Origin of the sequence: Gluconobacter japonicus, from assembly GCF_002723975.1 — a bacterium.
In the GTDB taxonomy this organism is placed as follows: Bacteria; Pseudomonadota; Alphaproteobacteria; order Acetobacterales; family Acetobacteraceae; genus Gluconobacter; species Gluconobacter japonicus.
Window position 1 is genome coordinate 173,015 of record NZ_BEWO01000001.1, and the last position, 55,813, is coordinate 228,827.

At 57.9% G+C, this 55,813-nt stretch carries 59 protein-coding genes (2 of these 59 cut by a window edge); 29 read left to right on the top strand and 30 right to left on the bottom strand.

What is annotated here, in order from left to right; genetic code table 11:
• The 8 genes from GJA01_RS00830 to aat all read right to left on the bottom strand — a co-directional run.
• Positions 1-61, bottom strand: the 5' end (the start) of a protein-coding gene (locus GJA01_RS00830; RefSeq protein WP_062505363.1) for an RluA family pseudouridine synthase. Its footprint begins 932 nt before the window's first position; 61 of the gene's 993 nt are visible here — the first part of the coding sequence; the start codon lies at positions 59-61; its stop codon lies off the left edge, out of view.
• Positions 58-1,470: a replication-associated recombination protein A gene (locus tag GJA01_RS00835; RefSeq protein WP_062505361.1), complete on the bottom strand. Its 1,413-nt coding sequence runs from the start codon at positions 1,468-1,470 to the stop codon at positions 58-60. Before GJA01_RS00835 ends, GJA01_RS00830 begins: the two co-directional genes overlap by 4 nt.
• Before the next feature lie 76 nt (positions 1,471-1,546).
• A complete protein-coding gene (locus GJA01_RS00840) occupies positions 1,547-4,771 on the bottom strand; it encodes an AsmA-like C-terminal region-containing protein (protein ID WP_062505359.1) in 3,225 nt (1,074 codons plus the stop codon).
• Positions 4,772-4,834: 63 nt separating this feature from the next.
• A complete protein-coding gene (gene bcp / locus GJA01_RS00845) occupies positions 4,835-5,320 on the bottom strand; it encodes a thioredoxin-dependent thiol peroxidase (RefSeq protein ID WP_062505357.1) in 486 nt (161 codons plus the stop codon).
• A 60-nt stretch (positions 5,321-5,380) separates the two neighbouring features.
• The gene (locus GJA01_RS00850) at positions 5,381-5,770 is read right to left on the bottom strand and encodes a hypothetical protein (RefSeq protein WP_034881058.1); all 390 of its coding nucleotides are present in this window, start codon (positions 5,768-5,770) and stop codon (positions 5,381-5,383) included.
• A 149-nt stretch (positions 5,771-5,919) separates the two neighbouring features.
• Positions 5,920-6,489 (bottom strand): hypothetical protein, encoded by a 570-nt coding sequence (locus GJA01_RS00855; protein WP_062505355.1) that lies wholly within the window; start codon positions 6,487-6,489, stop codon positions 5,920-5,922.
• Entirely contained in the window at positions 6,489-7,355 is an 867-nt protein-coding gene (locus GJA01_RS00860; protein WP_062505353.1) for a hypothetical protein, read from the bottom strand. The genes GJA01_RS00855 and GJA01_RS00860 overlap by 1 nt, the downstream gene beginning before the upstream one ends.
• Complete coding sequence (gene aat / locus GJA01_RS00865; protein WP_010501026.1) at positions 7,355-8,014, bottom strand: leucyl/phenylalanyl-tRNA--protein transferase; 660 nt, start codon at positions 8,012-8,014, stop codon at positions 7,355-7,357. The genes GJA01_RS00860 and aat overlap by 1 nt, the downstream gene beginning before the upstream one ends.
• Positions 8,015-8,107: 93 nt before the next feature.
• Between aat and GJA01_RS15195 the strand changes: the two genes are divergently transcribed.
• Entirely contained in the window at positions 8,108-8,275 is a 168-nt protein-coding gene (locus GJA01_RS15195; protein WP_156315464.1) for a hypothetical protein, read from the top strand.
• Positions 8,276-8,279: 4 nt separating this feature from the next.
• On the opposite strand, the gene GJA01_RS00870 is transcribed toward GJA01_RS15195, so the two are convergent.
• Both GJA01_RS00870 and GJA01_RS00875 read right to left on the bottom strand, forming a co-directional pair.
• Positions 8,280-8,669: an MAPEG family protein gene (locus tag GJA01_RS00870; RefSeq protein WP_062505351.1), complete on the bottom strand. Its 390-nt coding sequence runs from the start codon at positions 8,667-8,669 to the stop codon at positions 8,280-8,282.
• Between the two features lie 31 nt (positions 8,670-8,700).
• The gene (locus tag GJA01_RS00875) at positions 8,701-9,534 is read right to left on the bottom strand and encodes an EcsC family protein (protein WP_062024467.1); all 834 of its coding nucleotides are present in this window, start codon (positions 9,532-9,534) and stop codon (positions 8,701-8,703) included.
• Positions 9,535-9,651: 117 nt separating this feature from the next.
• Between GJA01_RS00875 and GJA01_RS00880 the strand changes: the two genes are divergently transcribed.
• Positions 9,652-10,170: a hypothetical protein gene (locus GJA01_RS00880; RefSeq protein ID WP_010501020.1), complete on the top strand. Its 519-nt coding sequence runs from the start codon at positions 9,652-9,654 to the stop codon at positions 10,168-10,170.
• Between the two features lie 2 nt (positions 10,171-10,172).
• On the opposite strand, the gene GJA01_RS00885 is transcribed toward GJA01_RS00880, so the two are convergent.
• Positions 10,173-10,592, bottom strand: a complete 420-nt coding sequence (locus tag GJA01_RS00885; RefSeq protein WP_010501018.1) for an EVE domain-containing protein — start codon at positions 10,590-10,592, stop codon at positions 10,173-10,175.
• 149 nt (positions 10,593-10,741) lie between these two features.
• Here GJA01_RS00885 and ccmC point away from each other — a divergent pair, with 149 nt between their 5' ends.
• From ccmC to GJA01_RS00940, 12 genes are all read left to right on the top strand, one after another.
• Positions 10,742-11,503, top strand: a complete 762-nt coding sequence (gene ccmC / locus GJA01_RS00890; RefSeq protein ID WP_062505349.1) for a heme ABC transporter permease CcmC — start codon at positions 10,742-10,744, stop codon at positions 11,501-11,503.
• A complete protein-coding gene (locus GJA01_RS15200; RefSeq protein WP_007282605.1) occupies positions 11,500-11,667 on the top strand; it encodes a hypothetical protein in 168 nt (55 codons plus the stop codon). Before ccmC ends, GJA01_RS15200 begins: the two co-directional genes overlap by 4 nt.
• The gene (ccmE, locus tag GJA01_RS00895; protein WP_062505346.1) at positions 11,664-12,167 is read left to right on the top strand and encodes a cytochrome c maturation protein CcmE; all 504 of its coding nucleotides are present in this window, start codon (positions 11,664-11,666) and stop codon (positions 12,165-12,167) included. The genes GJA01_RS15200 and ccmE overlap by 4 nt, the downstream gene beginning before the upstream one ends.
• Before the next feature lie 8 nt (positions 12,168-12,175).
• A complete protein-coding gene (locus GJA01_RS00900) occupies positions 12,176-14,155 on the top strand; it encodes a heme lyase CcmF/NrfE family subunit (protein WP_062505344.1) in 1,980 nt (659 codons plus the stop codon).
• Between the two features lie 12 nt (positions 14,156-14,167).
• Positions 14,168-14,722: a DsbE family thiol:disulfide interchange protein gene (locus tag GJA01_RS00905; protein ID WP_010501005.1), complete on the top strand. Its 555-nt coding sequence runs from the start codon at positions 14,168-14,170 to the stop codon at positions 14,720-14,722.
• Positions 14,722-15,180, top strand: a complete 459-nt coding sequence (locus GJA01_RS00910; protein WP_010501003.1) for a cytochrome c-type biogenesis protein — start codon at positions 14,722-14,724, stop codon at positions 15,178-15,180. Before GJA01_RS00905 ends, GJA01_RS00910 begins: the two co-directional genes overlap by 1 nt.
• Positions 15,181-15,183: 3 nt before the next feature.
• Positions 15,184-15,924: a c-type cytochrome biogenesis protein CcmI gene (ccmI, locus tag GJA01_RS00915; protein ID WP_062505342.1), complete on the top strand. Its 741-nt coding sequence runs from the start codon at positions 15,184-15,186 to the stop codon at positions 15,922-15,924.
• Positions 15,921-16,205 carry a hypothetical protein gene (locus GJA01_RS00920; protein WP_010501000.1) on the top strand — a complete coding sequence of 95 codons (285 nt, stop codon included), beginning with the start codon at positions 15,921-15,923 and terminating at the stop codon, positions 16,203-16,205. Before ccmI ends, GJA01_RS00920 begins: the two co-directional genes overlap by 4 nt.
• Before the next feature lie 160 nt (positions 16,206-16,365).
• Positions 16,366-17,769 (top strand): class II fumarate hydratase, encoded by a 1,404-nt coding sequence (locus GJA01_RS00925; protein ID WP_062505340.1) that lies wholly within the window; start codon positions 16,366-16,368, stop codon positions 17,767-17,769.
• Between the two features lie 115 nt (positions 17,770-17,884).
• Positions 17,885-19,390 (top strand): S10 family peptidase, encoded by a 1,506-nt coding sequence (locus GJA01_RS00930; protein ID WP_062505338.1) that lies wholly within the window; start codon positions 17,885-17,887, stop codon positions 19,388-19,390.
• Between the two features lie 168 nt (positions 19,391-19,558).
• Positions 19,559-21,760 (top strand): histidine kinase dimerization/phosphoacceptor domain -containing protein, encoded by a 2,202-nt coding sequence (locus GJA01_RS00935; RefSeq protein ID WP_062505336.1) that lies wholly within the window; start codon positions 19,559-19,561, stop codon positions 21,758-21,760.
• A 64-nt stretch (positions 21,761-21,824) separates the two neighbouring features.
• Positions 21,825-23,030 carry a GGDEF domain-containing protein gene (locus GJA01_RS00940; protein ID WP_062505334.1) on the top strand — a complete coding sequence of 402 codons (1,206 nt, stop codon included), beginning with the start codon at positions 21,825-21,827 and terminating at the stop codon, positions 23,028-23,030.
• 34 nt (positions 23,031-23,064) lie between these two features.
• Here the strand turns inward: GJA01_RS00940 and purF are convergent, their stop codons facing one another.
• The 5 genes from purF to GJA01_RS00965 all read right to left on the bottom strand — a co-directional run bounded on the left by purF (position 23,065) and on the right by GJA01_RS00965 (position 28,785).
• Positions 23,065-24,504 (bottom strand): amidophosphoribosyltransferase, encoded by a 1,440-nt coding sequence (gene purF / locus GJA01_RS00945; RefSeq protein WP_010500995.1) that lies wholly within the window; start codon positions 24,502-24,504, stop codon positions 23,065-23,067.
• Between the two features lie 25 nt (positions 24,505-24,529).
• Positions 24,530-25,093: a CvpA family protein gene (locus GJA01_RS00950; RefSeq protein ID WP_062505327.1), complete on the bottom strand. Its 564-nt coding sequence runs from the start codon at positions 25,091-25,093 to the stop codon at positions 24,530-24,532.
• Between the two features lie 16 nt (positions 25,094-25,109).
• Positions 25,110-25,460, bottom strand: a complete 351-nt coding sequence (locus tag GJA01_RS00955) for a hypothetical protein (protein ID WP_231875930.1) — start codon at positions 25,458-25,460, stop codon at positions 25,110-25,112.
• A gap of 18 nt (positions 25,461-25,478) precedes the next feature.
• Positions 25,479-27,332 (bottom strand): phosphomethylpyrimidine synthase ThiC, encoded by a 1,854-nt coding sequence (gene thiC / locus GJA01_RS00960; RefSeq protein WP_062505326.1) that lies wholly within the window; start codon positions 27,330-27,332, stop codon positions 25,479-25,481.
• Between the two features lie 235 nt (positions 27,333-27,567).
• Entirely contained in the window at positions 27,568-28,785 is a 1,218-nt protein-coding gene (locus GJA01_RS00965; protein ID WP_062505324.1) for a PQQ-dependent sugar dehydrogenase, read from the bottom strand.
• A gap of 60 nt (positions 28,786-28,845) precedes the next feature.
• On the opposite strand from GJA01_RS00965, the gene GJA01_RS00970 reads away from it, so the two are divergent.
• Positions 28,846-29,373, top strand: coding sequence for a DUF1543 domain-containing protein (locus GJA01_RS00970; RefSeq protein WP_082785315.1), 528 nt, complete (start codon positions 28,846-28,848; stop codon positions 29,371-29,373).
• Between the two features lie 24 nt (positions 29,374-29,397).
• Positions 29,398-29,745: a gamma-glutamylcyclotransferase family protein gene (locus tag GJA01_RS00975; RefSeq protein WP_062505462.1), complete on the top strand. Its 348-nt coding sequence runs from the start codon at positions 29,398-29,400 to the stop codon at positions 29,743-29,745.
• A 63-nt stretch (positions 29,746-29,808) separates the two neighbouring features.
• Here the strand turns inward: GJA01_RS00975 and hemA are convergent, their stop codons facing one another.
• Both hemA and GJA01_RS00985 read right to left on the bottom strand, forming a co-directional pair.
• Complete coding sequence (hemA, locus tag GJA01_RS00980; RefSeq protein WP_062505322.1) at positions 29,809-31,020, bottom strand: 5-aminolevulinate synthase; 1,212 nt, start codon at positions 31,018-31,020, stop codon at positions 29,809-29,811.
• Positions 31,017-31,970: a LysR family transcriptional regulator gene (locus GJA01_RS00985; RefSeq protein ID WP_062505320.1), complete on the bottom strand. Its 954-nt coding sequence runs from the start codon at positions 31,968-31,970 to the stop codon at positions 31,017-31,019. Before GJA01_RS00985 ends, hemA begins: the two co-directional genes overlap by 4 nt.
• A gap of 110 nt (positions 31,971-32,080) precedes the next feature.
• On the opposite strand from GJA01_RS00985, the gene GJA01_RS00990 reads away from it, so the two are divergent.
• Positions 32,081-32,785, top strand: coding sequence for a pirin family protein (locus GJA01_RS00990; protein WP_010500984.1), 705 nt, complete (start codon positions 32,081-32,083; stop codon positions 32,783-32,785).
• 132 nt (positions 32,786-32,917) lie between these two features.
• The gene (locus GJA01_RS00995) at positions 32,918-33,277 is read left to right on the top strand and encodes a YidB family protein (protein ID WP_010500982.1); all 360 of its coding nucleotides are present in this window, start codon (positions 32,918-32,920) and stop codon (positions 33,275-33,277) included.
• Positions 33,278-33,328: 51 nt separating this feature from the next.
• On the opposite strand, the gene GJA01_RS01000 is transcribed toward GJA01_RS00995, so the two are convergent.
• Positions 33,329-34,324: an EAL domain-containing protein gene (locus GJA01_RS01000; RefSeq protein WP_062505318.1), complete on the bottom strand. Its 996-nt coding sequence runs from the start codon at positions 34,322-34,324 to the stop codon at positions 33,329-33,331.
• Positions 34,325-34,553: 229 nt separating this feature from the next.
• Here GJA01_RS01000 and GJA01_RS01005 point away from each other — a divergent pair, with 229 nt between their 5' ends.
• A complete protein-coding gene (locus GJA01_RS01005) occupies positions 34,554-35,840 on the top strand; it encodes an MFS transporter (RefSeq protein WP_062505316.1) in 1,287 nt (428 codons plus the stop codon).
• On the opposite strand, the gene GJA01_RS01010 is transcribed toward GJA01_RS01005, so the two are convergent.
• The 4 genes from GJA01_RS01010 to GJA01_RS01025 form a co-directional block, all read right to left on the bottom strand.
• Positions 35,837-37,444, bottom strand: coding sequence for an NAD(P)/FAD-dependent oxidoreductase (locus GJA01_RS01010; protein ID WP_062505314.1), 1,608 nt, complete (start codon positions 37,442-37,444; stop codon positions 35,837-35,839). The two genes, GJA01_RS01005 and GJA01_RS01010, sit on opposite strands and share 4 nt — an antisense overlap.
• Entirely contained in the window at positions 37,441-38,058 is a 618-nt protein-coding gene (locus GJA01_RS01015; protein WP_062505312.1) for a TIGR00645 family protein, read from the bottom strand. Before GJA01_RS01015 ends, GJA01_RS01010 begins: the two co-directional genes overlap by 4 nt.
• A gap of 61 nt (positions 38,059-38,119) precedes the next feature.
• The gene (locus tag GJA01_RS01020; RefSeq protein ID WP_010500970.1) at positions 38,120-38,443 is read right to left on the bottom strand and encodes a ribbon-helix-helix domain-containing protein; all 324 of its coding nucleotides are present in this window, start codon (positions 38,441-38,443) and stop codon (positions 38,120-38,122) included.
• A gap of 26 nt (positions 38,444-38,469) precedes the next feature.
• On the bottom strand, positions 38,470-39,051 hold the full coding sequence (locus tag GJA01_RS01025; protein ID WP_062505311.1) for a DJ-1/PfpI family protein: 582 nt from the start codon (positions 39,049-39,051) through the stop codon (positions 38,470-38,472).
• Between the two features lie 169 nt (positions 39,052-39,220).
• On the opposite strand from GJA01_RS01025, the gene GJA01_RS01030 reads away from it, so the two are divergent.
• From GJA01_RS01030 to GJA01_RS01040, 3 genes are read left to right on the top strand one after another with little or no spacing between them, the layout of a single operon-like run.
• Positions 39,221-40,189 carry an ABC transporter ATP-binding protein gene (locus GJA01_RS01030; protein ID WP_062505309.1) on the top strand — a complete coding sequence of 323 codons (969 nt, stop codon included), beginning with the start codon at positions 39,221-39,223 and terminating at the stop codon, positions 40,187-40,189.
• Complete coding sequence (locus GJA01_RS01035) at positions 40,186-41,010, top strand: ABC transporter permease (protein ID WP_062505307.1); 825 nt, start codon at positions 40,186-40,188, stop codon at positions 41,008-41,010. The genes GJA01_RS01030 and GJA01_RS01035 overlap by 4 nt, the downstream gene beginning before the upstream one ends.
• Positions 41,007-41,807, top strand: coding sequence for an ABC transporter permease (locus GJA01_RS01040; RefSeq protein ID WP_010500963.1), 801 nt, complete (start codon positions 41,007-41,009; stop codon positions 41,805-41,807). The genes GJA01_RS01035 and GJA01_RS01040 overlap by 4 nt, the downstream gene beginning before the upstream one ends.
• A gap of 2 nt (positions 41,808-41,809) precedes the next feature.
• On the opposite strand, the gene GJA01_RS01045 is transcribed toward GJA01_RS01040, so the two are convergent.
• Entirely contained in the window at positions 41,810-42,391 is a 582-nt protein-coding gene (locus GJA01_RS01045; RefSeq protein ID WP_062505304.1) for a DUF805 domain-containing protein, read from the bottom strand.
• 221 nt (positions 42,392-42,612) lie between these two features.
• On the opposite strand from GJA01_RS01045, the gene GJA01_RS01050 reads away from it, so the two are divergent.
• The 4 genes from GJA01_RS01050 (at position 42,613) to GJA01_RS01065 (ending at position 47,553) form a co-directional block, all read left to right on the top strand.
• On the top strand, positions 42,613-43,662 hold the full coding sequence (locus tag GJA01_RS01050; RefSeq protein WP_062505302.1) for a cation diffusion facilitator family transporter: 1,050 nt from the start codon (positions 42,613-42,615) through the stop codon (positions 43,660-43,662).
• Positions 43,663-43,670: 8 nt separating this feature from the next.
• On the top strand, positions 43,671-44,564 hold the full coding sequence (locus GJA01_RS01055; protein WP_010500957.1) for a cation diffusion facilitator family transporter: 894 nt from the start codon (positions 43,671-43,673) through the stop codon (positions 44,562-44,564).
• Between the two features lie 18 nt (positions 44,565-44,582).
• A complete protein-coding gene (locus GJA01_RS01060) occupies positions 44,583-45,944 on the top strand; it encodes an L-serine ammonia-lyase (RefSeq protein ID WP_062505300.1) in 1,362 nt (453 codons plus the stop codon).
• Between the two features lie 154 nt (positions 45,945-46,098).
• Positions 46,099-47,553, top strand: a complete 1,455-nt coding sequence (locus GJA01_RS01065; RefSeq protein ID WP_062505298.1) for a chloride channel protein — start codon at positions 46,099-46,101, stop codon at positions 47,551-47,553.
• Positions 47,554-47,565: 12 nt separating this feature from the next.
• Here GJA01_RS01065 and GJA01_RS01070 read toward each other — a convergent pair whose 3' ends face one another.
• Positions 47,566-48,354 carry an acid phosphatase gene (locus GJA01_RS01070; RefSeq protein WP_062505297.1) on the bottom strand — a complete coding sequence of 263 codons (789 nt, stop codon included), beginning with the start codon at positions 48,352-48,354 and terminating at the stop codon, positions 47,566-47,568.
• A gap of 170 nt (positions 48,355-48,524) precedes the next feature.
• Between GJA01_RS01070 and GJA01_RS01075 the strand changes: the two genes are divergently transcribed.
• Positions 48,525-48,806, top strand: coding sequence for a SelT/SelW/SelH family protein (locus GJA01_RS01075; protein ID WP_023944839.1), 282 nt, complete (start codon positions 48,525-48,527; stop codon positions 48,804-48,806).
• Here the strand turns inward: GJA01_RS01075 and GJA01_RS01080 are convergent, their stop codons facing one another.
• Entirely contained in the window at positions 48,807-49,337 is a 531-nt protein-coding gene (locus tag GJA01_RS01080) for a DinB family protein (protein ID WP_062505295.1), read from the bottom strand. It lies immediately after the preceding gene.
• A gap of 209 nt (positions 49,338-49,546) precedes the next feature.
• Between GJA01_RS01080 and GJA01_RS01085 the strand changes: the two genes are divergently transcribed.
• Positions 49,547-50,602 carry an aromatic ring-hydroxylating oxygenase subunit alpha gene (locus tag GJA01_RS01085; protein WP_062505293.1) on the top strand — a complete coding sequence of 352 codons (1,056 nt, stop codon included), beginning with the start codon at positions 49,547-49,549 and terminating at the stop codon, positions 50,600-50,602.
• Between the two features lie 69 nt (positions 50,603-50,671).
• On the opposite strand, the gene GJA01_RS01090 is transcribed toward GJA01_RS01085, so the two are convergent.
• Genes GJA01_RS01090 through GJA01_RS01100 form a run of 3 tightly spaced genes read right to left on the bottom strand, consistent with a single transcriptional unit; the run spans position 50,672 to position 53,979 of the window.
• On the bottom strand, positions 50,672-51,709 hold the full coding sequence (locus tag GJA01_RS01090) for a WD40 repeat domain-containing protein (RefSeq protein ID WP_062505291.1): 1,038 nt from the start codon (positions 51,707-51,709) through the stop codon (positions 50,672-50,674).
• On the bottom strand, positions 51,706-52,692 hold the full coding sequence (locus tag GJA01_RS01095) for a CobW family GTP-binding protein (protein ID WP_062505289.1): 987 nt from the start codon (positions 52,690-52,692) through the stop codon (positions 51,706-51,708). The genes GJA01_RS01090 and GJA01_RS01095 overlap by 4 nt, the downstream gene beginning before the upstream one ends.
• 21 nt (positions 52,693-52,713) lie before the next feature.
• Complete coding sequence (locus GJA01_RS01100) at positions 52,714-53,979, bottom strand: O-antigen ligase family protein (protein WP_062505287.1); 1,266 nt, start codon at positions 53,977-53,979, stop codon at positions 52,714-52,716.
• Positions 53,980-54,071: 92 nt separating this feature from the next.
• On the opposite strand from GJA01_RS01100, the gene GJA01_RS01105 reads away from it, so the two are divergent.
• Entirely contained in the window at positions 54,072-55,070 is a 999-nt protein-coding gene (locus tag GJA01_RS01105; RefSeq protein WP_062505286.1) for an aldo/keto reductase, read from the top strand.
• Here GJA01_RS01105 and GJA01_RS01110 read toward each other — a convergent pair.
• Positions 55,045-55,813, bottom strand: partial view of a glycosyltransferase family 4 protein gene (locus tag GJA01_RS01110; RefSeq protein ID WP_253783423.1) — the 3' portion only. 308 nt of this gene lie beyond the right edge of the window; only the last 769 of its 1,077 coding nucleotides appear in the window; its start codon lies off the right edge, out of view; the stop codon is at positions 55,045-55,047. The two genes, GJA01_RS01105 and GJA01_RS01110, sit on opposite strands and share 26 nt — an antisense overlap.

A 55,813-nucleotide genomic window follows, 5' to 3' on the forward strand; every position in this document is an offset into this window, starting at 1 on the left:
ACCAGCGGTCGAGGCGCAGATCGGCTTCGTCTTCGGTAACAATACGGTTGGAAACTTTCATGGCTCGCGGGATGCCCTTTTGGCGGCCCGTATGTCCAGAAGTTTTCTGATACGGCCCTCGTAACCCCGGTCTGTCGGCTGATAGAGCGAGACCCGCTCCATGCCCTCCGGGAAATAGTTTTGACCCGAAAATGCGTCTTCAGAGTCATGATCGTATTCATAGCCCTTGCCGTACCCGATGTCTTTCATCAGGGCCGTCGGGGCGTTGAGAATATGGGACGGCGGCATCAGGCTTCCGGTTTCCCGAGCCAGCTTTCTCGCCGCCTTATAGGCCATGTAAACGGCATTGGACTTCGGTGCCGTCGCCAGATGAACGACGACCTGCGCCAGAGCCAACTCCCCTTCCGGAGAGCCAAGCCGTTCATAGGTCTGCCATGCCGCAACAGCCATTGGCAGGGCATTCGGGTCCGCCTGCCCCACATCTTCCGCCGCGAAGCGCGTCAGACGCCGGGCGATATAGCGTGGATCTTCGCCCCCTTCGAGCATACGGGCAAACCAGTACAGCCCCGCATCCGGGTCACTGCCACGCAGGGATTTATGCAGTGCGGAAATGAGATTGTAGTGCTCTTCGCGGTCCCGGTCGTACAGCACCGCCCGGCGGGACAGAAGCACTGCCAGATCCTTGGGGGTCAGTGCCCGGTTCGGGTCGAGCACGACGAGCTGTTCCACCATATTCAGAAGATAGCGCCCGTCCCCGTCCGCCATGGCTCGCAGGCTGGCACGCGCTTCACGATCCAATGGCAGGCGATGACCGACTTCTTCTTCCGCCCGGCGCAGAAGGGCCTCCAGGCTGGCGTCGTCCAAGCGGTTCAGCACCAGAACCTGACATCGGGACAGAAGAGCCGCATTCAGGGCGAAAGACGGGTTCTCCGTTGTTGCACCGACAAGCACGACCGTGCCGCGCTCGACATAGGGCAGGAAGCCATCCTGCTGAGCGCGGTTGAAACGATGGATTTCGTCTACGAACAGCAAAGTGCCGCGACCCGTTGCTTCCTGCCTTTTATCCGCCTCATCAAAGGCCTTTCGCAGTTCTGCCACGCCAGAGAAGACAGCAGAAATCTGGGAATAGAAAAGATTGGCTTTCCCGGCCAGCAGACGCGCAATCGTCGTCTTGCCGCATCCCGGCCCTCCCCAGAGGATCAGGCTAGAGAGCGTCCCTCGCGCCAGCATCCGCGTCAGGGTGCCTTCAGGGCCAAGAAGATGATCCTGCCCCCGCACTTCTTCGAGTGTTTTTGGACGCAGACGGTCCGCCAGAGGCTGTGTCCGCGATGGCGCGCGGGTTGGCATTCTGGGAGCCTCAATCGGACGGGACGGCTGGACAGGGCGCGAGGGCTGCGCCTCACGTCGTGGGGGCGTTTCCCTGCCGCTGGGGCCGGGCGTCGTCCCGAACAGATCCGTCATGTCCGTCATGGCTGCCTCCTGATACGGGAACGATCATAGAACTCCCGTCCCTATTTCGGAACCACCGCGCCACGAAGGAAGAGGCTTATTCCATAATCTTCCGCAGAACGCCCGGAAGCAGCATGGACAGCGGATTGACCGTCATCTGAGGCTGGCCAACGGTCCCCTTGACGTCAAAGGTCGCCGCAAGCAGGCCGCCACCTTTCTCAGGCGCCAGAATATGCCCGACCCCCGGCAACTTGCCCGGAAGCGCATTCAGGCCGAACAGCGGCACAATAGTGCCGTGCAGATCCACAACAGACGTATCGAGATCAACCGGCCCTTCGACCGTTGCGCCAAGAGCCTGATTGCCGATTATCCCGTCATGCAGGGTCAGTTTCCGCCCTTCAAGACTGAGTTTCGTTGAGACACGCTTCACCTGGAACCGATCCATATGGCTCTGACTCCAGTGAAGCGGGGACAGATCCGAAATAGCCGTCAGTGTGAACGGGGGCTGGAGGAACTCGAAGGGACCAATATCCAGATGCCCGCGGAATGGCGGAAGGCCGAGACCAAGCCCCGATGAGCCAGCTTTGCCGCGCAGGAAATTTCCATCCAGATGCGCGACGCCGCCACCGATCCGGTCATACAGACCCAGTTCTTTCAGCAGAATACCAAGATTGTCCACATCCAGCACGAATGGCTGCTGCTGCCCGGTATCCGCCAGCACAGCCCGCACACGAGAAGGCGCATCAAGAGCAAACCGGCCTGAAACAAGCGCGCCGTGACGGAGCTCCAGATGGGACACAACACCGCCGACCATGCCTTTGGGCCCGAAATAGACACGAGGCGCCCGAACATCGATAGACCAGCCCTGATCCACATTGTCAGGCGTGCTGGGGCTTCCGGCTTCCCGTGTTGCGGCTTCTCTTGCGTCGTGCACGGCCTTGCGGGTTGCAGGGTCAAACAAGGGTGCCAGATCCAGCGGGTCTGCATCCAGAGCAATATGCACCGGGTCAGACGGCTGGTCTGGCAGCATGATCCGGGCACTTCCGGAGCTCCGTCCCAGCCGGAAGCCTTCAATGACAATACCGCTCAGCTTGCCGTTCTGCGTCACGCCCCGACCGGCAATGGCCAGCGTTTTGCCATGGGCCTGCAAACCGTCCAGGGCCACCATATCGTGGCCCTGCAACGCAATATGCCCTGTTGCAACAGCCGCTTCACCTACCGGTTTGGTCCAGACCGGCACCGTAATTCCCGCCTGCTCCATATCAAGCGACAGGGCAAGGTCAGCGAGAGAGCTGGCATGTTCGATGTAATGCGCGGACAACGTGGCATGTCCGGTGAAAAGCCCTGCCGGAACCAGATGCGCTTTTACAGCAGACAGCGGATCGAGGAACGCTTTTGCCTGAATATCCTGTAAAACCCGTTCCGGAGCGCCTTTCCGGAAATTCTCATTCACAACGACATGAACGGGAATCCCCCTCAGACGCCCATCTCCAGTAAGAGCCAGTCCACTTTCGGTTGCGGAAAGCGTGCCAGACGCCTCATCAACGGCATGCCCCATCAACACGTTCCCCAGATGCACGCTGGCAAAGGAGGCCTTGGCCTGGACGTGCATGTCCTCATCCTGAACATGCGACGTCAGCGGCAACGTCAGCCGCGCAGACGCATCGACAGATCCGGAGGGGTCCGTAAATGGTAACGGGTGCTTGGACAGCAGATGCAATCTCGGGTGTGACAGGATATCTCTGAAAGCTGGCAGGGAGCCTTTCAGATGGGCTCTGATATCCCCCGTCGTCGGGCCTTTTTCGTAAAGATTTCCCAGCCGGACTTCCCCATCCGCAACCTGGATCGGCCCGCTTTCGGTCGCTTGTGTTCCATGCTGGAAACGCACAACCAGGGTATCGAATCCGTCAAATCCCAGCGTAGCGTCCAGCCCTGTCGCTGGAGCAATCGGACGGAGCCAATGAACCGTCAGATCATCGCCCAGCAGTTGCCCGTCCATGCTGGTGGGCAGGACATGCTTGAAACCGTTATTCGAATGAACATGCGTGCGAACCTGAAGATCATGCCCGCGACCATGCGTAATATTGGCGACGATCCATTTCCGGCCACCTTTAATCAGATCGGTAGGCCAGACATTTCCAAGAGTGGCAAAATCAAAACCATCCAAGGCAGCCGTAGCGTCACCATCCAGCACCTTTGGATGTTTGAGGTCATCCACCATCAGGGCCGCAGTCGCATGAAGGTGCGTCAGTGCTCCATGAGTATCGGCAAGCACCAACGTCAGGGTTGGCACGGCAAAAGAGGCGGGTCCCTTTGTCCCCGGCGATGTCATGTGAAGATTGATCTGGGCCTCACCACCACGCAGATCAATCGGCTCATCATCGCCCTGCCGGACATGCCCATTTCCAAGCATCAGGTGCAGCGCCAGACTGGATGGAAGTTCGCCCATCCCATGGGGCACCACCTGCATGTCCGCAGCAAGAGTGAGCGGAACGTTCCAGTTCGCCAGCCCCTTGCTGAAAACGCTCAATCCCTCTGGACGGAAAGCCGTGGATGTCAGGTGCCATTCGCCCATGCCGGGGGAAGTTTGGCCGCCTTTCGCCGTCAGCACCGTCTGGAACGATCCCACGCGCACGGAACTGGTCCACCAGCCGTTCCAGAGATAGTCTTTAGATAAACGGGTGACTTTCAGGCGCTGGCCGTGCGCTTCAATCGGTCCCAGCAGCAGGGACTGACCATCCGGCAAACCTAAAAGCGTTATCGATACATTCCGCAGATCAACTGCGGCCAGACGGTCCATCTGGGTCGGAACACCCCGTCCGCCATGTTTTTGAGACGGCAGATCAAGGTCAATGTCCCCATTGGCTTGTCGGCGCAGCACGAGGGAAACATCCTGAAGCCGCAGCCGACGCGGGGCAATAATACCGTGAAGCAAAGGCGCAAGCGCCAGGACGGTATCGGCTTCTCCGGCTGTTTCAGCAATCGTGCCATCCAGGCGCGTCACCGTGAGACCCCGCGCCTCCAGCATCAGCCCTGCAGAAATTCCGCCAGAACTTGGCTGCCACTGAACACGAAGTCTGGACCATGCCAGACGGCCTGCGGGATGACCGGGTTTCTTGCCTGCCACCACGGGAATTGGCTCGATCAGGCGGGAAATGGGGGTGACGTCTACGGGGCCGTGCGCCAGCTTCCACAACAGCAGGGTTCCAGCCGCTCCGGCAACTGCGACAGGAGCGGTCAGCACAAGGCAGACCCAACGTGCAACGCTCAGGTGTCGCGGAAGGCAGAACGGTCCAGGTGAATAAGGATCAGGCAGGGCCATGTCTGTATGCCGGCGGACGTCCGGCGTTCTCCCTGTCTGTGGAAAGGATGGCGGAAGGGCCGCTCAGGCCCCGCTGATCATATCCCGGAAAGCCTCAGCCACCAGTGCGGTATGATCGGCAGGTTTCACTTTGCGCCAGATATGGCGGATGACACCGTTCCCATCCACAAGAAAGGAACTGCGTTCCATCCCCATATAGGTCCGCCCGTACATGGATTTCTCAACCCATGTTCCATAAGCCTCGGCAACAGCGTGATCCTCATCGGAGGCCAGCGGAAATGTGAGAGCATATTTTTTGGCGAAACGGTCGATTTTCCCAACCGGGTCCGGGCTGACGCCAATAATCGTCAGCCCCTCGCTGTCGAAGGACGGCAGGTTTTCCTGAAGGGAACAGGCCTGCGTTGTGCAGCCGGGCGTATCGGCCTTGGGATAAAAATACAGCAGATACGGTTTGCCCTTCAGCGTTTCGCTGCTGACGGCACCGCCCCCCGAAACGGGAAGCGAAAACGCTGGAGCACGGCTACCCGGCTGAAGAGCATGATCTGTCATAGGCACCATGATTGCCTGACACCCTTCGCCCGATCAAGGCGGACGAAGGGCAATAATGCCTCAGTATTGCGGATAAACCACAACAGGCGGCGGGGGCGGAGCATAAATAACGGGCGGGGGCGGCGCATAAACGACACGCGGCGGCGGAGCATAGACAACCGGCGGCGGTGGCGGACCATAGGACTGACCAAGCATCGCCCCACCAACAGCACCGATTGCAAGGCCGCCAAGAATTCCACCAATCACGGCACCGCTGTTTCCGTGATGACCACCGTGATGCCAGCCCGGTCCAGGACCATAATAGCCACGTCCTGGGCCACCATATCCGGGACCGCCATAACCACCATGCCAATGCGCTTCAGCAGTGGGAACAACGGCATTCGGGGCAACTACTGCCGTGCCGATCAGCAGGGGTGCAGCCAGAAGAACTGCACGGGTGATGCGACGCATGGCAAATCTCCTCATTACGTCAGACGGGGCAGTCCCGAAGAATGGTTCCGCCCGTCCTGTGAGAAGAAATCTGCCATAGGAAAATGGCAGGAAAAGGCAACAATCATGGCAGATTTTTCTCAAATCATGACGGCCATGGCGGGTGTTTTTCAGTGTTTGGGATCTATCCGGTGATAGCCTTCCGGAGGATCAAACAGATCATCCGCCTGTCCCGCCCGACTGACAGACGCTGCCTGCACAACAAGCCGTCCGCCTTGGGTTGCGCCCAATAACAGACCATCCGTCGTGTAACAGAAATCCGTGGGGAGTTTGTTCGTATCAACGCTTTCCCAGATCATGCAGGCCTCGCCCGCAATTGTGGCAGGACCAACCTGTTTCCACGTTCCGGGAGCAGGCGTACCGGGAGCGGAAAACGAATCGCCGGGCGCTTCAGTCACGGTCGCACTTTTTGCGGTCGTATCCAGCACCATCAGCCGATGGGTCCGGTAATCCGTCAGCATGACCGTTGCGGCCCCCTCGGGGTCCACACGCTGGCGCCAGAGCTTTGAGCTCCAACGCATCCGTTGATGAAGATGCTGCCCGTTCGGGCCCACCATGACATAATCAATATCCGCATCATGCATTGGCGTGACGTAGGGCGCTGTATCCGCGGCATACGTCGTCTGAGCGCCAAGAAGCAGCCCTGCCACTACAGCGAGCCCCCGGAAACCGCACCGCATCAGTTCTGGCCACCATTGGATGGGCCACTCGGAGGCTGATCAGGGGTCGAGACCGTTCCATCGCCTGCCGAATCACTGGAGACGGACGGCTGACTTGCGTCTTCAGGAGACACCGGTGGAACAACGGGAGCCGACGTCTCGGCAGGTGTGCCCTGTGCGGCAATATGGCCGGGCGCCTGCACAGCCGAATCGCCTGCCGCACCACCCTCTGGAACAGGAGCAGGCGTGGGTGACGTGGACTGGCTGCCACCAGCGGAAGAGTGATGGGGGGACGTACGAGGCGTGATTTCCTGGAACCCTGCCGGTGGCTCGAATGTCGATGTCGGCAGATCTCCGTAAGCGACGTTCGTGGCCTGAATGGAGCCTTCTGCTCCATCCGCATCCACACCGTTCTCGGACAGGATCACGCCATCCTCCGTCACGCAGGCGCTGGCCTTGCCGTGGGCCGTCTGGATATCCCATCGTCCACACGGGACGCCGGCAATCGTGGCCTGACCTGCCTTGGTGTATTTCATTCCGAGATCCAGCATGAACGGATTATGCAATCCATGCTGAGGCCGGATATGGGCGTAGAGTTTCCGCTCCAGCATGACGAGCGTCACAACCTGCTTGGGGCGATCAAGAATCGTAATGCCGCGTCCATCTGCGGAATCAATTCGCAGCAGATCTCCCGAACCGGAAAAATAGACCTTCACATCTCCACCAGCCCCCTGCATCCCCGGAGCGGACAGATGATATGTGACAGTGACATCCCGCGCCGGAGACAGTCTCGGATGGTCATCGGCGTAGGCTGCTGTGCCGCTGCCTGCACAAAGAAGCAGACTTGCGAGAAAAGCAGACCGATGCCGCCGAAAGAGTGAAATCATCAGGACTCTCCTGGATGTGGGCGTAAAGACGCGATGTCATCGCGCAGGGCGTGCAGACTGAAATCGTCAGGCCAGACGGCGCGGACAGTCAAAGCCTGGTTGAGCAGAACCAGATAGTCCGCAGCAGGAATACCAATACCGCCCAATGTTGTCAGATGAGGTGTCGTGTACTGCGTATCCAGAAGGCGATAGCCTCCCTGACGCAATCCTGCAACGAGATGGACCAGCGCAATCTTGGAAACATCCCGCTGACGGGAGAACATGCTTTCCCCGAAAAATACGCCCCCCAGCGCCACACCGTACAACCCGCCGACCAGCCTCTCGCCGTCCCAGACCTCAATGGAATGAGCATGGTTTCGCTGATGCAGGACGCCATAGAGGGCGCAGATGCGAGGACTGATCCAGGTCTCTTCCCGGCCGGGCGCCGGTTCGGCACAGGCCAGCATGACGTCTCCAAAAGCCCGGTCTGCCGTGACCTGAAACTTGCCGGACCGGATGGTCCGCATCAGCTTGCGCGGCACAACCATGCCATCCAGTGGAAGAATTCCGCGTTCCTCCGGAAAGTACCAGTTCAGTTCATCACTGTCTCGGTCAGGAGCCATCGGGAAAATACCGGATGCATAGGCATCAAGCAGGCTTTCCGGTGTGACGTCAGACATGCCGTCGGTGCTCTCGATCCTGCATAAGGGAAATATTGGCCTCTCTGTCTGTCGGCATGATACACAGATCCTCGACCTTCATGGAGAGCCGCCTTGCCACTCGCCTTTGTCTACATGATCTTTCTCATACCGCTGGCGCTCCTGCGCCTGCTGCTTCCTGAAGCACATGGCCTGCTGATGGCGCTTGTCAAAATCTGCCTTGCAGGAATTGTCTTCTGGGGACTTCTGGACTTCTGGCGCCTGCGCCCCAGCAAGGGTTAGGCCTTCAAATCAGGCCCAGAAGAACCAGGAACAATCCGACCATCGATCCACCCCAGATGAGACTGCGCACTGCTCCCCAGCCAAACGCATAGGCTGGGACGTACAGCAGACGCCCGAAGAAATAGAGCCCTGCACCCCAGGCAACCAGAGCGCCATCCTTTCCGGCGACATGCGCCAGAAGAACTGCCCCAATGAAAATCGGGAGTGTTTCCTGAAGGTTGGCCTGCGCGCGGCGCATCCGAGCAGCGAGTCCGGTATAATGTGGTGTCTCACCATCCCGGTTTCCGGTGGCCCACTGAACGCCGTCCTGACGCCGACAGGCGGCCGAGGTGAGAAACAGGTGCGCAACGGCCAGAACGAGCGTCCAGCCCAGCCAGACAAGACTCATCGACATACTGTTTCTCCGGTTTCAGCCTCCTGCAAACTCAGGAGAAGGACTCAGACGTTGCTCCGGACCGCAGATCCATGGCTGCTTCATGAACGGCTCGACCATGCGTCCGTTCCAGGCGACGGATCGTAAAATGTGCCCGGGCAAGCGCACGGTAATGCGCGAGGAACGCCGAATTGAGCGACGCACCACAGAGCGCACCGGCAACCGGCACCATCTGAAGGGCAAACTTCCGCGACAGGCCAATGCCATAATGAGACGCCACTTCGGAAATCAGCATCACGACCGGGCGTCCTCGTAACAGAGCGCGGGCCGAGAAGAATCCGAGTTCGCCATCCTCGTCCTCCTGACGGGCCGGGAAGGTCTTGAGCGCAAAGACTTCCAGACAGGCCCGGCGCGTCTCTTCATCACGCAGGTCCTCGCCCTCCTCGCGGGCAATTCGGCCGATCTCACGCATGATGGTCAACGTCGTGAACCCGACATCCGGGGCCAGTCCGAACACTCCGCCAAAACCACCGACAGCGCCCGAGATGGCTACAGCCGCCTGTCCGGCATTCTCCCGCCACATATCGCGCTTGAGCGGAACGTCGTTTTTAATCCCGACGATCGCAACATTGAACGCCTGTTCAATGGCGACTTCCGCGGTCTTCTGCATTTTTTCCTGAAGACCCGGAGCAAGACCAAGTCCCTTCATCCCGAGTCGCGCAGCCTGTCCGACAGCACCACCCATCAAATCAGCCAGACGGACGAGGACGCCGCGCCCCTGCTCGACGCGTGCCAGCACGGACTGAAGCTGGGCTAGGGACTCCCCGTCCAGCGCCAGTGATGCAAATTCGCTGGTCGGAAGCTGCGAGCCATTCTCTACGGTCATGACGATCAAAACTCCTGTTCGTAAGACCCGAAACCGTTTACCCGATAGCAGGTTTCATATCGCATCACGAAAGCCCCCTGCTTGACGGGTGCCACGGCCGGGTGTGGAGAAGGACATATGATGAAAACATTTTCCCGCTGGATCCTGTCTGCCCCACTGGCGGTCAGTCTCCTCGCGACAGTCGCCACGCCGGCGCTGTCCGCTCCACATCATGCCCATCGTAGCCACAGTACGGCCGATCTGCCACAGATCCCGCCCTCGACGGCGCATCAGTTGAACAATCAGCCTGACAAGGTTCTGACGCCCGCACAGCAGGTTGCCCTGCCGGACGGCGGTGCACCGCCCCCGCCGCATGGCTACACGACAGTTGAAGACTCGGAAGAGAGACTCGCGAACTACAGCGGGGAAGTGAGAACTCATCTGCCGGTCGGGATGCCGGGCACCAATGCCGAGCAGAAAACCAACGGCGCAAACAATTTGCCGTCCCATTTCAGCATTTTCGGGATGCCGGTGAAGTTCAATGCTCCCGTTACAGCCCCTTATCATAGCGAAGACCTGCCGCTGACCTATGCCGGACATCCGTCCAACGGGCAGACGAATATTCTGGTCAACGGCGACGCCTCAGACATTCACTGAGGTCAGCGCCCTTTTACCCAGTCTCCGATTTTCGTCAGGTAGCGGAACTCCGGTTCCGTGACCGGCGCAACGGAGAGGCGGGACTGCTTCAGCAACGCCATGTTTTCCAGTTCAGGGTCAGCCTTGATCTGCGCGAGCGTAATGGGCTTTGCAAAAGCGCCATTTGCTTTCACATCCACACAGACCCAACGCGGATCCTCCGCAGTCGGGTCCGGATATGCTTCCTTCACGACGTCCACGACACCCACAATCTGCTTTTCACTCACGGAATGGTAGAAAAGCGCCAGATCACCGATCTTCATGGCGGCCAGATTATTGCGGGCCTGATAGTTGCGAACGCCTGTCCAGGGTTCCACCCCGTTGTGAACCTGTTCGCTCCACGAAAAGGCTTCGGGTTCAGATTTTATCAGCCAGTACGCCACGTCATTCTCCTGCGAAAAGTTCCCCTTTCGCGCTCATTTCCGTGAAACGTGATAACAGTCATAGGAACAATGGGACAATGCACCTCTTCCGATTGTGAGGGGTTCGGACTATTTCATGTAGAAATATTTCGCGGAGTTTGAGAGTTCCCGTGCGCCCTACGCCTAATCTGCTCCATCGTTATGCCAATCCGGGGCAGTTCCTGCGTCTGGCCCGTGCGCTTCAGCCATGGCTGTCCACCGGCGCGATCATCTTCCTGACGGTCGGGATCGTATGGGGCCTGTTCTTCGCCCCTGCGGACTGGCAACAGGGCGAGACGGTCCGGATCATGTATGTGCATGTTCCCATGGCCTGGCTAGCCTCGTCCTGTTACCTCGGCCTGGCCATCTGCGGCCTGCTGTCGCTGGTCTGGCGCCATCCGTTGGCCGATCTGGCCGCCATCGAGATTGGCCCGGTCGGAGCCTGCGCTGCTGCATTGTGTCTCATTACCGGCTCCCTTTGGGGTCAACCGATGTGGGGCACATGGTGGGTCTGGGATGCGCGCCTGACCTCCGTTCTGGTGCTGTTTTTCCTATATCTGGGCCATATCGCCCTGATTCGCGCTTTCGATGAGCCTGCCCGCGGGCAACGCGCCGCCGCCATTCTGGCTCTTGCTGGCGCGATTGACCTGCCGATCATCAAGTTCAGTGTGCAGTGGTGGAACACCCTGCATCAGCCGGACAGCATCACGCTGACAGGGGCTCCCACCATGTCCATGACGATGCTCTGGCCCCTCCTCATCACGACCATCGGCTTCACGCTTGGTGTTGCCGCAGTCATTTTCGCCCGGCTGAGTGCCGCAATCCACGAGAGCCGAACCCGTCAGCTTATAGCCCGGTCCCGGCTCAACCGTTCGGACAGGTCCGCAGCATGATGCATCTTCCCAATCACTGGCCCTATATTGCCGCCGCTTATGGTTTGACCATTGGCTGTTCGCTGGTTCTCGGCATTGGTGCGGCCCTGCGCCTGCGCCGCGCCAAAACCCGGCTGGCCGCTGTCGAAAGCCAGCTTCGCCACCGTGAAAGCTCCGCATCATGACCCGCAAGACACGCCGTCTCTGGATTGTCATCGCCTGCCTTGCCTGCATCAGTTCCGCTGCGGCTCTTACGCTACGGGCGTTCTCATCCAATATCGTGTTCTTCATGGCTCCCTCGCAGGTCAAAGCGAACCCACCATCTCCGGCCCGGACAATCCGTCTTGGCGGCATGGTGATGGCGGGCTCCCTGCATCGCATTACGGAAAATGGGGCTCCGGTGAACTCCTTTAACGTCACCGATGGCCAGGCTGCCGTGGAAGTCCATTACACGGGCATCCTCCCGGACCTGTTCCGCGAAGGTCAGAGCGTCGTTGCTCTCGGAACCGTCCAGAAAGACGGTGGCTTCACGGCCAGCGAAGTTCTCGCCAAGCATGATGAAACCTACATGCCCAAGGAAGTGGCCGACGAACTGAAACGCACGGGCAAGTGGGACCCGCGCTTCGGCAAGGCGCCTGACGCTGCCAGCTGGGACACCATGACCGCCAAGAAAGCCGGAGGCTGAACACCATAATGTTCGGACCAGAACAGGGCCATTTCGCCCTGGCCCTCGCCTGTGTTCTCGCACTCATCCAGTTTGTTGTTCCCCTCTGGGGCGCTCACAAGCGCAATGCCCGCCTCGTGGCGCTGGCTCCGTTTCTGGCGGTGTCGCAGCTTCTCGCTCTGGCGATCTCATTCTTCAGCCTGATCATGTGCGCCGTGCATGATGACTTCTCGGTTCAGAACGTCGCCGCAAACTCCGCCGCGTCCAAGCCACTGCTTTATAAAATCACGGGTGTCTGGGGAAATCATGAAGGGTCCGTTTTGCTCTGGACCCTGATCCTCGGTGTCTGCGGCGCGGCTGTCGCTGCATTCGGGCGAAATCTTCCGGATATCCTGCGTGGGCGCGTTCTTGCGGTCCTCGGGGGTGTTTCAGCCGGTTTCCAGCTTTTCTGCCTTCTGACGTCCAATCCGTTCGACCGCGTTTTTCCGGCTCCAATGGATGGTCAGGGCATGAACCCGCTGCTTCAGGACCCCGGCCTCGCATTCCATCCCCCCATTCTCTACACGGGCTATGTCGGCTTTGCCGTCCCGTTCGCGTTTGCCGTCGCCGCTCTTCTTGAAGGGCGCGTTGATGCCGCATGGGGGCGCTGGGTCCGCCCGTGGGCAGTCGCAGCCTGGTGCTTCCTGACCTGCGGTATCGCGCTGGGATCCTGGTGGTCATATTATGTGCTGGGCTGGGGCGGATACTGGTTCTGGGACCCGGTGGAAAACGCGTCTCTTATTCCATGGCTGACGGGCACCGCCCTTGTTCACTCCGCCATCGTGGTGGAGAAGCGCGAGGGTCTGAAGATCTGGACCGTTCTGCTGGCGATTGCGACGTTCTCGTTCTCGCTCTCCGGCACCTTCCTCGTCCGTTCAGGCATCCTGAACTCCGTTCATGCCTTCGCGAATGATCCGGCCCGTGGTGTGTTCATTCTCGGCCTTCTGGCGCTGGTTATCGGTGGCTCGCTCGCTCTCTTCGCCTGGCGTGCACCGTCCCTGACCTCAGGCGGCCTGTTCTCACCTGTGTCCCGCGAAGGCTCGCTGGTGCTGAACAACATTCTGCTGTGTTCCATCTGCGCCGTTGTTGTGACGGGCACGATGTACCCGCCCTTCATGCAGCTTCTGGCAGGCCGTACCATTTCTGTCGGCAAGCCGTTTTTTGACGCCGCCACCATCCCCCTGACAATCCCGCTCCTTCTGGCCATGGGCGTCGGCACGGCTCTGCCCTGGAAGCGCGCACAACTGGCGCGCACGTTCTCGCATCTATTCGTGGCGGCCATTATTGCTGCTGTCGGGCTCGTGCTGTGCTTCTGGAAATTCTCTGGTGCACTCCCGATCGCCTGTGGTGCATTGGCCATCTGGGTCATGGCCGCGTCCGTCACGGATATCCTGCGCCGCGTCGGACTAGGTCATTCCAGCATGAGCGAGATGCTCGCCCGCTCCCGGAACCTGCCGCGCTCCAGTTGGGGTGCGGCGTTGGCTCATATTGGTGCGGGCATTACCGTTCTGGGTCTGTGCGGCATGTCCGGTGCCCAGCATGCGATTGTGGAAATCCATGTTGGTGAGACGCGGAGCCTTGCGGGAGATGACTGGACTCTTCTCAACGTACACGATTATGCAGGCCCGAATTATCGCGCCATGCAGGCCGATATCGCCATCCGTCACAACGGCAGACTGATTACGACGCTGCATCCGGAAAAGCGCGATTTCACCACGCAGAACCAGACCACAACGGAAGTCGCCATTCATACGAACTTCATTACGGACCTCTATGGTGTGGTGGGCGATCGACACGGAACGGGCGCGGATGCGACCTATGTGCTACGTCTGCACCGTAACCCGCTGGCTCCATGGATGTGGCTTGGCGGGCTGGTCATGGCGATTGGTGGGGCCTTCTCCCTGTCAGATCGTCGCCTGCGCGTCGGCGCTCCGAAAAGGGCGGCCACACGGAACATGGCCCAGGCCTGAGGAGAGACACGCATGAATTCAACACGACGTGGCCTGCTGACGGCCCTTCCGATTGTTGGTGCCGGCGTTCTGGGCGTCGGGTTCTGGAAAATGCTTCAAGGTATGGAAAGTGGCGGCTTTGACCCTCGGGCTGTGAAAAACCCGAATGTCGGGCGCCCCATTCCGCAGTTTGCCATGCCGGGTCTTCCTGGTCTGGGAGACGGCTTTACGGACAAGGAACTCAGGGCGGAGACACGCCCGGTTCTGGTCAATTTCTTTGCGTCCTGGTGCATTCCGTGTGTTCAGGAAATGCCCGGCCTCCGCTCTATTTCACGGAACATGCCCATCTGGGGCATCGCCTATGAAGACAAGCCAGAAAATGCGAGCGCCTTCGTTCAGCGTGATGGGACGCCTTATGCCCGTGTCGCATCAGACCGCCATGGCCGTGTTGCGATTGACTGGGGTGTGACAGGAGTTCCGGAGAGCTTTCTCGTCGCGCCGGGGGGCCGAATCCTCTGGCATGGAAGCGCCGCGCTCGATCCGCAGATTTATGAAGCGGAAATCCGCCCGCGACTGGCAGGCCTGTGATGAAACGTCTTTCTGCGCTGCTTCTGGCCACAACACTTGTAGGGGGTGGCATTGCGTTTGCCGTCGATGATCCGGCGGAAATGCTCCCTAATCCCGTACAGGAGAAGCGAGCCGAAGCGATTGGCGCTCATCTCCGCTGTCTTGTCTGCCAGAACGAAAGCATTGAAGACAGTAGCGCGCCTTTGGCTCGTGATCTTCGGAAAGTGGTGCGGGAGCAGGTCGCGTCCGGAAAGTCGGATCAGCAGATTATGGACTGGATGACGGAACGCTACGGCGAGTTCATCCGGCTGGCGCCTCAGTTTTCATGGTCAACCGCCCTGCTCTGGCTGATGCCGGCACTAGCGCTGGTGGCCGGTCTTGTTATTGCCTGGCGTGCGACGAGACGCCGCGTTGTCACGCCTGCGCCGCTCACGGATGAAGAGCGCGCGCGTCTGGATGCCCTGTCGGGCCGGGAGTAAGTCTTGTTCTGGTTGGGAATCCTGATTGTTGCAGGCGTTGCCCTGTTACCGGCCCTCTATGGCCTGCGCCGTCTCCGCCGTCGGGTGGATGCGCGTGACTCTGCCCTCACACTCTATCGTGGTCAGCTTGCGGAACTCGACCGGGACCGGGATCTTGGTCTCGTCAGTGGCGATGAATATGGCGCCGCGCGGATTGAAATCCAGCGCAGACTGCTCGCCGCCGATGAGTCGTCTTCCGCCCCGGACCTGAATGAAGGGGCATTCCGCTCCAAGCGGTTCCTGCCTGTCTTGGCTGTTGGTCTCGGAATCCCACTCGCTGCATTCTGCCTTTATATTGTGAACGGCCATCCTTCCCTGCCCCCGCAGCCTCTGAGTGCGCGGCAGGTCAAGCCGGATGCGAAGGCCATGGCAATGATCCAGAAGCTTCAGGCACAGGTTTCCACGATTCCGAAGGACAATCCGACCTACGAGACCGGTCATGTCCTGCTCGGTCAGATCGAGGCACGCGCGGGTCTGACTTCTGAAGCGATTGCCGACTGGAAGGTCGCGCTGGATACTCATTTCACGCCAGAGCTTGCAATCCAGCTCGCAGAACTCCAGACCCAGAAGGACGGACACATTTCTGCGAACAGTCTTGATCTGTATCGCCGTGCCCTGGCGGCGGCCCCGGCTGATGCGCAATGGCGCATGGCTGTGGAAGCGCGGATCGCCGTGGGTGAACATGAGGAGAATAACGGCCAATGATGGAACCAGCGTCCAGCGCCGTCACAATCTGCCCGGTCTGCCGGGAAAAGATCCGCTCAACTGCGGAGCGTTGCCCGAACTGCGGGGCCGAGCGGCATTTCGGCCCACGGCTGATTGAGTCTGGCATCTGCGCCTTTGCGGGAATGGTGATTCTGGCTGCCATTTCCAGACTGCTGATCCCGATGTCTTTGTGGACAATCGTTTTTGCCGTCGCAGGCCTCTGCGCGGGGTTCCTGTTTTCTCACAACCGCTTCGGCGGTGATCGCTGGCTGGGCCAGTAAGAACCTGACCTGCGCGTTTCAGGCGAGCAGGTCATGACTTCTCATACGCACCATCCCTGAACATTCCCGGTTCGATCCAAACCGGTTTTCCCGTTTCCTCTCTTGAGGTAGGGTCCGCGCAGGCATGAAACCCCCGTCCTGCAGGAAAGCGCCAGACCGCATGAGCCGTATTGAAACCGATGGCATGGGCCAGATCGAGGTTGCTGATGATGTTCTTTGGGGCGCTCAGACGCAGCGCTCCCTGAAATATTTCAGCATCGGACGCGAGTTGATGCCGCGCGAAATGATCGAAGCCTATGCGATCATGAAGCGGGCCTGCGCCACAGCCAATGCGGCCAGTGGACGACTTTCGCAGGATCGGGCAGCCCTGATCCACACGGTCTGTGATGAAATCATGAGCGGCCAACATGACCGCATGTTCCCGCTCCATGTGTGGATGACGGGCTCTGGCACGCAGTTCAACATGAACGTCAATGAAGTCATTGCGAACCGAGCCAGCCAGCTGACGGGAAATGCACTTGGCAGCAAAACACCGCTGCATCCGAACGATCATGTGAACATGGCGCAGTCCACCAACTGCAACTTCCCGACCGCCATGCATGTCGCGGCAGCGCTGGGCGTTGAGCGCCGCCTGATCCCTGCCCTGACGAAACTGCGGGATGCCATCGCAGCCAAGGCGGAAGACTGGAAGGATCTGGTCAAGGTTGGCCGGACCCATCTTCAGGATGCCGTTCCCATCACGCTGGGTCAGGAATGGCACGGTTACGCCGGGATGCTGACAGACAATATTGCGCGGCTTGAGGCTGCCCGGGATGGTCTTTTCCCGCTCGCTCTAGGCGGCACGGCATTGGGCACCGGCGTCAATACCGATCCCGGATTCGATACCCGCGCCTGCACCGAGATCGCACGCCTCACTGGTCTTGGCTTTACGGCTGGCGAGAACAAATTCGCCTTGCAGGGTGCGCATGATGCGTTGGTGCATCTGTCTGGCTGTCTGCGGACAACCGCGGGCAGCCTGTTCAAGATCGCCAATGACATCCGCCTGCTCGCCTGTGGTCCACGCGCGGGCTTTGGTGAGCTGCTCTTGCCTGAAAACGAGCCAGGCTCTTCCATCATGCCGGGCAAGATCAACCCGACACAGGCGGAAGCACTCTCCATGCTGGCGCTTCAGGTTATGAGCAATGATGTTGCCGTTGGCCTCGGCGGAGCGTCCGGCATGATCGACATGAATGTGTACAAGCCATTGATGATCCACAACATCATGCAGGGCATTACACTTCTCCATGATGGCTCCGAGAACTTCCGCCAGCATCTTGTGGAGGGCACCCGAGCCAATGAAGCACGCATCAAGCAGGCTTTGGGTCAGTCCCTTGTTCTGGTGACAGCCCTGTCCCCCGCCATCGGTTATGACAAAGCTGCGCAGGTGGCGCATTATGCGATGGAGAAGGATCTCAGTCCGAAGGACGCCGCACTGGAACTCGGGTTCATGACGGCGGAAGACTATGATCGTGTTGCTGATCCGCGCCTGATGCTTTCTCCCAACATCAAACCAGCCCGCTCCTGACCTCCTGATCTGTTCCCGCATGACGAAAACTTCATGCGGGATCGGTAGCAGAGCGCCGACGGGACTGGTAGCGACAGTCTGATCCTGTAATCCTTCTTTCGGAGATGACAGACAGATGATGTCCCGTCGTGCGCTGCTGCTCGCCCTGTCCCTTCTTTCCCCTGTATTTGCCCTGCCTGCCATGGCAGACGATGCCGCCAAGACACCCACACCCAAAACGGACGCAGCCAAGACTACGGATAACTTTACCGGTGAAGCCGGTCTGCTCCCGGTCGATTCTGTAACGAAACATCATCTGAATGGCATCGCCTACACAGCCCATGCTGGCACACTGACGCTGCGCGGCCCGGACGGCAAACCGACTGCCCGCATGTTCTATGTGGCTTACACCAAAGACGGCGCCGCAGACGCCAAGCGCCCGGTCTCCTACTTCTTCAACGGTGGCCCTGGTGCTGCAACGGCCTATCTGAATCTGGGCGCTGCGGGACCGGTTGCCCTGACGATGCCCACCAAGGACGCAACGGACGGCACCCATGCGACGCTGGGCGATAATCCGGATAGCTGGCTTCCGTTCACGGACATGGTGTTCTTTGACGCCGTCGGTACGGGATATTCCCGCCCGCTCGACACGGCGAAGGCTGGCGACCAGTTCTATGGCGTGAAGCAGGATGCCAGCACGTTTGCGAAGGCGATCCAGCTCTGGACAGCCAAGAACAGCCGTCAGGCCTCCCCTCATTATCTGGTGGGTGAAAGCTATGGCGGTATCCGGTCCATTCAGGTCGCCAATGCCCTTCAGATGGAACAGGGTATTCTGCTGAATGGTGTGGTCATGCTGTCTCCAGCGATCGAAATGCCTTTGCTGGATACAGACGAAAACCCGCTGTCCGCTGCCCTCATGATCCCCAGCCTTATTGCGGCGCATGAAAGCCCGAATGTCACACCGCAGTCTGCGGATGCGGCTTACGAATGGGCCATGGGCACTTATCTGAGCAAGGTCGCGGGCAAGCTGCCAAGTGGTGATGAGGGCAAGGCGTTCTACGCGGAAATATCCCGCCGCACCGGTCTGCCGGAAGACGTCGTGACCCGCCAGTATGGTGTTCCGGCGATCGGCTCGCATGACGTCATGTCCCGCGATGGCAAGCTGCATGGTCTTTACGACTACACCCAGACGATTGCCGACCCATCCGCTGACGGGCTGGACGAGAGCCCCGATCCGACGCTGTTCGGCTTTGGTCGCGCTTACGGCAATGCGTTCTCAGGCTATGCAGCCAATGATCTTGGGTTCCAGACGCCGCTGACCTACGATCTGCTGTCCTTCAAGGTGAACAGCAGTTGGAAGTGGAGTGAAGGCGGCCCTGCACCGGTTCATCAGATTCCGGTTCTGAACCGTCTTCTGGCGCTCGATCCGGGGCTGCGGGTGTTTGTCGCCAACGGTTATTATGACCTCGCCTGCCCGTTCGGAACGGCCCGTTGGATGAAGGATCATCTGACGGTTGGGGCGGATCGCGTATCCCTGCATCTCTATCAGGGCGGACACATGCTCTACACACGCCCGGCAAGCCGTCATGCACTGTCTCTGGATGTTGCATCCTGGATGCAGCAGGACGCTCTTCAACACTGAGTTAAATTGACAAGCGGCAGGGGAAAACCCTAAGGTTCACGATATATTCCTTCCAGTTTTCTCAGCCTGGAAGCAGGATCGTGACATGTCTTTTCTTCTGCCGATCCTCATGGGTGGGCTGCCCGTCAGGGCGATTGTTGCATCACCGCTGAGAGGACTGTTCAGACTTTGACTTCGTCTTCAAAAACTTCTCAGTTGGGGCAGCCTCTCTCGGAAGCATTGCTAACGGCCTGCGACCGTGAACCGATCCATCGTCCGGACGCCATCCAGTCTTATGGACTTCTCCTGATTGCCGATGCCAGTACCCTGACTGTTCTGGGAGGGGCAGGCGATCTTGAGGGACGTCTGTCGACAGACTGGCTGGGCCGCTCCTTGCCAGAACTTCTGAGTTTGCCGCCTGGAGGCTTTCAGGATTTTACACCGGCATCCTTCAGCGATGCCCGGATTTCAGGACTTCAGGGGGAGACATTCAGTCTTCTGATCCATCCTTCGGATGGAAAACTTCTGGTAGAGCTTGAACCCATTCAGGAAGCGCGCCTCCTGACGTGGGAAATCTTTGGCCGTATTGATGCTACTGCCGACCGCTTTGAGCGGTGTCCGGATGTTGCGGAAGTCTGCCGCCAAGGCGCCAAGGTCTTCAAAAAACTGACCGGCTTTGACCGGGTCATGGTCTATCGTTTCCAGGAAGATGGTTCCGGATGTGTCGTCGGGGAACATCGCAACGAGATTTTCCCATCGCTACTGAACCATCATTTTCCAGCAAGTGATATTCCTCGTCAGGCGCGGGCGCTCTATCTGCGCAACCGTATCCGCGTCATCCCGAATGTCCATTACGAGGCAGCCGTCATCCGACCTGCTGAAGCCGGTCTTTCAGGGATTGATCTGAGCGATGTGCAGCTTCGGAGCATTTCGCCCGTTCACCTGCAATACATGGCCAATATGGGCGTGGCAGCGTCAGCCTCCATTTCACTTGTTGTAGATGGCGTGCTGTGGGGCATGATCACCTGTCACAACGCAACGCCCCGCATCCTTTCCGAAGACATTCGCGCCGCCTGCCGCACACTGGCTGGCGTCATGTCCCGGCAGTTACGCAACAAGGAAGAGCTGGTCACCTACCAGGAACGCCTGCGCCTCCGGAATGCGACGGAATTTGCCACCTCACATTTTGATGCCGCTGCATCCGTTGAGACCAATCTGCGCCATTTCGCCTCCGAACTTCGAAGTCTGTTCCCCTGCGATGGCTTTGCGGTCATTGGAACGCAGGATGTAACAGCATGTGGAGTAACGCCCGCCAAAGCTGACCTGCTCGCCATCCGCGACTGGCTCAGACTGGGCAGCAATGGAGGGATTTTCTGCAGCTCGTCCTTGGGCAAAGACTATCCTCCGGCAGAGAACTGGCCAACTCTTTCGGCTGGCATTATCGCCATTGCCCTGCCTTTCCGCTCTCCGCTGACATTGATCTGGAGCCGCGTGGAAATTGTTCAGGTCATTGAGTGGGCAGGGAATCCTCATAAAGGCACACCAGACCAGGACGGCATTCTGCACCCTCGCAAGTCCTTTGACTCATGGCAGCAAACTGTCTGCGGCCAGTCCCAACGCTGGAATACCGAACAAAAACAGGCGGCACGCCGTCTGCGCAGGATCCTGATTGCCGATTACCAGACCCATCAGCTTCGTGAACTGAACGCCACGTTGACCGCAACGGTGCAGGAGCGGGAAAGCCTCTTGCAACAGAAGGATTTCCTGATCCGCGAGGTCAACCACCGCGTACAGAATTCGCTTCAGATGGTCGCATCCTTTCTGAAGCTACAGGCCCGTACCTCGACGAACGAGGAAACCACCCAGGCCCTGTCTGAAGCGCAGCACCGGATTGCCGCCATCGGTCTGGTTCACAGGCGTCTGTATCGTGGCGATCATGTCGGTGTGGTTGATCTAAGCCGCTATCTTGAAGAACTGATACAGGAACTCTGCTCCTCCTTAGGCGCAGCATGGGAAAGGCATCTGCGCATTTTTCTTGTTCCTGTCACACTGTCGGCTGATCGCGCGATCAATGTTGGCCTCGTGCTGACGGAACTGGTCATTAACGCCAGCAAATATGCTTATCGTGGCGACGCAGGCCCGCTGCATATCACCCTTTCGGAAACAGGCGATCGGCTGATCCTGACAGTGTCCGATCAGGGGTGTCACGACATTGATATGAATGGAAACGGCTTTGGTACGCGCATGATGAAAGCCGTTGTCAGCAGCCTGTCCGGTACTCTGACCTACACGCTTCTTCATCCGGGCCTGGAAGCCGTCATGTCCGTACCGCTTGATACACATTCAACCGGGAGTCATAGCGAAACCCCGGACGAACAACTGTATTCGTGAGACGGAGCATCCCATGAACAGGAAGATCAACGATGCGGATTAAAGGAATTCCGCTCTTCCTGTCATGAGCCCGGACCCAACCACGCTGCTCGCATACAGCACGGTTCTTTTCCTTATCTTCGGCCTTTATTTCACTGCTGCTGAACTGGCCCATGGCAAAACCAGAAAAGCATTCTGGTATTCCAGCCCTTTTCTGGCAGCGTCAGTTTCGGGATTTTTCTTTACCAGCCCCTTTCTCATTCCCGGCCTGTGGGGCCTGCGTATTGGCGCAGTTTTCATGACATTAGCGTATGGTCTCGGCTGGCAGGCCATACGCACCATGCTGGGTCGTCGGACGTGCCTGAAAGCAGTCTTGATTGTTTGTGTCGTGTCTTTGGCCATTTCCGCCAGCGCTGCATCAAGCGGAACCCGACACGTTGTCAGTTCAATTGTCCGCATGCTTTTCATCACAGGGTTTCATTTTCAGGCAGCCCGGGATCTTCTTTGCTCTACCGAAAAGCAGACGTCAGCCGAGCGGCTCTTATGCAGAATCATTGCCTTTTACACGCTCGTTTACGGCGCACTTACCCTTTCAACACCTTTTCTTCCCGAGCCTCTTGGTAGCCAGCCTTCAACGGTCTGGGCCATTATCCTGTATAATTTTCTGGTCATCATCGAAGGTATTGTCATCGCTCTGGCAATGATTGCCATTCCCAGGGAACGATTAGCCGCAGAGCACCATCTTCTGACTCTTCAGGACCCACTGACACACGCAGGCAACCGCCGGGCCGTGGACCTGTGGATGGAGCAGAACGCAGGTTCTTCTCATCCCTGTGTGCTGTTTCTCATGGACATTGACCATTTCAAAGCCATTAACGACCACCATGGCCATACGGCAGGGGATCAGGTCATTATTGCCGCAGTCAGGGCCAGTCAGAAGGTTTTACCCCAGGAGGCCAAGTTTTTCCGTATTGGCGGCGAAGAGTTCGCTGCTCTCTTTCCCTTCACCAGCATCTCCCATGCCTTGGAGCTTGCTCACCGCCTGAAGAAAACTTTCACACAGGATGTCAAAAACATTGGAGAGAGGGGTATTGAAGCCACGCTGAGTATTGGCGCAGATATTCGATATTCGTCAAAAACGCTTTGGTCAGATGTCTGGCAGAAAGCAGATGCCGCACTTTACGCTGCGAAGGGGACTGGCCGAGATGCCGTTGTTCTGAGAGCGAACGATACAATCACGTCACCGCCCTTTGCAGTGGAAACAAAAAAAGCGTCGCCCCATGGCGGGTAAACGCTTTTTTTAATGTACCCGGAGGCAGGCTTGGTCAGGAAACCAGATTGCCTTCCTTGTCCACTAACTGAATCGGGTAATCGCCTGTAAAGCAGGCATCGCAATAACGCCCTGCCCCTTCAGCACGGCTTTCGTGCCCTAACGCACGGTACAATCCGTCAAAACTGATGAAAGCGAGGCTGTCGACACCGATGGCTGCCGCCATTTCTTCCATTGTGTGAGTTGCCGCCATAAGCTTGCTCTCTTCCGGTGTATCAATCCCGTAGAAGCAGGCGTGACGTGTCGGCGGGGACGTAATGCGCATATGCACTTCGGTCGCCCCTGCCGCACGGACCATATCCACGATCTTGCGGGACGTGGTGCCACGAACGATCGAATCATCCACCAGAATAACGCGACGACCCGCCAGAACAGGCCGATTGGCGGAGTGCTTCATCTTCACACCGAGATTCCGGATCTGATCCGTCGGCTCGATGAAGGTTCGACCTACATAGTGATTGCGGATAATGCCCAGTTCGAACGGAATACCGCTCTCAGCCGCATATCCAATCGCGGAAGGCACCCCGGAGTCCGGCACCGGAACCACGACATCCGCTTCAACCGCCGTCTCACGCGCCAGTTCCGCACCAATGCGCTTGCGGGCTTCGTAAACCGGCTGTCCCTCAAGCACGGAATCCGGACGAGCAAAGTAGATGTATTCGAAGACGCAGAAGCGTCCCCCCTGATCCCCGAAAGGCCTTAGGGACCGCAGCCCATCAGAATTAATGACCACGATTTCGCCCGGCTCGATGTCGCGGACGTAATCTGCTCCAATAATATCGAGGGCACAGGTCTCACTGGACAGAACCCAGCCGCCATTTCCGCCCTCATGACCAGGAATGCGCCCCAGAACCAGCGGACGAACCCCCAATGGATCACGCATGCCGATCAGGCCGTCATCAGGCGTCAGGGTGATCAGGGAGTAAGCCCCCTTCACCTGCTTGACGGCATCGATGAAGCGATCGAGCACGGTGGAATACAGGGAAATGGCGATCAGGTGGATGAAGACTTCCGTATCCGTCAGGGAATGGAAGATACAACCCCGCTTGACCAACGCCTGCTTCAGCGTAGCGGAATTGGTCAGGTTGCCGTTGTGGGCAACCGCCAAACCTCCGAACTCATAATCCGCATAGAGCGGCTGCACGTTCCGAACATGCGTTCCGCCTGTCGTCGCATAGCGGTTGTGCCCGATAGCGACGCTACCCGGAAGGGTCGCCATAACACGGCTGTCACCAAACACATCCCCAACAAGGCCAAGACCTTTATGCTGATGAAACCGTTCGCCATCGAAACTGACGATACCGGCAGCTTCCTGCCCACGGTGCTGAAGAGCGTGGAGGCCGAGAGCCGTCAGGGCAGACGCATCAGGAACGCCCCAGACGCCGAAAACGCCACATTCCTCGTAAGGACGGTTAAGAGTATCGGAGGCAGTCATGGAGTTCGGCCTTTCCGGACTGTGTTCACAACGACGCGTCATGGCCGCTTGTGGGCGGCGATGCAAGATGTGGTTGCAAGGAATGTGGCAGATAACCTGCCATCCGTGCGGCTCCGGCCACAATATAAGGCCCGGAAACGCTTCCCTGCATCAGGTAAGAGGTCCATGAGCCAAAAAAAGACCCTGCCAGTAGATAAAGTGCAATCAGCATCACATATCCGCGCAGAATGCCGAAAAGAGCGCCCAGTAAGCGGTCTACGCCCCCAAAAAGAGTGCCCCTCACCGCAGCACCTACCCGACCTGCCACTGTCGTCAGCAGCAGAAGAATGACGATAAACAGAACAGCCGCGCTTACGCTTTCGGCCAGCCAGCTTTCATGCAGGTAGGGGGAAATCCATGGTACCAGAGCGGCATGGAAACGATAGGTCAGAACAACAGCAGACGCCCAGGCCACCAGCCCTGAGAGTTCCGTGGTGAAACCACGCGTTAGCCCCCAGAGAGCCGACAGGCCGATGATAACCAGAACACCAATATCCAGCCGGCTCAGATCATCTGGAGAAACATGAGACAGGTCTGGGAACGCAGGCATCACTCAAAACAGTTTATCAGGGCAGTTTGGTAGAACGGTACTGACCGCCTTTGCGCGGACGGATGCCTTTAGCACGAAGTTCATCTGCAAGGCGGATTCTTTCTCCGATTTCTGCCCAGACCTGCTCACTGTTCAGGCCCCGCGCCTTCCAGATCTTTTCCAACACGAGAAGGAAGGATGCGCTTTCACGAACAAAACCGTGACGATCGTTGATCATGACATGCATGACGCAGTTGGCCGTTGAAGTTCCGAGCCGGTTTGCAAGTTTCGTGACCTTGCGGGTCTTTCGGAACGGGACGAGGTCTTCCTTGAACGGCATCGCAACATGATGAGGGGGATGGCCCGCAGACGCAAGGCCATCCCCCAAATCATTTCGGTTATCGGGTTATTCCGAGACCGTTTCTACTTCCTTTTCAGGAACATAAAGCTTGGCGCCATGCTCCTGAAACACTTCGCTCATCTGCGCCATGCCGTCCTGACGTTCCGCTTCGCGGCGAATATCATGACTGATCTTCATGGAGCAGAACTTCGGACCGCACATGGAACAGAAATGTGCCGTCTTGTGCGCTTCCTTGGGCAAGGTTTCATCATGGAAACTCCGTGCCGTGTCCGGATCAAGCGCCAGATTGAACTGGTCTTCCCACCGGAACTCGAACCGTGCCCGTGACAACGCATCGTCCCGCAACTGTGCTGCGGGATGCCCTTTCGCCAGATCGGCAGCGTGCGCCGCAATACGGTACGTAATCACGCCCGTTTTGACATCAGAACGGTCTGGGAGGCCCAGATGCTCCTTTGGTGTGACGTAACAGAGCATCGCTGTGCCGAACCAGCCGATCATCGCCGCACCAATACCGGACGTGATGTGATCGTAGCCCGGCGCAATATCGGTTGTTAGCGGACCAAGCGTATAAAACGGCGCTTCTCCACATTCCCGAAGCTGCTTGGTCATGTTGACCTTGATCTTGTGCATCGGCACATGACCCGGCCCTTCGATCATAACCTGACAGCCCTTTGCCCAGGCAATCTTCGTCAGTTCCCCCAGCGTTTCCAACTCGGCAAACTGTGCTGCATCATTGGCATCAGCGATTGATCCCGGACGCAGACCATCCCCCAATGAGAAGGTGATGTCATAGCGGCGCATGATGTCGCAGATGTCTTCGAAGTGCTCGTACAGGAAGCTCTCACGATGATGGGCCAGGCACCAGGACGCCATGATGGAGCCACCACGCGAGACAATGCCCGTCGTGCGCTTTGCGGTCAGCGGAATATGCTGAAGGCGGACACCGGCATGGATCGTAAAGTAGTCGACGCCCTGCTCGGCCTGCTCGATCAGCGTATCCCTGAAGATTTCCCAGGTCAGCTTCTCGGGAACGCCATTCACCTTCTCCAGCGCCTGATAAAGCGGCACCGTCCCGATGGGGACTGGGGAGTTCCGCATGATCCAGTCACGGATGTTATGAATATTCCGCCCCGTGGACAGATCCATCACCGTGTCCGCACCCCAGCGGATGGACCAGACCAGCTTCTCGACTTCTTCCGCAGCAGAGGACGTCACCGCCGAATTTCCAATATTGGCGTTCACTTTCACAAGGAAATTTCGGCCAATAATGACTGGCTCAAGTTCCGGGTGATTGATGTTCGCCGGAATCACAGCCCGCCCGCGTGCAACCTCTTCCCGTACAAATTCCGGTGTGATGAACGCCGGGATTTCCGCACCGAAATCTTCGCCATCCGCCCGGCGCTCTTCAGCCCCGGCCACCATTTCGGCACGACAGACATTCTCGCGATGGGCAATATAGATCATCTCCTCCGTGACGATCCCTGCCCTTGCGTATTCATACTGCGTGACGTGCTGCGCACCTTCGCCGGAATAGACGTCATGAGGCGCCGGACACGCTGGAACAGCCTGTGCCTCACTGGCAAAGCCATTATCTTCCGGCTTGACGGCCCGAGCCTCGACTTTCCGGAAGCCACGCTTTGCCAGCCATGCTGCACGCGGCGTCGAAAGACCCTTCTCCACATCAATGCTAACGGACGTGTCCGTATAGGGCCCAGACGTATCATAGACACGCACAGGCTCTTCATTTGCAGACGGATGCAGCGCGATCTCGCGATATGGCACCAGAATGTCCGGACGCCCCGGCGCCTCGGACCATTTTTTGCAGGCCCCCTGGATCGGGCCTGTCGTCACGTGGCCGACAGCCGGCCCTTTATTCAGATTATTTGGAATATCACCCATGGTCGCCCCCTTTTTCGCAGCGGGGGCAACAGCATGGCGTACCGGCAGCGCCGGCTGTGCTGTGTGTCATCACCATTCCCTCCGCCGGTTCTAACCGGATCAGGTTTCCCGAACGCAGGATGCGCCCGGCAGGGTCGTCACACCGCAGACTTCTCAGTCCTTCAGTGACCTCTCAGCTTCTTGTGGCGAAGCTCCCCCTGGTGAGGGCAACACTCATCGCATTGGTGTCATGCTGTCAATGCGTTTCCCCGTGAGGATCACTTTTCGCGATCCGCAGAAGTGTGCCGTTGTGATCTTCAGACACCAGCAGACTGCCATCTGCCATTTCCGCAATGAAGACCGGAGCCCCCGCAGGGGAGAGTGAAGTACGCCCCTCCCAGCCCCAGACCAGCGGTTCAGGCACACCTACAGGCTCCCCACTCGGGCTGATTTTCAGGGTCATGATCCGATGACCGGTCTTCCGATACCCATGATATGGCAGCACAAGTTGCCCTTGCAGGTCTGAAAGCGCGTCGCCCTGATAAGCCAGCAACCCAAGTGGAGCGGCATGAGCCGGAAGCAGCAAGGCAGGCTTTTCCATGCCTGCACAGGCATAATGCGGGTATTCCGGGCTGGGCTGATTGTCCTCAAAGCAATAGGGCCAGCCATAATTCGCCCCCGGACGGATCACGTCATAGGTGTCGTGAGGCAATGCCGCATCAGACAGAGCGGGATCGGCCTTGTTGATAGCGTCCCGTGCGTTAACAGCCGCAACCAGCGTTCCATTCGGCAGCACTGCCAGGCCCATGCTATTGCGCAGACCCGTCGCGACCAGTTTTGTGTCTTTCCAGACGACTGGATTTGGTCCCGGACGAACGCTCATAATGCTTGCACGCGGCGGATTTTGTGCTGTTTCAGGGCAGGCTTTCTGCGCGCCAGGCGCATCGCCGCCCGGCGTTTCACAATGATCGGTTGCCGATCCGATATTGATGTAAAGCTGCCCGTCTGGCGCAAAGGCCAGCGCTGTCAGAGGATGCCTCCCCGTTTCAGGGAGGCCTGTGACAACATCCCGCATTTGGGGTTTCGTCCCGGACAGGTCCACACGAACAACCTTTCCCGCAACGCCCATATAGAGGACACCATCCGGTCCAGAGACCAACGCGCTAGGCTCATCCAACCCTGACAGCAGTACCTCTGGAGGGGCATGGCCGTCCTGCTTTAGTCGCAGCAACCTGCCTTGGCCTTTTCGCCAACCGCCCATATCCAGAACGAACACATCATGGCCGATAACTGCCACCCCGCGAGCAAACCCCAGACGACTGGCCACCAGCCCCACACAAAGACCGGGCCGCGTCTTCAGAAAGACCTTCGGGAAGCCGTCACAACTGTCCTGCGTCTGATAATCCCGCGCAGACGCAGTTCCCAAAGGAACAAGGACAGCAAGAAGGGCAGCAACTCTAAGCACGGACACCATGGGAAAGATCCTTTTCAAAGCTCTGACCGACTGACTTCAGCTTTACGGCACAAAGCTGATATGACGTTTTGGAACCAAGGAGACGGGCTCGTGAAACTGTATGTGTTCTATCTGGGCGGAAGCGCCCCCGGTGCGAATATCGAAGTCCATGACGTTCAGTTCGCCGTCGCTGAAAAACCGGAAGATGCATACCCATCCCTTGGTGAACGCTGGTTTGGCATCCGGAACTCCCTGCATGTCGACGCTTATGGTGAAGTGTCCTGGGCGGACGGCTATGCCGTAACACTCAGCACAACCAAGCCCACCTCAGACAAAACCCTCTATTTCATCAATATGGGCGGTTATGCGCCGGGTGAACTGAAGGAAGAACACGCCTTCACCTTTCTGGTTGCCAGTTCCGAAGCGGAAGCAAAGGCCAAAGCCAAGACCTGTCTTCTGGTTGGATACGATCATCAGCATCGGGACAATTTCATGGAAGTCGATGACTGCCTTCCTCTGGAACAGATCGATGGCCTCTACATCACTCTGACCCCACAGGCAGACGGCCAGCCCGTCACAGCCCTCTGGCAGGGCTACAAGCGCATCTGATCCCTGATGACTGGAAACTTTCTCATGACCGAACCCGCCTCAGTCCTCCTGTTCTCTTACGGCACACTCCAGCAGGACGAGGTCCAGCTTTCTTCATTCGGCCGCCTTCTGGACGGAGAAGAGGACGCCATGACTGGCCATACGACTGCCATGGTGGAAATCACGGACCCTGACGTCCTGCGTGCAAGTGGAAAGCGTTTTCACCCTGTCGTCATTCCCAGCAAGAACCCATCGGATGAGGTTGCGGGGAAAGTCTTCCGCATTACGGAAGCAGAACTGCGGGCCGCGGATGCCTATGAAGTATCAGACTACAAACGGGTCGAAGTCACATTGCGCTCCGGCCGGACAGCCTGGGTTTACGTTCAGGCCTGACCCCATGCACAAAAAAGGCAGCCCGATGTGGCTGCCTTTTTTCTTTTAGGCTGAATCGCCCGCTTACGCAGCGACAGAGCGCTTAAGCTGACGCTCACGCCACAGCGTGGAGACGGCTTCGACCAGTTCATCAATGGCTTCATTGGTGTGAAGCGGCGTCGGCGTCAGACGCAGACGCTCTGTTCCGCGCGGTACGGTCGGGAAGTTGATCGGCTGGATGTAATGGCCAAACCGGTTCAGCAACTCGTCTGACAGGTCGCGGCAAAGTTCGGCCTCGCCTACCATAATCGGCACGATATGGCTCGGATTACCAACATGCGGGATGCCAGCCTTGTCGAGCGCCGCACGCAGATAGGCCACGGCGCGCTGCTGCCCCTCACGCTCGGCACTGCTGCGCTTGAGATACCGCACGCTCGCCAGAGCACCCGCCGCAATCATTGGCGGCAGCGCCGTGGAGAAAATGAAGCCTGAGCCGAAGGAACGCACAAAATCGCAAAGTGGCGCGGAGGCTGCAATGTAGCCACCCACAACGCCATACCCCTTGCCAAGCGTCCCTTCGATGACCGTCAGACGATGGGACAGGCCCAGCTTTTCAGCCACGCCCGCACCGTGATCGCCATACATGCCCACGGCATGGACCTCATCGAGATAGATCATGGCGCCATACTTATCGGCCAGATCACAGAAGGCCTCGATCGGAGCAATGTCGCCATCCATGGAATAGACGGACTCGAACGCGATGATCTTCGGAACATCCGCCGGGAGCTCCTTCAGACGACGCTCCAGATCTTCAACATCGTTGTGACGGAAAATCTGCTTTTCAGCACGGGAATGGCGGATGCCTTCAATCATGGAGGCATGGTTCAGTTCATCCGACAGAACCACACAGTTCCGCAAACGGCCCGCAATCGTCCCGAGGGTCACCCAGTTGGACAGGTAGCCCGAGTTGAACAGCAGTGCACTTTCCTTGCCGTGCAGGGATGCTAGCTCTTTTTCCAGTTCCACATGATAGTGGTTTGTGCCGGAAATGTTGCGCGTTCCGCCTGCGCCTGCGCCCGTCTCATCAAGGGCATCATGCATCGCCTTGAGAACTTCCGGATGCTGCCCCATGCCGAGATAATCGTTGGAACACCACACTGTGACATCACGACCGAGCCCATGATGGTAGGCTTTCGGAAAATTGCCGGACCGGCGTTCAAGTTCCGCAAAGTAACGGTAGCTGCCATCAGCACGCAGACCGTCCAGGGCGGACTGGAACATCGCATCATAATTCATCGCGTTTTCTCCTGCGCGGCACTGTAATCCTGTGACATCTTTCCGCCAAGTGTCTGCTCCAGGTAAGCCAAGAGAACACGCAGTCTGGCTGGCATCTGTAGGCGTGTCGCACCACACCCAACAACCATGAACCAAACCGACAGGACATTGCCTTGCCATCCTGGCAAAACTTCGACCAGTCGGCCTGCCTCAAGATCTTTTCGCAGCATGAAATCTGGCAAAAGTGCCAGTCCTGTGCCGTTTCTCAGTGCCGGAAGCAGCATGTCACCATTATTGACGGTCATCCTGCCGCGCAGTCGAACGGATACCTGTTTCCCATCGTGATGAGTCAGTCTCAACAGATCCGGCAGGTCGGTATTCGCGTACAGCAGACCAGATTTGCCAGAGAGATCTTCCGGAGTCTCCAGAGGGCCAAGACTCGCCTTTAGTTCCGGTGAACACACGAACCTCACCATGGATCGACACAGGAGATGCGCCCCACCACTTGACGCGGGCGGCAATTCACCCGGCGTAATCCGAATTGCCGCTTCAAACCGTCCACCGAGCAGATCTACGGTCCGGTCATCCAGATCAATTTCCATCGAAATATCCGGATATTTTTCCAGAAAGGCAGGCAGCACCGGCCCCAGAATATCCAATCCGAACCCCATTGGAACTGCCAGCCGGATTGTCCCACGGGGTCTGACTGATCCTTCCCGCAATTCGGCCTCCAGCCATTCTCCATCCGACAGCATTCGTCTTGCTCGCTCCAGACAGGCGACACCCGCTGCCGTAAGGGAGAGGTGGCGTGCGCTCCGCTGAAAGAGCGTTGTTTTCAGGCGATGCTCCAGCCGGGCAATGACTTTGGAGACAGTTGGAGCGGACAGCCCTAGTGATCGGGCAGCGGACGCAAACGAACCGCTTTCCGCAACACGGGCGAAAACAGCCCAGCCTTCAAGATCAGGCAGCATCAGAAGCCTTTTATGCCGTTTTTGGAAACTTTATATTTCCATCAGTTCCATTTTCTTTACCTTATCCGAGCCCCATGTTGGAAGTCAGAACAAACCAACAGGAGCACATCATGCTCGACATCAGACCCTTTTCTTCGCTTGGACATGCCAACCATGGCTGGCTGGACGCCCGGCACCACTTCTCATTCGCTGGCTACATGGATCGTCACCGCATGCACTGGGGGCGCCTGCGCGTATGGAACGACGACCGGATCGAGGGTGGCACCGGCTTTGGTGCCCATCCTCACAAGGACATGGAAATCATCACCTATGTCCGCACGGGCGCTATTTCCCACGAGGACAGCTTGGGAAACAAAGGGCGCACAGAAGCTGGCGATGTTCAGGTCATGTCCGCAGGCAGCGGGATCACCCATGCGGAGTTCAACAAGGAAACCGAGAACACCACACTGTTCCAGATCTGGATCATCCCCAATGAACCAGGAGGAACGCCAGGCTGGGGAACAAGGCCTTTCCCGAAAGACGCACGTAATGGACGGTTCGTCACGCTCGCATCCGGTTTCGAAGATGACGATGCGCTACCGATCCGGGCCGAAGCCCGCGTCCTTGGTGCTACTCTGAAAGCAGGCGAAACAGTGACGTTCGAGACGCGGCGGGAGAATTTTTCTTATCTTGTGCCAGCAACCGGCAGTCTGGAGATTGACGGTCAGACCGTTGAAACACGAGATGGCGCAGCCCTGACCGATGTAGAACGCATTGTTATTACGGCCAAAGAAGATGCCGAAATTGTTCTGGTCGAAAGCGGTCCTCTGGACTGACGCAAAAAGGGCGGAAACATCACGCGAAGGTGTTTTCGTCCCTCGCGACCAAACCAGACTTCATGCGTTGTCAGTGCAGGGCCGATTCCCCCCGGATGCGGCCAGTCCCTCCCTTGCTGAGGAGTACAGGTCATGACCACCACCGTTAAAACCAAAGGCGAAAAAGAAACCTCCCTGTTCGTTCGCTTCGGCGACTGGCTCAGCAATGCCAGTATGGACAGGTCGGGCCTAACGGAAGTCACCATCCGCTTGATGCGTGATGACTGTCATCTGGCGACACGAGTCAGTGAAATCCACAACACTGAAGCCAATCCCCTCACACCGCAGGAAGTTGAAGTCCTGATGGGCGAGAAGCACCTGAAGTACATTGCTGACCAGACCGGCCAGTCGCTTGAAGCAATTGAAGATGCCCTGACGGAAGTTCTTCCCATGCTGGGCAATCTCCTGCGAGTCGACCCTGAACGTCTGTTTCAGTATCAGTGCAAAATCTGACGCAAGTGCACTTCATGTCAGCAGGGTAAGACATCCTGCTGACATTACCCGTCATAACCCCTCTGCCGTCCGACTCATCCGGCGGCGGCGTGTACGCCCTTCTGTTCCGGCAAAACGCTCTGCAATCTGCGCCGTCGTTTCTGCGGGTAGAAGAGCCAGACCTGAGGCCTCTACACAACCGTTTTTCTGCACGAAATCCAGTTGTGCTGGTGTATCGACGCCTGTGGCGCGAACATGCAGGTCAAGGGTTCTTACTGCGTCAAGCGCAGCCCGGAAGAATGCTACAGCTCCCTCGTCCAGTTCCGGTACATCTCCCTTCAGAGACCATGAGAGCGTGGACGCTGACAGAACAGACGTATCGAACTGCACCCCATCCAAAAGGCCACTGATGGCCCGGTCTCGCAGGAGTGTCAGGCTGGAAGGGGCAATCCCGAAGCCATTGGTAAAGATCTGCACCCCTCGGTCCCGAAGTGACGCAAGCGTACAGCATACTTCTCGCTCGCTCTGGGCAATACCGCTTTCCTGAAAAACCAGATCCAGACGGGAAACAGGGAAACCGGTCTGGTCCAGAACGTCATTCAACCGCTTGTTGAAAGCAACATCCGGCGCCTGATCGTCTTCAAGAGAGACCATCAGTCGCATGTCGTCGGGCCATGTCGCGGCCTGGGCACAAGCGGTCTGAAGGAGTTCAAGGTCGAACTCCCGCTGCTGCTGATCCAGTGACTTTCGACGACTGCGACGCACTGTCCTTCGGGGAATAGCCAGCCACAACTGGCTCATGTCCACCTGCGCGCCAATAAGCTTTTCCATTCCCCCACGCGCGCTGGCAAGTCTGGGAAGCCACCTTAACGGAGGCAGCGCACTTTTTTGACGAGCCCGGCGACTGCCCAAGGTCGTAGCAAACATTCCTGCACTTAGCGGAGGGACAGCCCCTACAGGGCTACGGCTTTGCAGTCCGCTCCTACCGGTTTCTTTTGCCCCTTCCAGAGCACGAGGCGCCGCCGTCCCGTAACTGACCTCCTGTCCCATGTCATCCAATTCGGACATCTCCTGTTCTATCCAGACAGGAAAATGACGCCAGACCCCTAATTTTCCCTTAACAGCCTGCGTTTTCTCCTCACTTTGCCGTGTGATTTCAGTGAATCCTGCTGAAACTGTAGGGGCTCATTCTTCGTTCGCCCAATCAGGACGAATCTGCTACTGATTTATCCCTGCGGATTTTCCGTGCCACTTCCATCAAGCGTGCAGGTTCAATCTGCCTGTCAGGACATTGTTGATGACGGACGCCTCTTCCCGCTCCGCCCCGAACACGTCTTCCCGCAGTTCTCTCAAGGCCCTCCTCCCCTATTGGCAGGTTACTTTCGCCTCTTTCCTGGGATGGTTTCTGGACGCCTTCGACCAGACATCCCTGATGTTCACGCTCCCCGATATCGCCCATGAATTCGGGTGCTCCATCAGCGCTCTGGGCATGATTCTGACGGCCCAATCCATTGGCCGCGCCATTGGCAATACAAGCTGGGGCTGGCTGGCGGATCGCTACGGGCGCCGTCTGGCATTCATGCTGGGTGTCGTCTGGTTTGGCGTATTTTCCGCCATGACGGGCCTGTCTCATGGATTGCTAATGCTTGGCATCGTGCAATTCCTGTTTGGGATCGGCTTTGGTGGCGAGTGGACAGCCTCCGCGGCCCTTCTGATGGAAAGCGTTCCAGCATGGACGCGCCCCATGGCGTCCGCGCTCATGATGTCCGGCTATGAAGTCGGCTATTTTGCTGCTGCCGGCGCGCAGGCGTTGATCCTGCCACATTACGGCTGGCGAATGCTGTTTTTCATCGGTCTGGCCCCGGCCCTTCTGGCGATCTTCATTCGTCTCGGCGTGAAAGAAAGTCCGGTCTGGCTTCGCAATCGTGCAGAGCGGGCAGCAGGGCAGGCCCGAACACCAACGCAGCCTGTACCAAAGGTCCAGTTCCGTCTGGATGGCGCGGCCATTCAGGCCATTGCCTTCATGGGCTTTCTGGAGTTCCAAAAAGCGGCCATTTATACATTTTATCCCACCATCCTTCGCGGGTCGCATCATCTGACACCGCAGGACGTTTTCATCCCGATCACACTTTACTGCATCGGGTCTTTCAGCGGAAAAATCCTCTGCGGGTGGCTGGCGGAACGCTTCGGTGATTTGAAAGTCATGCTGGGTGCGATTGCCATTGTCGTACTGACAATCTGGCCGTTCCTGAGTGCTCCGTCATGGAATATGCTGCTGACGGCTGCTTTCATCATGGGTGCTGCTGCTTCCGGGATTTTCGCACTCGTGCCGCATTATCTGGCCAAGTGCTTTCCGTCTGAAACACGCAGCTTCGGGATGGGCCTGGGTTATGCTCTTGGCTCCATCGGGCAAGGCATTGCCGGATGGATCATTCCGGGCATCGGACGGACGCCGGTTACCCTGCCTCTGACGGCTGAAGCATTTGTGGTGGGATCAAGTGCCGTGACAGCGGGTATCGCTCTGCTTCAACCGAAAAACCTTCCAGGCGAAACCATGGAAGGTGACGAGGAAGCAGCGTCTTAAAGAGACGCTGCAAGCCACTCCGCTGTGCGGATGCCATCAATTCCGGCGGATAGGATACCGCCAGCATAACCCGCGCCCTCGCCGGCCGGGAACAGACCCCGCAGGGTCGGGCTTTGTCCGTCCCTGTCTCGCTGAAGGCGGATGGGAGACGACGTGCGGGTTTCAACACCCGTCATGACCGCGTCTTCCATCGAGAAGCCCTTCAGCTTGCGCTCGAAACGCGGCAAGGCTTCACGAATAGCCTCGCAGACGAAATCTGGCAGACACAGCGTCAGATCGGTTGGGGTCACGCCCGGCTGATAGGACGGCACCACATCGCCCAGCGTTGTGGAGGGCCGACCCGCCAGAAAATCGCCAACCCGCTGAGCAGGAGCGCGATAATCGCTGCCACCTGCCACAAAAGCTGCCTTTTCCCATTTCCGCTGAAATGCGACGCCACCCAGAACATCATCCGGGAAGTCCTTTTCAGGCGTGACTTCCACGACAATGCCGCTGTTCGCATTCCGCTCGGCGCGAGAATACTGGCTCATGCCATTGGTCACGACCTGTCCGATTTCAGACGTTGCCGCGACAACCTGCCCACCGGGGCACATGCAGAACGAATAAACCGAGCGCCCGTTGGAGGCATGATGCACCAGCTTGTAATCCGCGGCACCAAGGATCTCATTCCCCGCATCGGAACCAAAGCGGGCGGTATCAATGACGGACTGTGGATGCTCAATCCGAACCCCAATGGAGAACGGCTTGGCATCCATGGCGACATCGGCCTGCCGCAGCATTTCGAACGTATCGCGTGCTGAGTGTCCAACTGCGAGAATGACGCGCTCGGCTGGAAGAATTTCTCCCGTTGAAAGGTGAAGCCCGCGCAGACGACGCTCCGTGCCCTCGCCTTCCATCTCAAAACCCTCGACACGGGTTTCGAAGCGGTATTCCCCGCCCAGACGCTCGATTTCTTCACGAATGAACATAACCATCGAGACGAGACGAAACGTGCCGATATGGGGCTTGGACACATAGAGGATTTCTTCCGGCGCACCAGCCCGAACGAACTCCTCGATAACGCGACGTCCAAGATTCCGCGGATCGGACACACCGGAATAGAGCTTACCGTCTGAGAACGTTCCTGCCCCACCTTCACCGAACTGCACGTTGCTTTCGGGCGTCAGAACCGATTTGCGCCACAGGGCAAACGTGTCCACCGTCCGGGAACGGACATCCTTTCCGCGCTCGATGATGATTGGCTTGAGGCCGGCTTGCGCCAGTGTCAGGGCCGCCATGATTCCGCATGGTCCAGCCCCAACGACGACAGGGCGCGGCGTCCCTTCTGGCAGGGTCGCTTTGGGAAGATGATAGGTCGTGTCCGGCGTGGGACGGACATGCTGATCGCCCTCATGAGCCGTCAGAACAGCCGCTTCATCCGCAACGTCACAATCGATGCTGTACACCAGAACGATATGGCCGCGCTTGCGGGCGTCATAGCCGCGGCGGGCGATCTTGAAATCTTTAAGAGCGTCGGACGGAATGTTCAGACGCGTCAGGACTGCCTCCCGGAGTGCACCTTCCGGGTGCTCCAGCGGCAGGCGCAGTTCTGTCAGGCGGATCATGCGTCGTGCTTTTCTTTATTCTGGGCGGTTTCTGGCTGCGGGTCAGCGTGATGCGTATCCGGCGAGCCTTCCATGATGCGATCCATGACGGCCATCAGAACACCGGAAACAACAAAGGCCAGATGAATCCCGACGCTCCATTCCAGAGCACGCGTGGATGTCTCATCCACACGAATGAAATCAGCCAGAACATGGATGGCAGACATGGCAACGATGGACGCCATAAGCTTGATCTTGATGTCCCCGAACGTCACATGCCCGATCCAGGACGGGTAGTCCTCATGCTGGCGGATATCGAGACGGGAGACGAAGTTTTCGTACCCTGAGAACATGACGATCAGCAGCAGATTGGCCAGCAGGACCAGATCGATCAGATCCAGCACCCCAACAAACACGTCATCAAAATCCAGCCCTGTGGCTTTCAGGACCAGCCCAAGGAGTTGCTGGAAGAACTTGAACGCCACCAGAAGCAGGCCGATCGTCAGACCGAAATACAACGGCGCCGCAATCCAGCGCGCAGCGAAAAACGCACGCTCCATGACGTGTTCCGTGCGTCTGGAAGACAGGGGTTTGTTGCCGGGCTGCTGGCCCTGCTGAGAAGAAGGAGTCGTCATGCTCCCTCTCTACGATTTTGCGCCCCGGTCCGCCAATGCCTCTTTGCTGCGATGCTAAGGTTTAACCGACCTTTCGCAGCGGAACGGGCTGAACAGCCACAGATCCCGGGACGCTTTGGGTCTGACGCTCCCGGTCCAGATAGCGCAGACAGCTGACACGCAGGAAAGACGCCATGTTGGGTAGCTCACCCCGAAGCTCCAGAATTTCATCCGAAAGATTCGTGATGAGCTGGTTGACGGTCATGCCATCGGCTGCGGCAATTTCCGTCAACACATCCCAGAACATGTTCTCCAGCCGGATCGTGGTGACAACACCATGGATCCGCAGGGAGCGCGTCCGGCTTTCGTAAAAGATCGGGTCGGCGCGGACATAGAGTTCACACATGGCTGGTCTTCCCCTGCGGATAACAATCAGGCTTCGATCTTCGTGCCCAGAACCTTCAGGAACTGGCCGATCCAGGCCGGGTGCGCTGGCCATGCTGGCGCGGTCACGAGCTTACCGTCCGTCACCGCCCCATCAATCGCAATCGCCTGATAGTCTGCGCCTGCAAGGATCATTTCCGCACGACAGGCCGGATAGGCAGAAACCTTGCGCCCGGAAATGACATTGGCAGCGGCGAGAAGCTGCGGGCCATGACAGACGGCAGCAATTGGCTTATCGGCCGTCACGAAGGCCCGGATCAGGTCCAGCACGCTTTCATCGGTGCTGAGTTGTTCAGGCGCACGACCACCCGGAATGACCAGCGCATCGTAATCCTCCGCTTTCGTGCCCGCATAGGTGGCGTTGAGCGTGAAATTGTGGCCACGCTTTTCGGTGTAGGTCTGATGGCCTTCGAAATCGTGGATGGCCGTCGCCACCTGCTCGCCAGCCTTCTTGCCGGGCGAGACGACGTCCACGTTGTGTCCGACCATCAGCAACATCTGGAATGGCACCATGATTTCGTAATCTTCAACGAAATCACCTGCGAGCATGAGAATACGTTTACCAGCCATGAGATCATCCTGACGATCGGGGTTCAAAAGACGGACTCCTTCTTACCGTATGCAGAAGGACTGTGGGTAATAGGTGGTAACGACACGCAGTCCTGTCACCCACTTGCCGGAGAAGCCAAGCTGCCGCAGAACTGTTGGCGATATTGCCTGTCAGGGACCGCGTTCATTCATGAAGACTGCCACCGCGATCGAGGTTCGAGACCTCCGCAAGACTTATCAGGTCCGCGATGGCGGAAGCTGGCGTGGAAAGACGCGTGAAATCACGGCCCTGGATGGTATCTCCTTCACGGTTCCATCTGGCGAAATTGCCGGGTTTATCGGTCCGAACGGAGCAGGGAAATCCACGGCCATCAAGATTTTATCCGGTATTTTGCGTCCCACATCCGGCATTGTGCGAGTGGGCAATCTGGTCCCGTGGGAGAACCGGATTGCCCATGTCGCCCGGATTGGCGTGGTGTTCGGCCAGCGGACACAGTTGTGGTGGGATCTATCCGTTGCGGAAGGGCTGGCGCTCCTGCGCGATATTTACAGCGTGGAGCCGGAGCGGTTCAAACGAAACCGGGACCGTCTGGCGGAGGCGCTGGATCTGAATGGCATCATGGACCAGTCCGTCCGGCAGTTGTCGCTGGGGCAGCGGATGCGGGCTGAAATCGCTGCCGCGCTGATCCATGATCCGGATGTGGTCATTCTTGATGAACCGACGATCGGGCTGGATGCGCCGTCCAAGCTGGCGGTGCGTGCTTTCGTGCGGGATCTCCGTCGGGAACGAGGCACAACCGTCCTGCTCACCACCCATGACATGCACGATATTGAGGCGCTGGCCGACCGGGTTATCGTCATTGGACATGGCCGTATTCTGGCAGACAGCCCGTTTGAGGCGCTTCAAGCGACAACACTGTCCGAGCGTATTCTGGAAGCGGATTTCACGGGCCCTCCGCCGGAGTTGTTCCTGCCAGACGGCGCAGTAGAAACCGAGCGCGGAACACGCAGCGTGACCATCACGTTCGATCCGCAACGCCTCCCCGCTCCTGCTCTTGTTGCACACCTCTCCACATTCCCGGATCTGGGAGATCTGCGGATCGGCCGCCCGGCGATTGAGGAGATCATCACACGCTTCTACGCGGATCATGCCTCGTGACGATCCGCCCGTATGTGACGTCTTTCGTCCTGCAATGGAAAATTGGGCTGCGGTATCGCCTCGCTGTTCTGGCGGGGCTGGTTGCGCAGATGTGGTTCGGGGCGATCTCGCTGATGGCCTATGCCGCCGTGTATCACCATGCACCCGACGTAAATGCGCCGATGACGCTGCGTCAGGCCATGACCTACACCTGGATTCAGCAGTCTTTTTTCACGCTACTCCCGCTTGGCTGCCTCCCCGCGATTGGCGAAGCCGCAAAAAGTGGAGCGATTGTCTATGATCTGCTGCGCCCGGTGGATCTGTGGAACTGGTGGCTCTCCGCTTCCCTTGCCCGCCTCTTGGGCAATGCGATTCCGCGCGCTGTCCTTCTGGCAGTCGTGGCGGGCCCGCTGGCCGCACTCGTTGGCCTGAACGGGTGGAGCCTCGCACCTCCTGCGTCTTTTGAAGCCGCCCTTCTGGCACTGATATCCTTTGTGCTGGGGGCCTTCATTTCAGCCAGCATCGTGATGTGGTGGAACATCATCGCCGCTCGCACCCTGTCGCCTCTTGGCACCTATGCCGTGGGAACGCCTCTGGCTGTTCTGATGTCCGGCATGTTGCTACCGCTGCCGCTCTATCCGGACTGGGCGCGCGAACTGCTGCTGCTCCAGCCCTTCGCGGGTATTTCGGATATTCCGATCCGGCTTTACATGGGGATGCCCATTCCGGGGGGCGTTGTGGCCGCTCTGGGAATCCAGTGTTTCTGGCTGCTGGCCCTGACCATGATCGGGCGTTTCTGGATGAACCGCACCGTGTCGAGAATGGAGGTTCAGGGCGCATGAATGCCTTTACGCTCTATCGCCGGATGGCTGGTGCCTCGATCAAGGCACAGCTTCGCTATCCCGGAACCTTCGCCCTTCAGCTTGTCGGCAATTTCGTCACGACGCTGCTGAGCTTCTTCGGCATCTGGAGCCTGTTCCACCGTTTTGGCAGTATTGCGGGCTGGGATATTGGGGCGGTCGCCGTTCTTTATGGGCTGGTGAACGTCTCTTTTTCAGTGGCCGAAACGCTTGGTCGTGGCTTTGATGTGTTCGGCAGCGAATACGTCAAGACCGGTTCGTTTGACCGGCTGCTGTTGCGTCCCCGCTCAACGCTGGTTCTTCTGCTCGGGCATGAACTGCGCCTCCGGCCGATCGGTCGTTTTCTGCAAGGTGCGTTCGTTTTGGGGGCAGGTTTCTGGCTCTCGCCTCATGTGTCGTGGAATACAGTCTGGCTTCTGCCCTGGGCCGTGGCAGGCGGAGCTGTGATGTTTCTCGGTATCCTGATCGGGCAGGCCGCGCTGTGTTTCATCACAGTAGAAGGGCTGGAGGTTGTAAACGTGCTGACCTATGGCGGCGTGGAAGCCGGGCAGTACCCGATTACCATGTTCGCCCGCTGGCTGCGGCGTTTCCTGACATGGGCACTTCCGCTCTCTGCCGTTTGCTACTACCCGGCCCTCGCGATGCTGAACCATCCCGACCCGCTGGGGATGCCGCTCTGGTTCGGTCTGCTGTCCCCCGCTATGGGCTTCGTTTTTCTTGCCCTCATGATGCTGTGGTGGCGGCGGGGGGTAGCGGGATATGTGTCCAGCGGGAGTTGAGACTATTTGGCGGGATAGCCCCATTTGTTGATACGCGGATTGGTATCGAAACACATCATGATCAGCAGGGGGATTGTTCCGATGACTGTAAGGTACAGCAGCGTCCACCAGCCTGAACGATTGATGTCATGCAACCGTCTGACAGACACGCTGAGATCCACAACGAAAAGATAAAGCCACGCAAGGGAAATCACGATCTCCAGCAGGCCGACACTAATCCCGCTGCTGTGCCTCAAGTCACCGGAAATCAGGGAAAACAAGCCGGAACAGATAATTCCGAAGATCCTGAAGTACCAATATTCCTTCCGGCGGGAGCGCCCCTGAAAATCCGTTATCCGACGGAAACAAGCCTGAATGGCCTCTTTGAAAGACATATCCGCTGCGGGTGCGAATTGCCCTGCGCGAACATCCAGAAACACGTTATTGGCCATTGTCCCCCAAGGCTCGAAATCAACGCGCTGCCCCTTCTCAGGCGCCAGAGTGTCCCGCCAGTTTATTTTCGAAAATGAGTACCGAACGTCCTGATCATTCAGGATCACACCTTCACCTGTCAGATTATCAAAACCGAGGACGGTACCCTTCATGAACACTCTCCGTGCAAGTCCCCCTCTGCGGACATGCAGGGTGTGACAATCCATGTGTTACGGAACGACACATTCGTGTCCAGTCATGATGATCCGAGACAGCCGCCGCCCTGCCCGTCAGAAGGTCACCCAACGCCTCTCGCACTGTTGCCAGATCATTGCTTGGGTTGAACCATGGACATGCAGTATGATCTTCGGATCAGCCACAGACCTGCCCGGACATGACCACAGAATCCCATCACGCCTGTTCGCATGACCATGCAGATCATGCCCACGATCAATCGCACGGGCACGAGCACACACATGAGCATGACCATGACGGACACGACCATGATCATGGGTCCTGTGACGGACATAGCCATGGCTTCGGGTTCGGGCATCAGCATGTTCATGCCCCCGCAAGCTTCGGCCGGGCATTCGCCATCGGGATCGCCCTGAACACGGTTTACGTCATTGCCGAAGCACTATGGGGTGTCTGGGCGCATTCCCTGTCTCTGTTGGCAGACGCCGGACACAACCTGTCCGATATTCTGGGTCTGGGGGCTGCATGGCTCGCAGAAAGTCTGGCCCGACGTGCGCCGACGACCCGCTTTACCTATGGCCTCCGCCGATCAACTATTCTGGCCGCTTTGGCAAATGCCACGATCCTGCTTCTGGTGACAGGTGGGATCATCTGGGAATCTGTTGTCAGGCTTTTTGTTCACGGCCCGGTTGAAGGCATGACCGTCAGTTGGGTGGCGCTTGTAGGAATTGCGGTCAATGCCGTTACGGCGCTCCTTTTCATGAAGGGCGTCTCCAATGATCTCAACATTCGCGGGGCATTCCTCCACATGGCTTCGGACGCCATGATGTCCTTCGCCGTGGTTATTGCGGGGCTTTTGATTGTCTGGACGGGCTTCCAGATCATTGATCCGATCGTCAGCCTCGTCGTTTCCGCGTCCATCATCATGGCAACGTGGTCTCTGCTCAAAGGCGCAGTTTCCCTGTCTCTGGATGGTGTACCAGCAGGAATTACGCCCGAAGATGTTCAAAATGCCCTGCTTGCTGTTCCAGGCGTCTGTGGGCTGCACCATCTGCACATCTGGCCCATGAGCACCACGGAGACGGCCCTGACCGTGCATCTTCTGCGTGAAGAAGCAGCATCTCAGACACCGGACCAGATCATCACACAGGCAAGCGTGATTTTGCGGGAGAAGTTTGGTATCTCCCATCCCACGTTCCAGATCGAGAGCCCTCCAGTGTCCTGCGATCTTCAACAGGCCTGCTGTTAAGGACCTTCATGCCTTCGACCCGTATCAAGATTGCCCGCGCTTCCATCGGGGTGAGCGTGGTGGTTCTGGCCATCAAATACGCAGCATTCTGGGTTTCCGGTTCCGAGGCCCTGCTGTCAGATGCCATTGAAACGATCCTGAACGTCATTGCTGCTGCAGGAACACTCTGGGCTCTGTCCATCGCGGCACTCCCCGCAGACGACAATCATCCCTATGGCCACGGCAAGGCAGAATATCTGTCTGCTGTCATTGAGGGTGTTCTGGTTGTTCTGACCGCACTCGGCATCATGGTTATTGCCGTACACGACTGGATGCACCCCACGCCGGTTCACGCGCCATTTCAGGGTGTTGCGCTGAACGCATTGGCCGGAATCGTCAATCTGGTCTGGGCCCGCATTCTCATCGGTTTTGGCCGAAAAAATTCCTCGCAGGCCCTCCTGGCGGCGGGTGAGCATGTCCAGTCCGATGTTTGGGCAACGGTCGCTCTTGTTATTGGTGTGTCGCTGATTCCGCTGGTGAAATGGGACCGTCTGGATGCTGTACTGTCAGCGCTGGTGGCTCTGAACGTGCTTCGTGCCGGTTTCTCGATGATGAGCATTTCAATGTCCGGCCTGATGGATGAAACGCCGGGCGCTGACACGGTCGAGACCGTCAAAAGCATTATCTCCGTCAGCGGAACAGGAGCGTTGGAAGCGCATGACCTGCGCATGCGCAAGGTTGGCGTCCTGCATTTCGTGGAATTTCACCTCGTGGTCCCCAGCGAAATGAGTGTTCATGACGCCCATGAAATCTGTGACAGCATTGAAGCGGCCCTGCGTGAAGAACTCGGACGCGCTTCTATTCACATTCATGTCGAACCCGCAGACAAAGCCAAACATTCCGGCGTTCTGGTGCTGTCCTGAGCGTCGGAGCTTTCTGATATGATCAGCCTTTTTGACCTGTTCCGTATCGGGCTCGGCCCGTCCTCGTCCCATACGGTTGGTCCCATGCGAGCCGGACTGGCCTTTGTGCAGAACCTGCTCGCAGATACGCCCGTGTCCCGCATTCAGGTCACACTGTATGGCTCCCTCGCCTGGACAGGTGCTGGTCATGCAACAGATACCGCCGTACTTCTGGGTCTCGAAGGCTGGTTGCCAGACGACATTGCACCGGATCACGCACGCCACGTCATTGAAACGATCCAGTCCACCAAGCGCCTGACCGTGAATGGACACACAATCCCTTTCGACCCGGCATCAGATGTCGTGTTCGATTACGAAACTGTTCCCCCGGTTCATCCGAACACTCTGCAATTCGAAGCTTTCGATAATACGGACACCGTTATCTCCTGCGAGCGATACTGCTCCATCGGTGGTGGCTTTATTGTGCCGGAAGATACCTCTCCGGCTACGAAAGTTATTCCTCCCGTCAGCGTCCCCTATGATGTGACCTCCGGGCGCAAACTGCTGGAAGACTGTCGAGGGACGGGGCTGGGAATTGCCGGTCTTATCCGGGCCAATGAAGCAACGTTGCGGGCCGATCAGGACGTCACAGCCTATATTGATCGTATTCTCGATACGATGATGGACTGCATTGACCGTGGGCTGAAGGAAGATGGCGTCCTTCCCGGCAAACTCCATGTCAAACGTCGCGCTCCGGCCCTTTTCCGAAAGCTGGAAAATGGTGTTCGCTGGAACCAGCGTGCACCGCACGAGATCATGGATTGGGTCAGTCTCTTCGCCATTGCCGTGAATGAAGAAAATGCTGCAGGCGGTCGCGTCGTGACAGCTCCGACCAATGGTGCCTCCGGCGTCATCCCTGCGGTCCTGCGGTATTATCGCGATTTTTGTCCCGGGGCGTCTCGCGAGGGAATGCGGGAGTTTCTTCTCACGGCCACTGCCATCGGTGCCCTGTTCAAGCGCAATGCTTCCATTTCCGGTGCGGAAGTTGGCTGTCAGGGCGAAGTGGGCGTTGCATGTTCCATGGCGGCGGCTGGACTTGCAGCGGCATTAGGCGCCACTCCGGACCAAGTAGAAAATGCAGCAGAGATCGGCATGGAACATCATCTGGGCATGACCTGTGATCCCGTCGGGGGTTTGGTGCAGATTCCGTGTATCGAACGAAATGCTTTTGGCGCGATCAAGGCCATCAACGCGGCATCTCTTGCGATGCGGGGGGATGGGGTACACCATGTTTCTCTGGATCAGGTCATCCGGACGATGCGGGAGACCGGTGCTGACATGAACCACCGTTACAAGGAAACATCTCTAGGTGGTCTGGCTGTCAGTTTCCCCGAATGTTGAGCCCGGTTTTTCAGTTATTTCACTGATTTTACACTTGATCGGTTCAGACTGCTTGACCCGACGCGAAGAAGACTGGCAGGACCGGGACTGTAACGCGCGGGTCTGAACCGGGCGTATCTTCCCTTGCCCGACACTCCTTCCCGGACGTCTTCCATTGGCCGATACTTCGCCCCAAGTTCCCGACTCCGCACCCAAGCAAATACCCGCAGGGCATTTGTCCTCAAAGCACGCCCTCCGCCGCAAAGACCGCATTCATCATCTGCGCCGGTCTGCACGCGCCACGACGACACAGTGGCGCCGCACAGCCATCTACTGGATCGGTGCGGTTCTCGTCGGCGTCATTGCTGTTCTGTTTGCGCATATGGGTGATGCCGCAGCCGATCTGCGATCCAGAATTATCGCCTGGCACCCATGGGCCATGCTGCTCATTGCTCCTGCTGGTCTGGCCTTCATCACGTGGATGACCCGTACGATCTTCAAAGGTGCACAAGGGTCAGGCATTCCGCAAACAATTGCGACCCTCCACATCGACAATTACACGGTTGTGGACCGTGTTCTGTCTCTCAAGATTTCAGTCGGCAAAATCCTGCTCACCTGCCTGGGCCTGATCTGCGGGGCGTCGATTGGCCGTGAAGGCCCAAGCGTGCAGGTTGGGGCATCCGTCATGCACGGTTTCTCCCGTCTGCTCGGACAGTCCAATATCGCGGCCAAACGCAGTATGATCCTTGCGGGAGGCGCGGCCGGTATGGCCGCAGCGTTCAATACGCCTCTGGCCGGGATCGTCTTCGCGATTGAAGAACTCTCTCACTCTTTTGAGCAACGCACCTCCGGCCGTACGCTGACGGTCGTGGTCGTCTCCGGTGTCACGGCCATCGCCCTGCTGGGGAATTACACCTATTTCGGCCATGCTGATGTCGATATTCCGGTTGGCACGGCATGGATTGCCGTACTGACCTGCGGCATCCTTGGGGGACTGGCCGGCGGCACCTTTGCGGCACTTGTTATTAAAGCCTCCCGCGGCCTCCCCGGCCCTATCGGACGCTTTGCCGGACAACGGCCGATTGCGTTTGCCGCTGCCTGCGGACTGGTTCTTGCGATTATCGGCCTGATTTCAAAAGGGACCACTTACGGTACCGGCTACGCACAGGCTCGCGCCATTTTCGCAGGAACAGAGCATTATCCAGCTTCGTTCTTCCTGCTGAAATATCTGGCAATGCTGGTGTCTTACTGCTCCGGCATTCCGGGCGGGATGTTTGCGCCTTCGCTGGCCATTGGTGCCGCCATCGGGGGCTGGATCGAGCAGTTCCTGCCTCACACAACACCGGGCGCTGTCGTGCTTCTTGGCACGGTCGCCTATTTCTGTGGGGTGGCGCAGTCCCCGCTGACGGCAACAATTATTGTCATGGAAATGTGTGACAACCAGCAGGTGACGCTGGCGCTTCTAGCCACATCATTCCTGGCCTTTGGCGTCTCGCGAATGGTGTGCCCCCGCCCACTTTATACCGCGCTGGCGGATCGCTTTATGGAAGCCAATGAGCGCGCCAGTCGTCCACCGCCTCAACCTGATATTCAGTCCACCCCTGTTCAGGACGCTAAAAAAGCGCCCTGAATCAAGCCTGTTTCAGCGTTCCGACAAAATGGAATGAGCGGCAGCCTCAACTTCAATGGCGCACTCGGCTGCATCGGGAGCAGGCGTTGCTCCCTTCATGGCTCTTAGCTCTTTCCGCGCCGCAATAAGATCATCCTGAAGTTCCGGTGCATCAAGCAGCGTATCCATCTCGGACGAGGCATTCAGGAAACCGGCCTGCACGTCAGATTTCCAGTGAGCCCCGCAAACAATCCGGCTTTCTCCAAAGACACGTCCGCGCTGCAGGATCATAGTGGCATGTTCCGGCAGCAGGTGAGCCAGCAGAAGAGCCATGCCGTATCCAGCCGTTGTATGACCGGACGGATAGGAGGAATGAAGTCCCAATCCTTCCGGAGACGTACAGATCGGCAGGTTGGTTCCAACGAAAGGGCGTGTCCGATGCCAGTAGTGCTTGGCCTCGGAGGTCCGATGCACAATCGGGTTTTCCATCTGCTTTAGGACTGCAGCAAGATGAGGAGCCTTGGACAGATCCAGCGTATATCCCACCGCACAGGAGAAATCCTTTACAAGATGCGGCACTTCCAGATCCGCATCCCGCTGGGCCAGCGCCCATCTCGGCGTATCTTTCAGACTGCGTGTTTCATGAAAGACCCGATCATCATCTGCCTGTGCTGCGCTGCCTGAAACAGGAGGCGCAGGAAGAACCAACCGCGCATCAGGAATAGCTGTTTCCGGGATCGGCTGATGCGAAGGCGCCGTGCAGGCTGCGAGAAGCGTCGTACACATCAGAACTGTAACTGGCAGGCGAGCAGCGATATTCATGCGGTTCAGGACCTCACAAAGTTAAAAAGACAGTTCGTCTTCATAATGTTCTCTGTGGACGGTCGGAAAGTGTTTCTTTGTGACCGTCGCATGACGTGTCTGCTCAAGACTGTGGCGAAGTCTGTCATTGTGTCATGATAAACTGACATTATGCCTTTCAGGAAAGCCTTATGTCCTCTACAGCGCCACGCGTTTCAATCCGCTACTGCACGCAGTGCAACTGGCTCCTACGATCCGGGTGGATGGCACAGGAACTGCTGTCTACATTTGGGCAGGCCCTCGGAGAAGTGGCGCTTCTTCCCGATACGGGGGGACGCTTCGAAATTCACGTCGATGATGTGCTGATCTGGGAGCGCAAGCGTGATGGCGGATTTCCGGGGCCAAAAGAACTTAAGCAGCGCGTACGGGACGTGATCGCTCCAGAGCATGATCTGGGTCACACGGATCGCTGATCATACGTCCCTGTCATAATGATTCCGTAGAAATACCGTCAGATCATTAGCTGGCCAGCTATAGGGAATCTGCTTCAGCATGTCGCCGATGAAGCCCCGGTGATAGCTCGCATGATTGATGACGTGGAGAATGATTTCCTCCCGGGTCATTATCCCGGTCTGCTCGTCAATAAACGCAAAAACAATCTGCTCCTTCAGATCCTCCATACTCCAGCCAGCACATGCTTTCATATACCACTGATGGAGTGCCTGTGTCGCATGCCACCACTCTTCAAGATCCAGTATCTGGTCGGCCTGCCGTGAACGATAACCATGTTCCGTCCCCTGAAGATGGTGATGGAACATGTCGTCCACGACATACACATGGCCCAGCGTCTGCAAGATCGTACCGAACGTTGTCTGGCGAGGCTTCACAATTTCCTCATGGGGAAGCTGAAGAAGGGCCTCATATGTCAGCCTGTCGGCCCACGCCCGATACTGAAGAAGCATGCCAGTTGTTCGCAGATGATCCGGAAAAGGCCGCCCAGACATGAAGTTACCTTATGACATTTCTAACCTGACTATGAGATAATTTCGGATAAGGAACAACACTATGCTATCCACTGGGAAGGCAAAACACTTCCCGACAGATAGACTATCTAAATATCAGAACAGATTGAGCGTCTTTATGATATATCCGAGAACGCTCTATCCATGAAAGGATCTCGCAGGTCCTTCTTCAAGCCTGCGGAGATCCCGTTATGACCGCAACCTGCGCCAGCCTCCCCTCGGCCTCCGTCGATCTGCCGCGGAACTGTACGTTCGAGCCCGCAGACTGGCAGATCCTTGCCAGATCCTGGTATCCGGTTGCGCTGTCCCACGATCTGGGGGACAGCCCGATGGGCGTGACTTTGCTGGATGCACCGCTGGTCGTCTATCGCGCGGATGGGGATATCGTGATCGCGGATGATCTCTGCCCGCATCGTGGTGTTCCCCTCAGCATGGGCAATGGAAACGGCAAGACGATTGCCTGTGCCTATCACGGCTTCCGGTTTGGGCAGGATGGAAGGTGTGTGCGTGTTCCGGCCCATCCCGACAGCAAAATTCCGCCGAAACTACATCTGCGAACCTATCCGGTCGTCGAACGCTTCGGTCTGATCTGGACGTGTCTCCGCCCGACTGGGGAAACCAACCTGCCGCCCATGCCGCACTGGGATGATCCGGCGTTCCAGCAGATCACGTGCCCCTGGATCGACATCAAGGGCTTTGCCGGTCGCCAGGTCGAGGGTTTCATTGACGTTGCGCATTTCGCCTTCGTCCATACCGAGACGTTTGCCGATCCTGAAAACCCGATTGTTCCGTCCTATTCGCCCAAGCTGACCGAAACGGGTTTCGAGGCCGAATACCGCAGCAACGTTTCCAACTTTCCCCATGGGCTTCTGGGCGTTGAAGAGTTTGCAGACTTCGAATGGCTACGGCATTTCCGGGTTTTCCTGCCTTTTACCGCAACGCTGGAAATCCATTTTCCGAACGACGGCAGGCTCGTCATCATGAATGCTGCCTCTCCGGTTTCCGCCCGCGTAACGCGGATGTTCGCACCGATCTGCCGGAACTTCGATACGACCGGATCGGTGGAGGATGTTTACGAGTTCAATCGACGCGTTTTTGAAGAAGATCGCCAGATTGTCGAAGCACAGAAGCCGGAAAATCTGCCGCTCGATCCAAATCTTGAAGCCCATGTCATGGCGGATCGGAGTTCCATTGCCTACCGTCGCGGTCTGCGCGGCATGGGCCTGAGCCACTTCTTCACGGCCTGAATAAAAAAGAGGGGTCCCGGTTCAGGGACGCCTCCTTTTATGATTCTGCATAACGAACGGACTGATCAGCTATTTTGCGGACAGGTCCACAACGCCAACCGTTCCCTCTTCCGTACCGAAAATGATCGCGCCCCCCTGCGGTGTGAAGCTGATACCCGTCACTTTTCCACGAGCATTTTTCTGCCCTGAGCAAAGAGGCAGGACGCGCTGATCCCCGCCGCCAATTTCGGCCAGCAGAACGGTGCCATCTTCATAGCCACCAGCAATGATGTCTTCCTTGGGGTTCGGGCAGACCGCACTGACGAACAGGCCCGGCAAGCGCGCCAGTTCAGACGGTGCCTTCCCCATCGGGCCGCCACCAAAGAACGGCCATAGCACAATGGCATCTGCACCAGCCGTCGCCAGCCAGCGCCCATTGCGCGTAAACGCCATGGACCGCACCTGCTTTGGATAGCCACTCATGCGCATGTTGTGCTCATCGGCCAGACGCCAGCCGTGCAGATCGTTTTCCTGCATGGACGTCACAAGCGCCTCACCGCCCGGATGGATGGCAATTCCGATATGGCTGCCCTTCCATTCGAAGGGGCGCACTGTGTCGACCTTCGCCTGCACGAACCAGACCGATGCACCGTTGTAGTGCGAGGCTGCAACCCGCTTTCCCTTGGCGTCGAACACGATACCCGTCACGGATGACGGGTGATCCAGCGTTTTGAGCGTCGTCTTGCCTTCAGCCGCACGGACTTCCAGTTCACGCCCAGTCGAGAACGCAAGATGCGTGGTAGATGTGGCGATACAATCGACCCAGCGTCGCCCTTCCCGCAAAACCTCAGTCCGACCATCGGCATAGGTCCGGACCAGCTTGCCGTCTTCACCACCCGTCAGAAACGCATCAGGCAAGCAGTCCTGTGACAGGCAAAGTGCACCGTCATGAACCTGTAGAACGGTCCATGATCCCAGCGTGGTCATCTGATCGCGCGGGATGAGAATGATCTCGCCATCCGCAGTCGCCGCCGCGAATGTTTTGCCGTCACGCGACGACACAACACCGATGATCGGGCTTTCGAAACGGCGCTCGGCGCCGCGATCTTCAATGATTTCCCGTGTCATTCCGCGATGCAACTTTCAAAGCCGCGACGCAGCTGCGGGCGGTTCAGGTTGCGGCCGATGAAGACCAGACGGGAATCCTGGCTCTCGCCGTCACGGAACGGACCAATGAAGTCTCCATCCGCCATCATATGCACGGCCTGGAAGGCAAAGCGCTGTTCTTCACCCTTGAAGTTCAGGATGCCCTTGGAGCGCAGAATATCGCCGCCCTGTTCCTGAAGAAGCGCACCGATCCAGGCTTGAAAGCGCCGCTGGTCAATCTGTTCCTTCACGGAGAGGGAAATGCTGACGATGCCCTCTTCATGGGAGTGGTGATCGTTTTCCAGAAAGTCCGGCATTGTGGACAGAGCGCGCTGAAGATCAAAACCGCCACGATCCAGAATATCCGTCAGCTTGACGCCACCGTGCTGGGCTTCATGAATCTCAGCAACGGCATTGATCTGACGAATGCGGGCAACGATTTCCTTGCGGCGCTCTTCATCCGCAAGATCGATCTTGTTCAGAACAATCACATCCGCAAACGCGATCTGACTGACAGCCTCGGGGCTTTCGTCCAGCGTCTGCATGACGTTGAAGGCATCCACAACCGTGACGACGGCATCCAGACGGGCCTTTTCGCGGATGTTCTCATCCACGAAAAAAGTCTGGGCCACCGGTGCAGGATCGGCCAGACCGGTCGTCTCGACGATGATCCCGTCAAAGCGCCCGCGACGACGCAGCAGACCACCCAGAATGCGGATCAGATCGCCACGCACGGTGCAGCAGATGCAGCCGTTGTTCATTTCGAACACTTCCTCGTCGGCATCCACCACAAGGTCATTGTCCACGCCAAGCTCGCCAAATTCATTGACGACCACAGCGTATTTGCGACCGTGTTCGGCGGTCAGGATATGGTTGAGCAGGGTGGTTTTTCCGGCTCCGAGAAAGCCTGTCAGAACGGTAACGGGAACGGTTCCGGTGCGTGCCGGGTCACTGGTGCTGGACATGAAGGGCCTCCGTAATCTGAGCTACGATATAGGCTTCTGCGAGCGGTCTTGAAAGCCATCGCGGAACGCCAGTCCAAGCCCCAGCAACAGAAACCCCCACCCACCCAAAGGCAGGTTCAGGAAATCAGACGCTGAAGCAATGGGCCATTCCTGAATGAACACGGCCGCGAACAGACCAATGGAAATTGCTAAACCCTGCCGCCCCGGCCAAAGGGCCTTGAGCCAGCAGGCAATCATAATAATGAACAGAATCAGGCCGGGAATGCCCGCATTCACCAGAGCCTGAAGGTAATGATTGTGCGGATGCTGGACGCACAGATCCGTCCATCCACCCGGCGGGTGCTCCATAGAGAGCCATGGCACCCCATGAAACGTGGAGGGGTCCGCACAATGATGACGATAGGCGTCGTAACCCTGTCCCAACAGCGGATGCTCCTGTGCCATGACGACAGCATGGGTATAGATTTCCCCATAGGGAGACTGGCTGAAATGCGTCAGTTGCTGCCGGGCCAGTACAACGAGATGCGAAAAGCTGCCCGGTGAGACCACGCTGGCGGCAAAGACCAGAAGCGGCATCAGAGCAGCGGCTACGAGTGCGGCCGGCCGCATGGGGCGATAGAGCAGCGCACAGATTCCGATCCCGAACAGGGACAGCGCGAAAGGCATCCGCTGCCCTGCCAGTACCATGATCGCCACGGCCAGAACCGTTGCAGCGCACAGGCCCAGCGTGCGCGACAGACGTGTCTTCCAGCCTTCGATCAGTGTGCAGCCCAGCATCAGCATGGGGAGAATCAGACGTGAAAGCGGAGCAGCAGCCCGCGGATGCGTATAAGGACCAGTCAGGGTTCCGTCATGGAAGCGGGGAACGCCGAACAGATTGTAGCCGATTGTCGCCTGCAACAGCATCTGGACGGCAATATAGAGCCCGCATCCGCAGGTGACCCAGAGCGTTCGTTGACGCCAGACAGCGTCACGCAGAACCCAGCATCCCAAAGCAGCCGCGGCCACGGGAAAGCGGATCGCCGCGAGAGACTGCCCCAAAGCACCATGTCCACGTGAAACCCAAAGCGTGCAGAGCACCTGCCAAGCCCACCAGCAGAATGTGGCGACAATCCACGGTTCCCGCGCCCATCCCCACAGCCTGTTTCGGGCGGAATAAATCAGCAGAAGAACCGCCAGACAGTCCATATCCGCTTCCGCCAGCCCCCGAAGATGCGTGAGGGTCAGGGGCAGGATGACGGCAAGCCACTGGCCGAGGCGTGTAAGGGTCAAGGAAGACTGGCGCATAGACAATCTGGATGGCGGGTTTCGACTTTCCATGCAACCACCCTGGCGGGTATGCGCTTTTTTGAAACAGTCCATTTCCTACGGAGACAGACATGTCCACCGACACCATTCTCATTCCAGGCATTGATACGCCAATCTCTCGCGTTGCCCTTGGCACCTGGGCCATCGGTGGCTGGATGTGGGGCGGCCCTGACGATGAAAACGGCGTCCGCACCATTCATGCTGCCCTCGATGACGGTATCAACCTGATTGATACAGCCCCGGTTTACGGCTTCGGACATTCCGAAGAAGTTGTAGGCCGCGCGCTGGCGGAGAAGCCACACAAAGCGTTCGTTGCCACAAAGCTCGGCCTGAATTGGACGGACGACAAGCCGGAAGACCGGAAGGTTTTCCGTGACTCCCGCCCGGCTCGCATCCGACAGGAAGTCGAAGATTCTCTGCGCCGCCTGCGCGTTGAGACAATCGACCTTGAGCAGATCCACTGGCCAGACGCCAAGACGCCGGTTGATGAAAGCGCACGCGAGCTTCAGAAGCTGCATCAGGAAGGTAAGATTCGCGCGCTTGGCGTTAGTAATTTCTCACCGGAACAAATGGATATTTTCCGCGAAGTCGCACCGCTCGCCACGATTCAGCCGCCGCTGAACCTGTTTGAGCGGACCTGTGAAAAGGACATTCTGCCGTACGCGAAGAAGAACAATGCCATTGTTCTGGCGTATGGCGCACTCTGTCGCGGGCTTCTGTCCGGCAAGATGAACAAGGACACGACGTTCCCGAAGGATGATCTGCGTTCGGGCGATCCGAAGTTCCAGAAACCGAAGTTCGAGAGCTATCTGGCCGCCGTCGAGGACTTCAAGAAGTTGGCTGCCAAGCGGGACAAGTCCGTTCTCGCTTTTGCTGTTCGGTGGGTGCTGGATCAGGGACCGGTCATTGCCCTCTGGGGCGCCCGTAAGCCAGAGCAGGTCTCAGGCGTTCGGGATGTCTTTGGCTGGTCCCTGACGGATGAAGAAAAGAAGGCCGTGGACGACATTCTGGCGCATCATGTACCAGAAGCCATCGACCCGACCTTTATGGGACCGCCGAACCGCGACTGAAACTAACGGCCTGTTGGCGCAGTTCCAGAAGCTGCGCCCTTGCCTGTTCCAAACCGAACATAGCCGCTCTTTCGCGGCCTTTCTGACCTAGTTCAGATCTTAATGCTGCCTGATCCATCAGGTGGCACAGAGCACCTTCCAAGGCTCCGGGTGCATCGGGAGATGCCAACAGTGCGGCACTTCCTACCACGTCAGGCAGTGCACCAACGGGAGAGACAATCACCGCCGCTCCACATGCCATGGCTTCCAGAGCTGTCATGCCGAATGGTTCCGACCATCGACTGGGAACCACGACGATGGCAGCCTCAGCCATGGCGTCCAGAATCCGAGCATGTGGCTGGTAGCCTGTCATGAACACGCCCGCTTTTTCTGCCTCTGGCCTAAGCCTGGCGAGAAAAGGTGTCTCGGGGGAGTCTGGGCCGAACCTGTCTGCTCCCATGAGGGTTGCGGTCCATCCGGGATAACAGGAACGGATTGTTGCCCAGGCTCGAACGAAAGCGTCTACGCCTTTATCGGCAACGACACGCCCAGCAAAAAGAACGGTCTGCCGACGTGGACGCACTTCAGGGATATCTTCAAGCGTAATGCAATTTGGCTGGATAGCAACAGATAGTGGCCCGCACCTGTCCGAAAACCGTTCCACCACCCAGCGCGAAACCCCACACACCAGAAGTCTTTCTGCCAGACGCTGACGCTGGGCAGGCGTTTTCGCGCCACGCATTGAGCCGGGATCATTGTGCAGG

Excerpts from the sequence above, each read along its gene's own strand:
- GJA01_RS00835 (WP_062505361.1), bottom strand. The coding sequence starts at position 1,470 with ATGACGGACATGACGGATCTGTTCGGGACGACGCCCGGCCCCAGCGGC.
- GJA01_RS00840 (WP_062505359.1), bottom strand. The coding sequence starts at position 4,771 with ATGGCCCTGCCTGATCCTTATTCACCTGGACCGTTCTGCCTTCCGCGA.
- bcp (WP_062505357.1), bottom strand. The coding sequence starts at position 5,320 with ATGACAGATCATGCTCTTCAGCCGGGTAGCCGTGCTCCAGCGTTTTCG.
- GJA01_RS00850 (WP_034881058.1), bottom strand. The coding sequence starts at position 5,770 with ATGCGTCGCATCACCCGTGCAGTTCTTCTGGCTGCACCCCTGCTGATC.
- GJA01_RS00855 (WP_062505355.1), bottom strand. The coding sequence starts at position 6,489 with ATGCGGTGCGGTTTCCGGGGGCTCGCTGTAGTGGCAGGGCTGCTTCTT.
- GJA01_RS00860 (WP_062505353.1), bottom strand. The coding sequence starts at position 7,355 with ATGATTTCACTCTTTCGGCGGCATCGGTCTGCTTTTCTCGCAAGTCTG.
- aat (WP_010501026.1), bottom strand. The coding sequence starts at position 8,014 with ATGTCTGACGTCACACCGGAAAGCCTGCTTGATGCCTATGCATCCGGT.
- GJA01_RS00870 (WP_062505351.1), bottom strand. The coding sequence starts at position 8,669 with ATGTCGATGAGTCTTGTCTGGCTGGGCTGGACGCTCGTTCTGGCCGTT.
- GJA01_RS00875 (WP_062024467.1), bottom strand. The coding sequence starts at position 9,534 with ATGACCGTAGAGAATGGCTCGCAGCTTCCGACCAGCGAATTTGCATCA.
- GJA01_RS00880 (WP_010501020.1), top strand. The coding sequence starts at position 9,652 with ATGATGAAAACATTTTCCCGCTGGATCCTGTCTGCCCCACTGGCGGTC.
- GJA01_RS15200 (WP_007282605.1), top strand. The coding sequence starts at position 11,500 with ATGATGCATCTTCCCAATCACTGGCCCTATATTGCCGCCGCTTATGGT.
- ccmE (WP_062505346.1), top strand. The coding sequence starts at position 11,664 with ATGACCCGCAAGACACGCCGTCTCTGGATTGTCATCGCCTGCCTTGCC.
- GJA01_RS00900 (WP_062505344.1), top strand. The coding sequence starts at position 12,176 with ATGTTCGGACCAGAACAGGGCCATTTCGCCCTGGCCCTCGCCTGTGTT.
- GJA01_RS00905 (WP_010501005.1), top strand. The coding sequence starts at position 14,168 with ATGAATTCAACACGACGTGGCCTGCTGACGGCCCTTCCGATTGTTGGT.
- GJA01_RS00910 (WP_010501003.1), top strand. The coding sequence starts at position 14,722 with ATGAAACGTCTTTCTGCGCTGCTTCTGGCCACAACACTTGTAGGGGGT.
- GJA01_RS00920 (WP_010501000.1), top strand. The coding sequence starts at position 15,921 with ATGATGGAACCAGCGTCCAGCGCCGTCACAATCTGCCCGGTCTGCCGG.
- GJA01_RS00925 (WP_062505340.1), top strand. The coding sequence starts at position 16,366 with ATGAGCCGTATTGAAACCGATGGCATGGGCCAGATCGAGGTTGCTGAT.
- GJA01_RS00930 (WP_062505338.1), top strand. The coding sequence starts at position 17,885 with ATGATGTCCCGTCGTGCGCTGCTGCTCGCCCTGTCCCTTCTTTCCCCT.
- GJA01_RS00940 (WP_062505334.1), top strand. The coding sequence starts at position 21,825 with ATGAGCCCGGACCCAACCACGCTGCTCGCATACAGCACGGTTCTTTTC.
- purF (WP_010500995.1), bottom strand. The coding sequence starts at position 24,504 with ATGACTGCCTCCGATACTCTTAACCGTCCTTACGAGGAATGTGGCGTT.
- GJA01_RS00950 (WP_062505327.1), bottom strand. The coding sequence starts at position 25,093 with ATGCCTGCGTTCCCAGACCTGTCTCATGTTTCTCCAGATGATCTGAGC.
- thiC (WP_062505326.1), bottom strand. The coding sequence starts at position 27,332 with ATGGGTGATATTCCAAATAATCTGAATAAAGGGCCGGCTGTCGGCCAC.
- GJA01_RS00965 (WP_062505324.1), bottom strand. The coding sequence starts at position 28,785 with ATGGTGTCCGTGCTTAGAGTTGCTGCCCTTCTTGCTGTCCTTGTTCCT.
- GJA01_RS00970 (WP_082785315.1), top strand. The coding sequence starts at position 28,846 with ATGACGTTTTGGAACCAAGGAGACGGGCTCGTGAAACTGTATGTGTTC.
- GJA01_RS00975 (WP_062505462.1), top strand. The coding sequence starts at position 29,398 with ATGACCGAACCCGCCTCAGTCCTCCTGTTCTCTTACGGCACACTCCAG.
- hemA (WP_062505322.1), bottom strand. The coding sequence starts at position 31,020 with ATGAATTATGATGCGATGTTCCAGTCCGCCCTGGACGGTCTGCGTGCT.
- GJA01_RS00985 (WP_062505320.1), bottom strand. The coding sequence starts at position 31,970 with ATGCTGCCTGATCTTGAAGGCTGGGCTGTTTTCGCCCGTGTTGCGGAA.
- GJA01_RS00990 (WP_010500984.1), top strand. The coding sequence starts at position 32,081 with ATGCTCGACATCAGACCCTTTTCTTCGCTTGGACATGCCAACCATGGC.
- GJA01_RS00995 (WP_010500982.1), top strand. The coding sequence starts at position 32,918 with ATGACCACCACCGTTAAAACCAAAGGCGAAAAAGAAACCTCCCTGTTC.
- GJA01_RS01000 (WP_062505318.1), bottom strand. The coding sequence starts at position 34,324 with ATGTCCGAATTGGATGACATGGGACAGGAGGTCAGTTACGGGACGGCG.
- GJA01_RS01005 (WP_062505316.1), top strand. The coding sequence starts at position 34,554 with ATGACGGACGCCTCTTCCCGCTCCGCCCCGAACACGTCTTCCCGCAGT.
- GJA01_RS01010 (WP_062505314.1), bottom strand. The coding sequence starts at position 37,444 with ATGATCCGCCTGACAGAACTGCGCCTGCCGCTGGAGCACCCGGAAGGT.
- GJA01_RS01015 (WP_062505312.1), bottom strand. The coding sequence starts at position 38,058 with ATGACGACTCCTTCTTCTCAGCAGGGCCAGCAGCCCGGCAACAAACCC.
- GJA01_RS01020 (WP_010500970.1), bottom strand. The coding sequence starts at position 38,443 with ATGTGTGAACTCTATGTCCGCGCCGACCCGATCTTTTACGAAAGCCGG.
- GJA01_RS01025 (WP_062505311.1), bottom strand. The coding sequence starts at position 39,051 with ATGGCTGGTAAACGTATTCTCATGCTCGCAGGTGATTTCGTTGAAGAT.
- GJA01_RS01030 (WP_062505309.1), top strand. The coding sequence starts at position 39,221 with ATGAAGACTGCCACCGCGATCGAGGTTCGAGACCTCCGCAAGACTTAT.
- GJA01_RS01040 (WP_010500963.1), top strand. The coding sequence starts at position 41,007 with ATGAATGCCTTTACGCTCTATCGCCGGATGGCTGGTGCCTCGATCAAG.
- GJA01_RS01045 (WP_062505304.1), bottom strand. The coding sequence starts at position 42,391 with ATGAAGGGTACCGTCCTCGGTTTTGATAATCTGACAGGTGAAGGTGTG.
- GJA01_RS01050 (WP_062505302.1), top strand. The coding sequence starts at position 42,613 with ATGACCACAGAATCCCATCACGCCTGTTCGCATGACCATGCAGATCAT.
- GJA01_RS01055 (WP_010500957.1), top strand. The coding sequence starts at position 43,671 with ATGCCTTCGACCCGTATCAAGATTGCCCGCGCTTCCATCGGGGTGAGC.
- GJA01_RS01060 (WP_062505300.1), top strand. The coding sequence starts at position 44,583 with ATGATCAGCCTTTTTGACCTGTTCCGTATCGGGCTCGGCCCGTCCTCG.
- GJA01_RS01070 (WP_062505297.1), bottom strand. The coding sequence starts at position 48,354 with ATGAATATCGCTGCTCGCCTGCCAGTTACAGTTCTGATGTGTACGACG.
- GJA01_RS01075 (WP_023944839.1), top strand. The coding sequence starts at position 48,525 with ATGTCCTCTACAGCGCCACGCGTTTCAATCCGCTACTGCACGCAGTGC.
- GJA01_RS01080 (WP_062505295.1), bottom strand. The coding sequence starts at position 49,337 with ATGTCTGGGCGGCCTTTTCCGGATCATCTGCGAACAACTGGCATGCTT.
- GJA01_RS01085 (WP_062505293.1), top strand. The coding sequence starts at position 49,547 with ATGACCGCAACCTGCGCCAGCCTCCCCTCGGCCTCCGTCGATCTGCCG.
- GJA01_RS01090 (WP_062505291.1), bottom strand. The coding sequence starts at position 51,709 with ATGACACGGGAAATCATTGAAGATCGCGGCGCCGAGCGCCGTTTCGAA.
- GJA01_RS01095 (WP_062505289.1), bottom strand. The coding sequence starts at position 52,692 with ATGTCCAGCACCAGTGACCCGGCACGCACCGGAACCGTTCCCGTTACC.
- GJA01_RS01100 (WP_062505287.1), bottom strand. The coding sequence starts at position 53,979 with ATGCGCCAGTCTTCCTTGACCCTTACACGCCTCGGCCAGTGGCTTGCC.
- GJA01_RS01105 (WP_062505286.1), top strand. The coding sequence starts at position 54,072 with ATGTCCACCGACACCATTCTCATTCCAGGCATTGATACGCCAATCTCT.